This is a genomic window from Chromobacterium indicum, from assembly GCF_039708975.1.
In the GTDB taxonomy this organism is placed as follows: Bacteria; Pseudomonadota; Gammaproteobacteria; order Burkholderiales; family Chromobacteriaceae; genus Chromobacterium; species Chromobacterium piscinae.
In genome coordinates this window covers 1-57,671 of the sequence record NZ_JAYFSJ010000018.1, presented here as the reverse complement: position 1 = coordinate 57,671, position 57,671 = coordinate 1, and the positions used below count along the sequence as shown (strand labels likewise).

At 63.7% G+C, this 57,671-nt stretch carries 43 protein-coding genes; 14 read left to right on the top strand and 29 right to left on the bottom strand.

Annotated features, from left to right (window positions below; all coding sequences use genetic code 11):
* Window positions 1-19: 19 nt before the first annotated feature.
* From VA599_RS20645 to VA599_RS20610, 8 genes are all read right to left on the bottom strand, one after another.
* Complete coding sequence (locus tag VA599_RS20645) at window positions 20-661, bottom strand: TetR/AcrR family transcriptional regulator (protein WP_046157005.1); 642 nt, start codon at window positions 659-661, stop codon at window positions 20-22.
* Between the two features lie 197 nt (window positions 662-858).
* Window positions 859-2,043: an O-succinylhomoserine sulfhydrylase gene (locus tag VA599_RS20640; protein WP_031295961.1), complete on the bottom strand. Its 1,185-nt coding sequence runs from the start codon at window positions 2,041-2,043 to the stop codon at window positions 859-861.
* A gap of 121 nt (window positions 2,044-2,164) precedes the next feature.
* Window positions 2,165-2,608, bottom strand: coding sequence for a MarR family transcriptional regulator (locus VA599_RS20635; protein WP_021476033.1), 444 nt, complete (start codon window positions 2,606-2,608; stop codon window positions 2,165-2,167).
* 75 nt (window positions 2,609-2,683) lie between these two features.
* Entirely contained in the window at window positions 2,684-3,067 is a 384-nt protein-coding gene (locus VA599_RS20630; RefSeq protein WP_346790384.1) for a DUF488 domain-containing protein, read from the bottom strand.
* Window positions 3,068-3,233: 166 nt separating this feature from the next.
* Window positions 3,234-4,367, bottom strand: coding sequence for an L-threonine dehydrogenase (gene yiaY / locus VA599_RS20625; RefSeq protein ID WP_021476031.1), 1,134 nt, complete (start codon window positions 4,365-4,367; stop codon window positions 3,234-3,236).
* A gap of 113 nt (window positions 4,368-4,480) precedes the next feature.
* Window positions 4,481-5,182, bottom strand: coding sequence for a MarC family protein (locus VA599_RS20620; RefSeq protein WP_021476030.1), 702 nt, complete (start codon window positions 5,180-5,182; stop codon window positions 4,481-4,483).
* Window positions 5,183-5,286: 104 nt separating this feature from the next.
* Complete coding sequence (locus VA599_RS20615; protein ID WP_115617214.1) at window positions 5,287-6,813, bottom strand: amino acid permease; 1,527 nt, start codon at window positions 6,811-6,813, stop codon at window positions 5,287-5,289.
* A gap of 248 nt (window positions 6,814-7,061) precedes the next feature.
* The gene (locus VA599_RS20610; protein ID WP_346790383.1) at window positions 7,062-8,921 is read right to left on the bottom strand and encodes a potassium transporter Kup; all 1,860 of its coding nucleotides are present in this window, start codon (window positions 8,919-8,921) and stop codon (window positions 7,062-7,064) included.
* A gap of 472 nt (window positions 8,922-9,393) precedes the next feature.
* Here VA599_RS20610 and VA599_RS20605 point away from each other — a divergent pair, with 472 nt between their 5' ends.
* Genes VA599_RS20605 through VA599_RS20590 form a run of 4 tightly spaced genes read left to right on the top strand, consistent with a single transcriptional unit; the run spans window position 9,394 to window position 18,259 of the window.
* Window positions 9,394-10,644, top strand: a complete 1,251-nt coding sequence (locus VA599_RS20605; RefSeq protein ID WP_346790381.1) for an MdtA/MuxA family multidrug efflux RND transporter periplasmic adaptor subunit — start codon at window positions 9,394-9,396, stop codon at window positions 10,642-10,644.
* 15 nt (window positions 10,645-10,659) lie between these two features.
* Window positions 10,660-13,761 (top strand): MdtB/MuxB family multidrug efflux RND transporter permease subunit, encoded by a 3,102-nt coding sequence (locus VA599_RS20600; RefSeq protein WP_346790380.1) that lies wholly within the window; start codon window positions 10,660-10,662, stop codon window positions 13,759-13,761.
* Entirely contained in the window at window positions 13,758-16,862 is a 3,105-nt protein-coding gene (locus VA599_RS20595) for a multidrug efflux RND transporter permease subunit (RefSeq protein ID WP_346790379.1), read from the top strand. The genes VA599_RS20600 and VA599_RS20595 overlap by 4 nt, the downstream gene beginning before the upstream one ends.
* A 5-nt stretch (window positions 16,863-16,867) precedes the next feature.
* A complete protein-coding gene (locus VA599_RS20590; RefSeq protein WP_021476023.1) occupies window positions 16,868-18,259 on the top strand; it encodes an efflux transporter outer membrane subunit in 1,392 nt (463 codons plus the stop codon).
* 60 nt (window positions 18,260-18,319) lie between these two features.
* Here the strand turns inward: VA599_RS20590 and VA599_RS20585 are convergent, their stop codons facing one another.
* Window positions 18,320-19,333, bottom strand: a complete 1,014-nt coding sequence (locus VA599_RS20585) for a glycosyl hydrolase family 18 protein (RefSeq protein WP_346790378.1) — start codon at window positions 19,331-19,333, stop codon at window positions 18,320-18,322.
* A gap of 522 nt (window positions 19,334-19,855) precedes the next feature.
* Here VA599_RS20585 and VA599_RS20580 point away from each other — a divergent pair.
* On the top strand, window positions 19,856-20,272 hold the full coding sequence (locus tag VA599_RS20580; RefSeq protein WP_346790376.1) for a hypothetical protein: 417 nt from the start codon (window positions 19,856-19,858) through the stop codon (window positions 20,270-20,272).
* A gap of 42 nt (window positions 20,273-20,314) precedes the next feature.
* Here VA599_RS20580 and VA599_RS20575 read toward each other — a convergent pair whose 3' ends face one another.
* Window positions 20,315-21,019: a glutathione S-transferase N-terminal domain-containing protein gene (locus VA599_RS20575; RefSeq protein ID WP_346790374.1), complete on the bottom strand. Its 705-nt coding sequence runs from the start codon at window positions 21,017-21,019 to the stop codon at window positions 20,315-20,317.
* A 127-nt stretch (window positions 21,020-21,146) separates the two neighbouring features.
* On the opposite strand from VA599_RS20575, the gene VA599_RS20570 reads away from it, so the two are divergent.
* Both VA599_RS20570 and kdsA read left to right on the top strand, forming a co-directional pair.
* Complete coding sequence (locus tag VA599_RS20570) at window positions 21,147-21,497, top strand: hypothetical protein (protein ID WP_346790372.1); 351 nt, start codon at window positions 21,147-21,149, stop codon at window positions 21,495-21,497.
* A gap of 99 nt (window positions 21,498-21,596) precedes the next feature.
* Window positions 21,597-22,445 carry a 3-deoxy-8-phosphooctulonate synthase gene (gene kdsA / locus VA599_RS20565; RefSeq protein WP_429838929.1) on the top strand — a complete coding sequence of 283 codons (849 nt, stop codon included), beginning with the start codon at window positions 21,597-21,599 and terminating at the stop codon, window positions 22,443-22,445.
* A gap of 48 nt (window positions 22,446-22,493) precedes the next feature.
* Here the strand turns inward: kdsA and VA599_RS20560 are convergent, their stop codons facing one another.
* Both VA599_RS20560 and VA599_RS20555 read right to left on the bottom strand, forming a co-directional pair.
* A complete protein-coding gene (locus VA599_RS20560) occupies window positions 22,494-24,788 on the bottom strand; it encodes a heavy metal translocating P-type ATPase (RefSeq protein WP_346790371.1) in 2,295 nt (764 codons plus the stop codon).
* 209 nt (window positions 24,789-24,997) lie between these two features.
* Window positions 24,998-25,768, bottom strand: a complete 771-nt coding sequence (locus tag VA599_RS20555) for a class I SAM-dependent methyltransferase (RefSeq protein WP_346790370.1) — start codon at window positions 25,766-25,768, stop codon at window positions 24,998-25,000.
* A 213-nt stretch (window positions 25,769-25,981) separates the two neighbouring features.
* On the opposite strand from VA599_RS20555, the gene VA599_RS20550 reads away from it, so the two are divergent.
* Entirely contained in the window at window positions 25,982-26,329 is a 348-nt protein-coding gene (locus VA599_RS20550) for a hypothetical protein (protein WP_021476015.1), read from the top strand.
* Between the two features lie 43 nt (window positions 26,330-26,372).
* Here the strand turns inward: VA599_RS20550 and VA599_RS20545 are convergent, their stop codons facing one another.
* The 4 genes from VA599_RS20545 to VA599_RS20530 all read right to left on the bottom strand — a co-directional run bounded on the left by VA599_RS20545 (window position 26,373) and on the right by VA599_RS20530 (window position 29,357).
* Window positions 26,373-26,996, bottom strand: a complete 624-nt coding sequence (locus VA599_RS20545) for a 3'-5' exonuclease (RefSeq protein WP_346790368.1) — start codon at window positions 26,994-26,996, stop codon at window positions 26,373-26,375.
* Window positions 26,993-27,196, bottom strand: coding sequence for a hypothetical protein (locus tag VA599_RS20540; protein WP_021476013.1), 204 nt, complete (start codon window positions 27,194-27,196; stop codon window positions 26,993-26,995). Before VA599_RS20540 ends, VA599_RS20545 begins: the two co-directional genes overlap by 4 nt.
* A 74-nt stretch (window positions 27,197-27,270) precedes the next feature.
* Entirely contained in the window at window positions 27,271-27,678 is a 408-nt protein-coding gene (gene arfB / locus VA599_RS20535) for an alternative ribosome rescue aminoacyl-tRNA hydrolase ArfB (RefSeq protein WP_021476012.1), read from the bottom strand.
* A 149-nt stretch (window positions 27,679-27,827) separates the two neighbouring features.
* A complete protein-coding gene (locus tag VA599_RS20530) occupies window positions 27,828-29,357 on the bottom strand; it encodes a thioredoxin family protein (protein ID WP_346790364.1) in 1,530 nt (509 codons plus the stop codon).
* 159 nt (window positions 29,358-29,516) lie between these two features.
* Here VA599_RS20530 and VA599_RS20525 point away from each other — a divergent pair, with 159 nt between their 5' ends.
* Window positions 29,517-30,419, top strand: coding sequence for a helix-turn-helix domain-containing protein (locus VA599_RS20525; protein WP_346790362.1), 903 nt, complete (start codon window positions 29,517-29,519; stop codon window positions 30,417-30,419).
* 43 nt (window positions 30,420-30,462) lie between these two features.
* Complete coding sequence (locus VA599_RS20520; RefSeq protein ID WP_346790361.1) at window positions 30,463-30,978, top strand: NuoB/complex I 20 kDa subunit family protein; 516 nt, start codon at window positions 30,463-30,465, stop codon at window positions 30,976-30,978.
* 1 nt (window position 30,979) lies between these two features.
* Here VA599_RS20520 and VA599_RS20515 read toward each other — a convergent pair whose 3' ends face one another.
* A complete protein-coding gene (locus tag VA599_RS20515) occupies window positions 30,980-31,396 on the bottom strand; it encodes an OsmC family protein (RefSeq protein WP_346790359.1) in 417 nt (138 codons plus the stop codon).
* 115 nt (window positions 31,397-31,511) lie between these two features.
* Here VA599_RS20515 and tsaD point away from each other — a divergent pair, with 115 nt between their 5' ends.
* From tsaD to VA599_RS20500, 3 genes are all read left to right on the top strand, one after another.
* Complete coding sequence (gene tsaD, locus VA599_RS20510; RefSeq protein WP_346790357.1) at window positions 31,512-32,537, top strand: tRNA (adenosine(37)-N6)-threonylcarbamoyltransferase complex transferase subunit TsaD; 1,026 nt, start codon at window positions 31,512-31,514, stop codon at window positions 32,535-32,537.
* A 117-nt stretch (window positions 32,538-32,654) separates the two neighbouring features.
* Window positions 32,655-34,559, top strand: a complete 1,905-nt coding sequence (locus VA599_RS20505; RefSeq protein ID WP_021476006.1) for an ATP-binding cassette domain-containing protein — start codon at window positions 32,655-32,657, stop codon at window positions 34,557-34,559.
* Window positions 34,560-34,664: 105 nt separating this feature from the next.
* Entirely contained in the window at window positions 34,665-35,372 is a 708-nt protein-coding gene (locus VA599_RS20500; protein ID WP_158677667.1) for a substrate-binding periplasmic protein, read from the top strand.
* A gap of 45 nt (window positions 35,373-35,417) precedes the next feature.
* On the opposite strand, the gene accD is transcribed toward VA599_RS20500, so the two are convergent.
* The 9 genes from accD to asd form a co-directional block, all read right to left on the bottom strand.
* The gene (accD, locus tag VA599_RS20495; protein ID WP_021476004.1) at window positions 35,418-36,287 is read right to left on the bottom strand and encodes an acetyl-CoA carboxylase, carboxyltransferase subunit beta; all 870 of its coding nucleotides are present in this window, start codon (window positions 36,285-36,287) and stop codon (window positions 35,418-35,420) included.
* Between the two features lie 75 nt (window positions 36,288-36,362).
* Window positions 36,363-37,151 (bottom strand): tryptophan synthase subunit alpha, encoded by a 789-nt coding sequence (gene trpA, locus VA599_RS20490; RefSeq protein ID WP_021476003.1) that lies wholly within the window; start codon window positions 37,149-37,151, stop codon window positions 36,363-36,365.
* 11 nt (window positions 37,152-37,162) lie between these two features.
* A complete protein-coding gene (gene trpB, locus VA599_RS20485; protein WP_021476002.1) occupies window positions 37,163-38,365 on the bottom strand; it encodes a tryptophan synthase subunit beta in 1,203 nt (400 codons plus the stop codon).
* The gene (locus VA599_RS20480; RefSeq protein WP_346790416.1) at window positions 38,352-38,975 is read right to left on the bottom strand and encodes a phosphoribosylanthranilate isomerase; all 624 of its coding nucleotides are present in this window, start codon (window positions 38,973-38,975) and stop codon (window positions 38,352-38,354) included. Before VA599_RS20480 ends, trpB begins: the two co-directional genes overlap by 14 nt.
* Before the next feature lie 31 nt (window positions 38,976-39,006).
* Window positions 39,007-39,795: a tRNA pseudouridine(38-40) synthase TruA gene (gene truA, locus VA599_RS20475; protein WP_021476000.1), complete on the bottom strand. Its 789-nt coding sequence runs from the start codon at window positions 39,793-39,795 to the stop codon at window positions 39,007-39,009.
* Between the two features lie 170 nt (window positions 39,796-39,965).
* Entirely contained in the window at window positions 39,966-42,410 is a 2,445-nt protein-coding gene (locus VA599_RS20470) for a type IV pilus assembly protein FimV (RefSeq protein ID WP_346790353.1), read from the bottom strand.
* 509 nt (window positions 42,411-42,919) lie between these two features.
* Window positions 42,920-45,199, bottom strand: a complete 2,280-nt coding sequence (locus tag VA599_RS20465) for a motility hub landmark protein FimV (protein WP_346790351.1) — start codon at window positions 45,197-45,199, stop codon at window positions 42,920-42,922.
* Between the two features lie 148 nt (window positions 45,200-45,347).
* Window positions 45,348-46,358, bottom strand: coding sequence for an aspartate-semialdehyde dehydrogenase (locus VA599_RS20460; RefSeq protein WP_346790349.1), 1,011 nt, complete (start codon window positions 46,356-46,358; stop codon window positions 45,348-45,350).
* Window positions 46,359-46,487: 129 nt separating this feature from the next.
* Window positions 46,488-47,594: an aspartate-semialdehyde dehydrogenase gene (gene asd, locus VA599_RS20455; protein WP_346790347.1), complete on the bottom strand. Its 1,107-nt coding sequence runs from the start codon at window positions 47,592-47,594 to the stop codon at window positions 46,488-46,490.
* Window positions 47,595-47,910: 316 nt separating this feature from the next.
* Here asd and VA599_RS20450 point away from each other — a divergent pair, with 316 nt between their 5' ends.
* Entirely contained in the window at window positions 47,911-48,924 is a 1,014-nt protein-coding gene (locus tag VA599_RS20450; protein WP_346790345.1) for a questin oxidase family protein, read from the top strand.
* Window positions 48,925-49,188: 264 nt separating this feature from the next.
* On the opposite strand, the gene VA599_RS20445 is transcribed toward VA599_RS20450, so the two are convergent.
* The 3 genes from VA599_RS20445 to VA599_RS20435 form a co-directional block, all read right to left on the bottom strand.
* Window positions 49,189-49,413, bottom strand: a complete 225-nt coding sequence (locus VA599_RS20445) for a DUF3955 domain-containing protein (RefSeq protein WP_346790344.1) — start codon at window positions 49,411-49,413, stop codon at window positions 49,189-49,191.
* Window positions 49,414-49,732: 319 nt separating this feature from the next.
* Window positions 49,733-50,170 carry a hypothetical protein gene (locus VA599_RS20440; RefSeq protein ID WP_346790342.1) on the bottom strand — a complete coding sequence of 146 codons (438 nt, stop codon included), beginning with the start codon at window positions 50,168-50,170 and terminating at the stop codon, window positions 49,733-49,735.
* On the bottom strand, window positions 50,167-57,600 hold the full coding sequence (locus VA599_RS20435; RefSeq protein WP_346790340.1) for a LysM peptidoglycan-binding domain-containing protein: 7,434 nt from the start codon (window positions 57,598-57,600) through the stop codon (window positions 50,167-50,169). Before VA599_RS20435 ends, VA599_RS20440 begins: the two co-directional genes overlap by 4 nt.
* Between the last annotated feature and the right edge of the window lie 71 nt (window positions 57,601-57,671).

Below are 57,671 nucleotides of genomic sequence, written 5' to 3'. Positions count from 1 at the left end.
ATGGACTGGCGATGCGGAATCAGCCTTCGATGGGCGCGACCAGACCGGCAATCACAAAAGGCACCAGGTATTTGACGATCATGTCCGGATCCCGGGCGGTAACGATCTGGCTGCGCGTGAAGATTTTCAGCACATCGTTGCCGGCGAAGGCGTTGAACATGACGCTGAAGGCGAGGTGCATCCGCCAGGCGAGCTGCTCCGGCTCCAGGTGCGGCAGCGCCCGTTGGAAGGCGCTGGTATAGCGTTGCACGAACACGCTGTACTGCTGCGAGATGGTCTCGCGCAGCAGGCGGTGGTTCTCCACCAGGGTCCGCGACAGCAAGCGCACGAACATGGCGCCGCCGCGCGACGGATCCTTGGACAGGGCCAGACAGGGCCGTATGAAAGACAGCACCAGCTGCTCCAGCGGCAAGTCTCCTTCCCGCGCCTCCAGCGTATCCAGTTCCGCCAGGCAGCCTTCCAGCAAGGGCGCCAGCCTGCGCAGAAACACGGATTCGAACAACGCATCCTTGGAGCCGAAGTGATAATTCACCGCGGCCAGATTCACCTCGGCCTGCTGGGTGATCATTCGCAGAGAAGTCGCCTCGAAGCCGTGCTCCACGAACAGACGTTCCGCGACGTCCAGGATGCGGGTTGCGGTATCGGGACGGTTGCCCTCCATGATCTCCAGAGCCTTTATTGTGTTTTGTGATTTGGTCTTGCTCATCTCAGCTTTCGAACAAGCGTTTCAAACTTACGTTTTAACTTGATCGATGTCAAGGCATGTCCCGCCAGCCTCGCCACCCATCCCCCTGGGCAAACAGAAAACGGCAGTCTAATTTTAGACTGCCGTTTGAATGAAACACGCGTTAAAAGCGCTTAGTCAAGGCCTCGCAACAGATCTTGTTGAAGGTCCCGCACATTTTCCAGGCCGACGCTGACGCGCAACAGCCCTTCGACGATGCCGGCGCGCTCCCGCGCCTCCGGCGTCACGCGGGCGTGCGTGGTGCTGGAGGGGTGGGTGATGGTGGTTTTCACATCGCCCAGATTGGCGGTGCGGGAAATCACCTGAACGCCGTCCACCACCCGCCACGCGGCTTCTCTGCCGCCCTTGACCACGAAAGACACCACCGCGCCGCCGCTCTTCTGCTGGCGCAGCGCGAGCTCATGCTGCGGATGGCTCTCCAGGCCCGGATAATAGACGCGCTCCACATTGGGCTGAGCTTCCAGCCAACGCGCCAGCTCCAGCGCGTTGGCGCTGTGCTTCTCCATCCGCAGGTGCAGCGTCTCCATGCCGGACAACAGCGTCCAGGCATTGAACGGCGCCAGCGACGGGCCCGCCGCGCGCACGTGCAGATAGATCTGCTCGATCAGCTTGTCGCTGCCCACCACCGCGCCGCCCATCACCCGGCCATGGCCGTCCAGGAACTTGGTGGCCGAGTGCATGACCAGATCGGCGCCCAGTTTCAGCGGCTGTTGCAGCGCCGGGGAACAGAAACTGTTGTCCACCACCAACAGCGCGCCGTGCGCGTGAGCGATATCGGCGATGGCAGCGATGTCGGCCACCTCGGTCAAGGGATTGGACGGCGTTTCCAGGAACAGCAGCTTGGTATTGGGCTGCAGCGCCTCGCGCCAAAGCGACAGATCGCGCGCGTCGACGAAGGTGGTCGCCACGCCGAACTTGGACAGCTGATTGGCGAACAGATTGGTGGTGGAGCCGAACAGGCTTTGCGACGACACGATGTGGTCGCCGGCCTGCAGCAAAGTCATCATGATGGCCTGGATCGCCGCCATGCCGGTGGCGGTGGCGATGGCGCGCTCCCCCTCTTCCATTTCCGCCAGCCGCTGCTGGAACGCCGCCACGGTGGGATTGGTGAACCGGGTGTAGGTGTAGCCGTCGATCTCGCCGAGGAACATCGCGGCGGCCTGGGCGGCGGAATCGTAAGTGAAGCTGGAAGTGAGGTACAAGCCCTGGCTATGCTCGTTGAACTGGCTGATCTCCCGGCCCGCGCGGATGGCCAGGGTTTCGGGATGCAGCGGAAGTTGCGGCGCGTCGGATGCCATGATGATTCTCTCTTTCTTTTTTGCCCGCCCGTCGGCGGACCGCATCCCGACATCTTGCCTGAAAACGGCGAGTTTACTAAATGCCATCAAGCCATATGCAACACGGCTCCGCGCTATTTGCCTAGCCAAGTTCCTCAGGCAGTTGCAGTTGGCGCTTGGTCTGCAGCAACAAGTCCAGCGACAGGTAGCCGCCATCCTCCTGCAAGGCGATCAATTCGTCCCGGTGCGCGCCGGCCAGTCTGGCCACCAGCTCTTCGCCCTTGGGCTGCAGGTGCACCTCCACGCAGCGCCTGTCCTCGCGCCCAGGCTGGCGCCGCACCAGCTGCTGCCCCTCGCAGCGGCTGACCAGCCCCACCACGCTGTGATGATGGGACTGCAGCCGCTCCGCCAGCTCAGCCACCGTGGCCCAGCTGCGGCCCGGGTAGCCCTTCAATTGCAGCAGCAGCAGATACTGCAGCGGCGTGATGCCGCTATCCTGGGCCAGATCCTCGCTGAACCGCAGAAAACGGCGCAGCCGATAACGGAAATCCGCCAGACGTTCGAAATCTTCCTTGCTCAAGCTCATGCCATCGCTTCAATGACAGTGGATCATGCGCGGCAGTCTAACGCATCGCCGGCCCGCCGCCGATGGCAATCCTGCTCACGCTTCCGCCTTTTCAGCCTGCCGCTCGCGGTAGCGCTGCTGCAAAAAGGCTTTCAGCGCCATCACCGGGCTATGCTCGTCCGGCTCGCCGCTATGCAGCAACGCCAGCTCGCCCTGCTCCATCGCTTTCAACAAGGGCAGCCAGCGCGCGGGATTATTGCCCATGTCGGCCCAGTAGATATCGCAGAAGGTCGTCCAACGCAGCGGCTGCAAACGCATCCAGGCCACCAATTCATCGGTCGGCATCACTCTGGGCAGCCAGTGCCCGGCCGCCAGCGCGGAACGCGGCAGCCCTCGCGGCCACTTGCTGTCCACCAGAAACGCGCCAGCCGGCGGATTCCGACAGCCCTCCACTCTTTCCAAACGTATTTCGATTCCCATGATCGTTACCTCCTGTCTTGCTTTCGCATGCGCAAACCAGCTCCTCCGGCCCCAGCCGCCTACTTTAGCTTTTAATTAAACTATCGCAATGCGATATATATTGGCAAAAAATTTTGCTCTGCGGAGCGGCCGATTTCACGCATCGGCCGCTCCGCCCCGTCATCGGCTACATCGCCGCGCGGAAAATCGAGCAGACATCCTGATGGCTGCCCTTGCGCGGATTGGTCAACCCGCAAGCATCCTTCAGCGCATTGTCCGCCAGCGTCGGGATATCCGCCTCCTTCACGCCCAGCGCGGCCAAACCCGCCGGAATGCCGACATCGGCGGCCAAGCGCTTGATCGCAGCGATGGCGGCCTCGGCACTGCGCGCTTTCTCGCCCAGCGCGATGGCCACATCGCCCAGCCGCTCGCCGGCGGCGGCAGCGTTGAAAACCTGGACATGCGGCAGCAGCACCGCATTGCACACGCCGTGCGGCAGATCGTAGAAGCCGCCCAGCTGATGCGCCATCGCGTGCACATATCCCAAGGAAGCGTTATTGAAAGCCATGCCGGCCAGGAATTGCGCGTAAGCCATCTGCTCGCGCGCTTCCATGTCTTGTCCGTCCTTCACCGCGCGGCGCAGAAAGCCGGCGATCAGCTCCACCGCCTTCAAGGCGCAAGCGTCGGTGATGGGAGTGGCGATGGTGGACACATAGGCCTCCACCGCATGAGTCAGCGCGTCCATGCCGGTGGCCGCCGTCAGCGCGGCTGGCATGCCGGCCATGGTTTCCGGATCATTGACCGACAGAATGGGGGTGGTGTGCTTGTCGACGATGGCCATTTTGATGTGGCGCGACTCATCGGTGATGATGCAGAAGCGGGTCATTTCGGAGGCCGTGCCGGCGGTGGTGTTGATCGCCACCAGCGGCAGCTGCGGCTTGGCCGATTTGTCCACGCCCTCGTAATCCTGGATCTTGCCGCCGTTCACCGCCACCAGCGCGATGCCCTTGGCGCAATCATGCGGCGAGCCGCCGCCCAGCGACACCACCACGTCGCACTGTTTTTCCCGCAGCAACGCGAGGCCGGCGTTGACGTTGGCGCAACTGGGATTGGGATGGACGCCGTCGAAGATCACCGGCTCGATATCGACCGCGCCCAGCATTTCGGCGACCTTACCCGCCAAGCCTGCCTTGACCAGGCCCTGGTCGGTGACGATCAGCGCGCGGCGGAAGCCGTGGCCGCGCATGGCGTCGACGGCCTGTTGCAGACAGCCCGCGCCCATCAGGTTCAGCGAGGGGATGAAGAAAGCGCTTGTGCTCATGTCCGTCTCCAGTCAGTGGATTGCCATTGAACACAGTCTGCCGCCTTCTCCCTCCGCCAACTTTGCCTCAAGTCAATAAATGCCGGCCCAGCGGCACGCAGATGGAATGCCGATCAATGCAGCATCGCGGCGTTGTCTCGCAGCCACTGGCTGGCCAGCTCGCCGAAGCCGTCCCACATGATCTGCACGCCCAGGCACAGCAGGATGAATGCGGACAGCCGCAGGAACACCACCGAGCCGGTCTGGCCCAGGTAGCGCAACAGCTTGTCGGCATTGGCGTAGCACAGGTAAACCAGCGTGCTGCACACCAGCACCGCCGTGAGCCCCGCCACCGGGCTGATCACGAAGCGCACCAGCCCCTTGCCGCTGCCGGTCAGCGTGGCGCCGATGGTGATGGCCACCGACACCGAGCCCGGCCCCACGGTCAGCGGGAAGGTCAGCGGATAGAAGGCGCGTTGCTTGAGCTCGGCCTGGCTGTCCACTCTGGCCTGCTCGGTGGACGGCTGGCTGGACTCGGCCGGCGTGTCATTCAGCATACGCCAGGCGGCGAAGGTGATCAACAGGCCGCCGGACATCTGCACCACCGGCAGCGACACGCCGAAGAAGGACAGCACGTAGCCGCCGACGAACATGCTGCCGATCAACAACAGCGCGCAATAGACGGCGATTCGCCGCGCCAGATAGCGCCGCTGCTGCGGCGTGTTGCGCGCCGTCATCGAGATGAAGATGGGCACCAGGCCGGGCGGGTTCATGATGGGCAGCAGCGCCGCCATCACGAACAGAAACTTGGTAATGAAGGTGGACAGCAACTGCATACGGCACCCCGCCTGGAAGGTTTAAAATGTTGTCAGGATAGCGGATGAAACCATAAAAAAAGCCCGCTTGCCAGCGGGCTTTTCCAAGCATTTTTCCAGAGCGATCACGCCTGGGCGGAAACCGGTTTGCCGCCGCGGGTTTCTTCCCGCAGCATCAAGGCGTTGCGATGCGCCTCAGCCAGCTCCACCTTGTCCAGCGGCACCATCCGGGTGTTGTGCTTGACGCGGTATCCCCACCACAGCGCCACAAACAGCGGGATGCCCAGATAGGTGGCGATGACGCCGTTCCAGTCCACCTTGGCCGCGGTGAAGGCGGTGTAGTTCTGGCCCAGCATGATCAGCAGGCACAAGACGAAGGCGAACACCGGGCCCAGCGGGAACCACTTGGCCTTGTACGGCAGATCATCCAGGCTGTAGCCCTGCTTCACATAGGCGCGGCGGAAGCGGTAGTGGCTGATGGCCACCCCCAGCCAGGCGATGAAGCCAGTCATGCCGGACGAATTGAGCAGCCACATATAGACCGCGTTGCTCTGGAACAGCGAGGTCAGGAAGCACAGGCAGGCCACCAGCGTGGTGGCGTACAGCGCGTTGCGCGGCACGCCGTTGTCGGTCAGCTTGCCGAAAACCTTGGGCGCCATGCCGTTTTTGGCCATCGCGTACAGCATGCGGGTGGACGCGTACATGCCGGAATTGCCGGCGGACAGGATGGCGGACAAGATCACCGCGTTCATCAGGCTGGCGGCGAAGGCCAGGCCGGCGCGGTTGAACACCAGCGTGAACGGGCTGGCGCCGACGTCCTTCATGTCGTTCTTCAGCAGCGACGGATCGTTGTGCGGCAGGATCAGGCCGATGATCAGGATGGACAGCATGTAGAACATCAGGATGCGCCAGAAAATCTGGCGCACGGCGCGCGGAATGGTGCGGCCAGGATTGGCCGACTCGCCGGCGGCGACGCCGATCAGCTCGGTGCCCTGGAAGGAGAAGCCGACCACCATGGCGACGCCGACGAAGGCTGCCAGGCCGCCGACGAAGGCGCCGTCGCCCTGCATCATCACATTCAAGCCCGGCGCGATGCGGTTCGGGTTCGGCTCGGTCATGATGCCCAGAATCATCAGGAAGCCGATGACGATGAAGGCGATGATGGTGGCCACTTTCAGCATCGAGCACCAGAACTCGGCCTCGCCGAAGCCTTTCACCGAGAAGTAGTTGAGCGCGAAGATGATGGCCAGGAAGCCGCCGCTCCACACCACGCCCGGTATGCCCGGGTACCAGTAATTCATGATGATGGCGGCCGCGGCCAGCTCCACCGCGACGGTGATCGCCCAGTTGTACCAGTAGTTCCAGCCCTGAGCGAAGCCGAAGGCAGGATCGACGAAGCGCGAGCCGTAAGCCTGGAAGGAGCCGGACACCGGCATGAAGGCGGCCATTTCACCCAGGCTGGTCATCAGGAAGTACACCATCAGGCCCACCAGCGCGTAAGCCAGCAACGCGCCGCCGGCGCCTGCGCTCGAGATGGTGGCGCCGGACGCCAGGAACAGGCCGGTGCCGATGGAGCCGCCGATGGCGATCATCGACAGGTGGCGCGCCTGCAGCGTGCGCCGCAGCTCGGGCGCGTCTTGTTTCTTGCTCATATCCAACTCACTCTGTTGTTCTGCCGCGCGGACCGGAACCGGCGTCGCCCAGGCTCTGCGCCGGGCGGGTGACAATCAAAGCGGCAAAGAATGACATCGATCGCCGGCATTGCCTAGCCCGGATTAGGCGAATTACGCAAAAAACGAAGATGTCATGTTCGGAAATGAACGCAGAACCCAGAGCTGGCAAGGCGAAGCCGGCATCGCTGCGCGCCCTGCCGGATCGGAAATCTCATGAGGCCGACACGCTACAATTCGATGCGCGCGCCCAGCTCCACCACCCGGTTGGGCGGCAGGCCGAAATACAGCGTGGCGCTGCGTTCGTTCTGCCTGAGGAAGGCGAAGACGCCGACCAGCCAGCGCTTGAAGCCGCCGCTGCCCGGCGCGGCCACCAGCGTCTGCCTGCCCAGATAGTAGCTGGTGCTCAACGGCTCCAGCGGCGGCAGGCGCAGCAGCGCCGCCGCGCGCGCCATCGCCGCCGGCACGTCCGGCTCCTCCATATAGCCGTAGCTCGCCGCCACCCTGGCCACCCCCTGCCCCAGCCACTGCGCCGACACGCGCTCGCCGGCGGCCCGCGGCACGTCCAGCATCTGCAAAGTCAACAGGACCGCGGTTTCGTGCAGCGCCTGGTTGTGTTTCAGATGGTGCAGCAGCACCGACGGCGTGCCGTCCGCGCTTTCGGACAGGAATACCCCGACGCCCGGAATCCGCATCAACGGATTCGTCTCCAGGCTGGAGAGCAAAGCCTCCACCGGCAACTGGCGGCCGCGGCTTTCATGCCGCTGCAGCCTTCGGCCGCCGAACCAGCACCCCATCATCGCGAACATCGCCAGACCCAGCAGCAGCGGCAGCCAGCCGCCATCCAGAAACTTGAGCACATTGGCCAGCCAGAAAGCCAGGTCGATGGCGAACAATCCCCCCGCCACCAGCGCCACCGCCCACCACGGCCAATGCCAGCGGCGGCGCGCCAGCACCGCGAACAGCACGGTGGTGATGGCCATGGTGGTAGAGACTGCCAGGCCGAAGGCCGCGGCCAGCTTGCCCGACTCGCGGAAGCCCAGCACCACCGCGATCGTGGCCAGCATCAAGATCCAGTTCAGCAAGGGCAGGTAGATCTGGCCCTTTTGGCTGCCCGAGGTATGCAGCACCTTCACTCTGGGGAAGAAGCCCAGCTGCACCGACTGGTGGGTCAGCGAAAACACCGCGGTGATCAGGGCCTGCGAGGCGACGATGGTGGCCAGGGTGGACAGCGCCACCATCGGGTACAGCCCCCACTCAGGCACCATGGAATAGAAAGGCCTGCCGGACAGCTGCGGGTGCGCGAGCAGCAGCGCGCCCTGCCCCAGATAGCTCAGCATCAGCGACGGCAGCGCCAGACCATACCAGGCCAGCCGTATCGGCCGCACGCCGAAATGGCCCATGTCGGCGTACAACGCTTCAGCGCCGGTCAGGCACAGCACCACCGCGCCCAGCGAAACGAAACCGGCGAAGCCGTTGCGCTGAAAATAAGCGATGCCGTGCCAAGGATTAGCCGCCTGCAGAATGGCTGGGCTCTGCCACAGCTGGGCCAGGCCCAGCGCGGCGATCGCCACGAACCACGCCGCCAGTACCGGACCGAAGGCCACGCCCACCCGGCCGGAGCCGAAGGGCTGAACCATGAACAACAAGGCCAGGATGGCGACGGTGGCGGGCACCACATAGGCGGCCAGGGCCGGCGTCGCCACCTGCAGCCCTTCCATCGCGCTCAACACCGACACCGCCGGCGTGATCACCCCGTCGCCGTACAGCATCGCCGCGCCGGCCAGGCCCAACAACACCCAGCCCGAAGCAGCGGGGCCCCGGCCATCCGCCCGCCCGCCGGTGATCTGGGCCAGCAGCGCCAGAATGCCGCCCTCTCCCCGGTTGTCGGCCCGCATCAGCACCAGCACGTATTTGATGCTGACCATCAGGATCAGCGACCACAAAAACAGCGACACCACCCCTATCACATTGTCGGGCGTCGGCCGCACGCCGTGGTCGCCGTTGAACGCCTCCTGCAAAGCGTACAGCGGGCTGGTGCCCAAGTCGCCGAACACCACGCCCAGCGCCGCCAATGCCAGCATGGCCATGGGCGGGCTCCGGCGTTTTCGGTCGGAGGCTGAAATGGCCATGCTTCTGAATGCAGCCAACATGTTTGCTCCTTGCAACGCTATCGTCCAGATAATTGACGCTTCATTCAGCATGCTAGGGCCGCGAAAATAAAAGCCGGGTAGAGATTCCACCCGGCGCATGTAAACAAATGGTAAAAACACCGCCCTCGCCATTCCATGGGCGGCAACTTCAGAATGTCATAGCAGCCAAAGCCTTAGCCTATCGAGCTTTTACCCTAACCTCATATTAAAAAGAGGACGCTCGTTTTCCATTAACAATTCACAACACAAAGCCATTTCCCACTCAAACCAGGCTAATACAATGCGCTCACTCTTATACATGTGTATTCAGCACTAAATCGCTGTTTTCACGCGTAAGCGCAGCACAAAGCATGTAAAAATGTCATGCTTTGCCTACAACAACACTCAACGTCCGCCCGGAGCTTTCCGCATGTCCACCGCCGCGCCAGCCCAATCCAAACGCCTGCCCCTGATACTCATCCTGCTCGCCGCGCTGGGCGGCGGCTGGTGGTGGCACCAGCACAATCAAAGCGCCAAGGAAGCCGCCGCTCGCAACAAGGGCGCCGCGCCGATGGCGGTGGGCGTGGCCGACGTGCGGACCATGGACGCCCCCTTGCAACTGAACGCGCTGGGCACCGTCACTTCCACCTATACCGTGACCGTGCGCAGCCGCGTCGATGGCCAGCTGGACAAAATCCACTTCACCGAAGGCCAGCAGGTCAAACAGGGCCAGCTGCTGGCCGAGCTGGACGCCCGCCCCTACCAGGCGGCGCTGACCCAGGCCGAAGGCCAGCTCTTACGCGACCAGGCGCTGCTGGAGAACGCCAGACTCGACCTGGCGCGCTACAAGCAGTTGGCCAGCCAGAACTCCATCGCCAAGCAGCAGGTGGACACCCAGCAGGCGCTGGTCCACCAATACGAGGGCACGGTCAAGGTCGACCAGGGCGCCGTCGCTGCCGCCCGCGTCAATGTCGAATACACCCGCGTCTCCGCGTCGGTCAGCGGACGCGTCGGCTTGCGCCAGGTGGACCCGGGCAATATCGTCCACGCCAGCGACGCCAATGGCTTGGTCACCATCACCCAGACTCAACCGATCAACGCGGTGTTCGCCGTTCCCGAAACCAGCCTGGCTTCGGTGCTGCAGGCCGCCCGCGCCGACAAGGCGCTGAAGGTCGAAGCCTGGGACCGAGACAACCGCCACAAGCTGGCCGACGGCAAACTGCTGGCGCTGGACAATCAGCTGAACACCAGCACCGGCACCATCAACATCAAGGCCACTTTCGCCAACGACCAGCAGCAGCTGTTCCCCAACCAGTTCGTCAACGTCAACCTGCAGCTGGGCGTGCGCAAGGACGCGGTAGTGGTGCCCACCGTAGCGGTGCAGCTGGGCAAGGTGGGCAGCTACGTCTACACCGTGGGCGGCGACTCCACCGTCAGCATCGCCAAAGTCAAGACCGGTCCGGTGTCCGGCAGCGACACCATCATCGAGGACGGCCTGAAACCCGGCCAGCGCGTGGTGATAGACGGCGTGGACAAGCTGCGCAACGGCGCCCAAGTCAAGGTGATAGACCGCGCAGCACAGGCGCGCGAAGCCGCCTCGGCCGCCGCCGGCGAGGCCAAGGGACAGAAAAAGCACGCCGCCGGCGCCTGGGGCAAGAAACACGCCTCGGCGGCCAACTAAACGGGAGCTCTGCGCATGAACCCCTCCCGTCCGTTCATTACGCGGCCGGTGGCCACCACTCTGATGATGGTGGCCATCCTGCTGACCGGCCTGGTCGCCTGGAGAATGTTGCCGGTATCGGCGCTGCCGGAAGTCGACTATCCGACCATCCAGGTGGTGACGCTCTACCCCGGGGCCAGCCCCGACGTGATGACCTCGTCGGTCACCGCGCCGCTGGAACGCCAGTTTGGCCAGATGCCGGGCCTGTCGCAGATGTCCTCGTCCAGCTCCGGCGGCGCCTCGGTGATCACGCTGCAATTCAGCCTAGACCTGACGCTGGACGTGGCCGAGCAGGAAGTCCAGGCGGCGATCAACGCCGCCGGCAACCTGCTGCCGTCCGACCTGCCCAGCCCGCCGGTCTACAACAAGGTCAACCCGGCCGACACGCCCATCCTCACCGTCGCCATCAGCTCGCCTACCCTGGAGCTGACCAAGCTGGAGGACATGGTCGACACCCGTCTGGCCCAGAAGCTGTCGCAAGTGCCCGGCGTGGGTCTGGTCAGCATCAGCGGCGGCCAGCGGCCGGCCGTGCGCATCCAGAGCAACCCCAAGGCGCTGGCCTCGCGCGGCTTGACGCTGGAAGACATCCGCACCGCCGTCGCCGCCGCCAACGTCAACCAGGCCAAGGGCAGCTTCGACGGCCCGAACCAGGCCTCCACCGTGGATGGCAACGACCAGTTGCAGTCGGCCGAGGAGTACCGCAACGTCATCGTCGCCTATCAGAACGGCGCGCCGGTCTACGTCAGGGACGTGGCCAAGGTGGTGGAGTCGGCTGAAAACACCCGGCTGGCCGCCTGGTCCGGAGCCACGCCGGCCATCATCCTCAATGTGCAGCGCCAGCCGGGCGCCAACGTGATCCAGGTGACCGACCGCATCAAGTCGCTGCTGCCGCAATTGCAGGGCACCCTGCCCGGCTCGGTGGACGTGCACGTGCTGAGCGACCGCACCGTGACCATCCGCGCCTCGGTGGAGGACGTGGAGTTCGAGCTGATGCTGGCCATCGCGCTGGTGGTGATGGTGATCTTCGTCTTCCTGCGCAACGTGCCGGCCACCATCATTCCGGCGGTGGCGGTGCCGCTGTCGCTGGTGGGCACCTTCGGCGTAATGTACCTGACCGGCTTCTCCATCAACAATCTGACGCTGATGGCGCTGACCATCGCCACCGGCTTCGTCGTCGACGACGCCATCGTGATGATCGAAAACATCGCCCGCTACATCGAAGAGGGCGAGAAGCCGATGGAAGCGGCGCTGAAGGGCTCCAAACAGATCGGCTTCACCATCATCTCGCTGACCATCTCGCTGATCGCGGTGCTGATCCCGCTGCTGTTCATGGGCGACGTGGTGGGCCGGCTGTTCCGCGAATTCGCCGTCACGCTAGCGGTGTCCATCCTGATCTCCGCCTTCATCTCGCTGACGCTGACGCCGATGATGTGCGCGCGGCTGCTCAAGCACGTGCCGGAGGAAAAGCAGGGCCGCTTCTACCACGCCAGCGGCAAGTTCTTCGACGGCGTCATCGCCCGCTACGGCAAGATGCTGACCTGGGTGCTGGACCGCCAGAAAACCACGCTGCTGGTTGCCGTCGGCACCGTGGCGCTGACCGCGGCGCTGTATGTCTGGGTGCCGAAGGGCTTCTTCCCGCTGCAGGACACCGGCGCCATCCAGGGCATCAGCGAGGCTTCGCAGTCCATTTCCTTCACCGCGATGGCCGACCGCCAGGAAAAACTGGCCGAGCAACTGCTGAAAGATCCGGCGGTGGACAGCCTGTCATCCTTCATCGGCGTGGACGGCACCAACGCCACGCTGAACAGCGGCCGCCTGCTGATCAATCTGAAGCCCAAGGGCGAGCGCGACGACATCCGCACCGTGCTCGCGCGGCTGCAGCAGCGCGCCGACGAAGTGCCGGGCATGTCGCTGTACCTGCAGGCGGTGCAGGATCTGACCATCGATGCCCGCGTCAGCCGCACCCAGTACCAGTTCACCTTGCAGGCCACCAGCCAGGACGATCTGTCCACCTGGGTGCCCAAGCTGGTGCACCGGCTGCAGCAGGAGCCGGCGCTGGCCGATGTCGCCAGCGACCTGCAGGACAAGGGCCTGCAAGCCTACGTCAACATCAACCGCGACGTCGCCTCGCGCCTGGGCGTCACCACCGCGGCCATCGACAACGCCTTGTACGACGCCTTCGGCCAACGGCTGATCTCCACCATCTTCACCCAGACCAACCAGTACCGCGTGGTGCTGGAGGTGGACAAGGACCACCAGCGCGATCCGCTGTCGCTGAAGGGCATCTACGTGCCCACCCCCAGCGGCGGGCCGGTGCCGCTGGACGCGGTGGCCACCATAGAGGAGCGTCCGGCCTCGCTGGCCATCAACCATCTGGGCCAGTTCCCCACCGCCACCATCTCCTTCAACCTGAAGCAGGGCGCGTCGCTGGGCGAGGCGGTGGACGCCATCCGCCAGGCCGAGTCCGAACTGGGCCTGCCCGCCAGCATGGACACCAAGTTCCAGGGCGCGGCCATGGCCTTCCAGGCATCGCTGTCCAATACCCTGTGGCTGATCCTGGCCGCCATCGTCACCATGTACATCGTGCTGGGCGTGCTGTACGAGAGCTATATCCATCCGATCACGATTCTCTCCACCCTGCCCTCGGCCGGCATCGGCGCGCTGCTGGCGCTGATGGTGTCAGGCACCGACCTGTCGGTGATCGCCATCATCGGCATCATCCTGTTGATCGGCATCGTGAAGAAGAACGCGATCATGATGATCGACTTCGCTCTGGAGGCCGAGCGCGAACAGGGCATGAGCCCGCGCGAAGCGATCTACCAGGCCTGCCTGCTGCGCTTCCGTCCCATCCTGATGACCACGATGGCGGCGCTGCTGGGCGCGCTGCCGCTGATGATGGGCGGCGGCATGGGCTCCGAGCTGCGCCAGCCGCTGGGCATCACCATGGTGGGAGGCCTGATGGTCAGCCAGGTGCTGACCCTGTTCACCACCCCGGTGATCTACCTGGCCTTCGACCGGCTGGCGCGGCGCTTCGGCCGCAAGGACAAGCCTGAGCTGGCGGAAGAGGTGGACGCATGATTCCGTCCGCCCCCTTCATCCGCCGGCCGGTGGCCACCACGCTGTTGACGCTGGCCATCCTGCTGGCCGGCGCCATCGCCTTCAAGCTGCTGCCGGTGTCGCCGCTGCCGCAGGTGGACTTCCCCACCATTTCGGTATCGGCCAAACTGCCCGGCGCCAGCCCGGAGACGATGGCCGCCACCGTGGCCACGCCGCTGGAGCGCGCGCTGGGCCGGATCGCCGGCATCACCGAGATGACCTCGACCAGCTCTCTGGGCTCCAGCAACATCACGCTGCAGTTCGACCTGGACCGCGACATCAACGGCGCCGCGCGGGACGTGCAGGCGGCCATCAACGCCGCCCGCTCGCTACTGCCCACCGGCATGCCGTCCAACCCGACCTACCGCAAGGTGAACCCGGCCGACGCGCCCATCATGATCATGGCGCTGACCTCGGACAGCCTGACCCGCGGCCAGATGTACGACGCGGCGGACTCCATCCTGGGCCAGAAGCTGTCGCAGGTGGACGGCATCGGCAACGTGATCATCGGCGGCGGCGCCCAGCCGGCGGTGCGGGTGGAAATGAACCCGATGCAGCTGAACCACTACGGCATCGGCATGGAGACGGTGCGTTCCGCCATCACCAGCACCAACGCCAACCGGCCCAAGGGCTTTCTCGAGAACGAGGACAAGCACTGGCAGGTTCAGGCCAACGACCAGGCCGGCAAGGCCAGCGACTACCTGCCATTGATCGTCAGCTACAAGAACGGCAGCGCGGTGCGCATCTCCGACGTGGCCGAGGTCAAGGATTCGGTGGTGGACCTGCGCAACGCCGGCATGCTCGGCAAACAGCCGGCGGTGATGCTGATCCTGTTCCGCCAGCCGGGCGCCAACATCATCGAGACGGTGGACCGGGTCAAGGCGATGCTGCCGCAGTTGCAGGCCTCGATTCCGTCGGCGATCAAGATCAACCAGGTGATGGACCGCACGCCCACCATCCGCGCCTCGCTGTCCGAAGTGGAGCGTTCGCTGGCGATCTCCATCGCGCTGGTGATCCTGGTGGTGTTCATGTTCCTGCGCAACGGCCGCGCCACAGCGATTCCAGCCATCACCGTGCCGGTGTCGCTGGTGGGCACTTTCGCCGTGATGTATATGGCCGGCTTCTCGCTGAACAACCTCAGTCTGATGGCGCTGACCATCGCCACCGGCTTCGTCGTCGACGACACCATCGTGGTGCTGGAGAACATCTCGCGCCACATCGAAGACGGCATGAAGCCGTTCCAGGCGGCGCTGCAAGGCGCGCGCGAGGTGGGTTTCACCGTACTGTCGATGAGCATTTCGCTGATCGCGGTGTTCATCCCCATTTTGCTGATGGGCGGCATCATCGGCCGCCTGTTCCGCGAGTTCGCGGTCACGCTGTCGGTGGCGATCATGGTGTCGCTGGTGGTGTCGCTGACCACCACGCCCATGCTGTGCGCGCGCTGGCTGAAGGCGCATGACGCGCACAAGGAACCGGGCAACTTGTTCCGCTGGAGCGAGCGCGTGTTCGACGCCATGCTGGACGGCTACCGCCGCTCGCTGTCCTGGGCGCTGCGCCACAGCCGGCTGATGATGGCGATCCTAGGCGCCACCATCGCGCTCAACGTGTTCCTGTACGTGGTGATCGCCAAGGGCTTCTTCCCGCAGCAGGACACCGGCCGCCTGACCGGCATGATACGCGCCGACCAGAGCATTTCCTTCCAGGCCATGCAGGTCAAACTGCAACGTTTCATCAATGTGGTCGGCGCCGATCCGGCGGTGGACAAAGTGGTGGGCTTCACCGGCGGCGGCCAGCGCAACGGCGCCAATATGTTCGTCAGCCTGAAGCCGTTGTCCGAGCGCAAGGAAAACGCCGACCAGGTGATCGCCCGGCTGCGCAAGAAGCTGGCCGCGGAACCCGGCGCCCAGCTGTTCCTGCAGTCGGTGCAGGACATCCGCATCGGCGGCCGCTCCAGCAACGCGCAATACCAGTACACGCTGCAGGGCGACGATCTGAACGAGCTTCGCGAGTGGACACCCAAGGTGCAGCAGGCGATGAGCAAGATCCCCTTCCTGGCCGACCTCAACAACGACCAGGAAGTGAAGGGGCTGCAAACCACGCTGAACTTCGACCGCGCGGCGATGGCGCGGCTGGGGCTGACCCAGGCGCAGGTGGACTCGGTGTTGAACGACGCCTTTGGCCAACGCCAGGTTTCCACCATCTACAACGCGCTCAACCAGTACCACGTGGTGCTGGAAGTGGCGCCGCAGTACTGGCAGAGCCCGGAGAGCCTGCGCGACATCTACCTGCAGACGCCGGGCGGCCAACCGACGCCGCTATCGGCCTTCGCCAGCTGGAAGCCGACCAACACCTCGCTGTCGGTCAACCACCAGAGCCAGTTCGCCGCTACCACCATCTCCTTCAACCTGCCGCCGGGCTACTCGCTGTCCGACGCCACCCTGGCCATAGATGCGGCCATCGCCGACATCGGCCTGCCCAGCAGCATCCACGCCAGCTTCCAGGGCACGGCCAAGTCGTTCCAGGCCTCGCTGGACAGCCAGCCTTATTTGATCCTGGCGGCGCTGGTGGCGGTCTACATCGTGCTGGGCATGCTGTACGAGAGCGTGGTGCATCCGATCACCATCATCTCCACCCTGCCCTCCGCCGGCGTCGGCGCGCTGCTGGCGCTGATGGCCACCGGCGGCGAGTTCAACATCATCTCGCTGATCGGCGTCCTGCTGCTGATAGGCATCGTCAAGAAGAACGCGATCATGATGATAGACTTCGCGCTCACCGCCGAGCGCGAACAGAACCTGCCGCCGCAGGAGGCCATCCTGCAGGCCTGCCTGCTGCGTTTCCGCCCCATCATGATGACCACGATGGCGGCGCTGTTCGGCGCGCTGCCGCTAGCGCTGGGCCATGGCGACGGCGCCGAGATGCGCACCCCGCTGGGCATCTCCATCGTCGGCGGCCTGCTGCTCAGCCAGTTGCTGACGCTGTACACCACCCCCATCGTCTACCTGTATCTGGACCGCTTCCGCCTGTGGTGCCTGAAATGGCGCGGCAGCCGCGGCCACGCGCTGGCCGGCGGCAAAGAGGAATGATTGCCATGAATAGAACAACAACACCGCTGAAACACGGCCTGAGCGCCATCTTCATCGCCGCCGCGCTGGCCGGCTGCGCCGTCGGCCCCGACTACGTCAAACCCAAGCTGGACATTCCGGCCAGCTTCAAGGAAGACGGCCGCTGGAAAACCGCCGAACCGCAGGACGCGATGCCCCGCGGCGATTGGTGGACGACATTCCAGGACCCGACGTTGAACGGCCTGATGGACACGCTGAACAAACAAAGCCCCACCATCGCCCAGGCCGAGGCGCAGTACCGCGAGGCCCAGGCTCAGCTGCGCCAGGCCCAGGCCGGGCTGTTCCCGTCGCTGTCGGCCAACGCTTCCCAGAACCGCGGCGTCTCCTCCCCGGGCGCCGGCGCATCCACCAGTTACAACCTGGGCTTGTCCGCCAGCTGGGAAGTGGACCTGTGGGGCGGCGTGCGGCGCGAGGTGGAGGCCGGCAAGGCCAAACAGCAGGCATCGGAAGCCCAATTGGCCGCCATCCGCCTGAGCAGCCAGGCGCAGCTGGCCACCGCCTACCTGCAGCTGGTGGTGGCCGACCGGCAACTGGCCAATCTGCGCGACAGCGAGAAGGCGCTGGGCGAAGCGCTGAAGCTGACGCGCAACCAGTTCGCCGCCGGCATCGTCGGCGACGACGCCGTGGCCTCGGCCGAAAGCCAATGGCACACCGCGCAAGCCGCGGTGGTGGACAAGCGGCTGACCCGCGCCCAGCTGGAGCACGCGATCGCCGCCCAACTAGGCCAGGCGCCGGCCAGCTTTGGGCTGCCCCCGGCCACGGAAACGCCCCACCTGCCGCAGATTCCGGCCGGCCTGCCGTCGGCGCTGCTGGAGCGCCGGCCCGACGTGGCCGCGGCCGAGCGCAATATGGCCGCCGCCAACGCCCAGATCGGCATCGCCAAGGCCGCCTTCTTCCCAACGCTGACACTGGGCGCCAGCGGCGGCTACCGCGGCTCCAGCTTCGCCGACTGGGTGACGCTGCCCAACCGCATCTGGTCCATCGGGCCCTCGCTGGCGCTGACGCTGTTCGACGCCGGCTTGCGCAGCGCGCAGACCGACCAGGCGATCGCCAGCTACGACGCCAGCGTGGCCAGCTACCGCCAGACCGTGCTCGCCGCGCTGCAAGGCGTGGAGGACAATCTGTCGGCGCAGAGCCTGCTGAAGGAGGAGTCCGGCATGCAGACCGCGTCGCTGGCCGCGGCCAAGCGGGCGGAGACCATCGCGATGAACCAGTACCAGGCCGGCACCGTCGCCTACCTGAACGTGCTGTCGGCGCAAAACGCCCGCATCGCGGCGGAGAACAACCTCTGGACCGTGGTCAACCGCCAGTACACCGGCAGCGTGGCGCTGATCGCCGCGCTGGGCGGCCGCTGGTAATCCCACCGCCCCAAACAGAAAACCGGGCCCTGGCCCGGTTTTTTCATTACCGACAATCGGCTACTGCTGCGACAAGCCCTGCTTCAACGCGGCCCAGAAAGCGGCATCCTCCATCCCCAGCGCGTAAGCCGAGGTGCCGCCCAGGCCGTAGGCGTTCACCAGGCTGGCCTTCAGCGCCACGCTGCGGGCGTTTTCCGTCCAGACAGTATGCATGCCGCTACCGTCCTTCGCCGCATAGGTGAAATTGACGGAGTGAGTGCCGGCATCGTAGCGCGGCTTGACGCCATACTGGCTGATCAAGGCCTGTGTCTTGCTCCAGAACAGTTGCTTGCCGCTATTGTCGGACTTCCAGTCATAGCCATAGGCTGGAATGCCGTTCAATATCTTGCTCGCCGGCACCAGCGATACCGCGTAATCCAGATCGTTCTCCATCCAGTCCGACCCCGCCACCGGGCCTGGGCCCCAGGTGGGGATCGTTTCGTCATAGGTCATGATCTGCAGATAATCGGCCGCCGCGCCGAGCGCGCGCAGATCGTAGCCATAATTGGCCTCGTGGTTCTCATCCTTGGTGGAGAAAGCCGGCACGCTGACGATCAGCTTCAGCCCCTTGGCGTGCAATGCCCGGCCTAAAACCTGAATGAAGTTACTGAAATTGTTGCGGTCGCCCTGCGCCACCGCCTCGAAATCGATGTTGATGCCGGCAAAGCCATTGGCCTGGGCGAACTTCACCAGATTGGCCACAGACTGATTCAACGCGGTGGTCGACACCGCATGGGCGATATCCGCGCTCCAATCGCTGTCGACATTGGAAATGCAGCCATAGGCGGCGATTTTTCTGTCTCGCAAGAATGACAGCGCATTAGTCGGCGTGGCCGCCCCATTTCCGGTGATCGCGCCTTCCTTGGTGATGTTGTAGAAGTCGACGGAAACCGCGTTGAAGTTTGAGTAGTACTTGGTCAGCGCTGCATAATTACCCTGATAATCCGAGTAATAAGTCAGCACCATCGGAGCCGCCGAAGCCGCGGCGGAAGAAAAAGCCAGGCCGGCCAGCAAGACAGCAATCATTTTTTTCATGCATTCCCCTTGAAGAGTTTCGCCTGCGGCATGCACAACCTGTGCAGCGATCGGCTGATTCAATACACCCACCCATATCCTAGCGCTGTGATTTTAAATTTTCGCCAAGATCCAGTCATTAAGCTAAGTACTTATTAATTTGAACAATACCTCGTTTTCGTTCCAGGCGCAAATCATTTGCCCCGGGGCGACTTCTCGCAAACACACTTATTCTGGCGACTAGGCGCCCATTAGACGAAGACTGAGCTCAATCGCGAAAATCAGGGACACGGCGCAGATGGTCCGGCCGAATAGCGTCGATTGGGCCGGAAAATGGCATTTGCGGGGTGCCGCTCACCGATGGCGAACAGTATCCGGATATCGCGCCCTCCTAGCCAAAAGGCCCGCATCCAGACGAAAATGCACAATGACTGCCAGCTGATGCTCGATCGTTTCGGCCGAGCTCGGTCATATATGTGGACCGCCGCGATGCCGGCATGCCGACAATCGCCTGCACCTTCGCCCCATAACAACAAGGAAAACATGATGAACAAAAACATGGCCCTGATCTGCCTGGCGCTGGCCGCGCCCCTCGCCTCGGCGGCCGGTTCGCCGCAGACCATGCTGGAAGGCTATCTGGCCAAAGACGCCGCCGGCATGCGGCTGAAGGAATACCCGGGCGCTCGCTACTTCGCCAACTACCAGGACGAACCGGGCTGGGACATGGTGACGCTGATCACCGGCTATGGCATGCAGCCGCAGCAATGCGGCCCGCGCCGCTGCGAATTCGTGGTCCGCTACCAGCTGGATCCGACCCGTCCATCCGACGAGCAAGCCAAGCCCCACCCCAAGGGCGGCGAGGAGAAGGCCCGCTACGTGGTGGTCAAACAGGGCGGTGGCTGGAAGATCGACAGCGGCAGCATGCGCGAGCCGCACGTGAAGCGCGGCGCGCTGCGCTGAATCCGCAGGAAACGGGGGCTTGCCCCCCGTTTCGGCAAAATCTCAATCCCGCGCCGGGATAGCCAGGCCGCGCGCCACAGCCGGCCGCTCAGCGAAGGTCTGCGCCGCGCGCTGGACGTTGGGGAAGTCGTCGAAGCCCACCAGCTCGCCTGCGCCGTAAAAACCCACCAGATTGCGCACCCACGGCCAGATGGCGATGTCGGCGATGGTGTAATCGTCGCCCATGATCCAGGCTCGGCCGTCCATCCTGCCCTCCAGCACCTGCAACAGGCGGCGGGACTCGGCGACGTAGCGGTCGCGCGGGCGCTTGTCCTCGTAATCCTTGCCGGCGAACTTGTGGAAGAAGCCGAGCTGGCCGAACATCGGCCCGACGCCGCCCATCTGGAACATCAGCCACTGGATGGCCTCGTAGCGCGCGGCGGGATGCTTGGGCAGCAGCTGGCCGGTCTTATCGGCGAGATAGATCAAAATGGCGCCGGATTCAAACAAGGCCAGCGGCTCGCCCCCCGGGCCATCCGGGTCCAGGATCGCCGGGATTTTGTTGTTCGGGTTCAGCGACAGGAATTCCGGCGACAACTGCTCGTTGCGCTCGAAGCTGACCAGGTGCGCCTCGTACGGCAGGCCGGTTTCCTCCAGCATGATGGAAACCTTGACGCCGTTGGGCGTGGGCAGCGAATACAGCTGCAGGCGGTCGGGATGCTTGGCCGGCCATTTGCCGGCGATCGGGAAGGCGGACAGGTCTGCCATGGCGTTATCCTTGGTAAAACGGCGAAGCGCCCACTATACCCGCCCGGCATTGCGCCGTCTCTCGCAGTGACAACCGGCCCATGCTACGATCCCGCCTCGATAATCCGCCCCCGCCGGGAACCACGCCATGCGCAGCCTCCTCGCCACCCTCGTCCTGGCATCGGCCAGCCTGCCAGCCCTCGCCGCCTGCCCCGCCAACGCGCCGGGCGAGCCGCTGCACTGGGCCATCGCCATCTGCCAGCAGCGCTACGAAACGGACGAGATCGAAAGCCCCAAGATGCAGTCCTGCATCTTCTCGACGGCGAAAACATACAAGATCGACCCAGCCAAGCCCGCCGCCAATGCTTGCGCGATCAACCTGCAGCTGAAAAAGAAATGGTGCGCGGAGTTGAAAAAGAACGGCGCGGCCGACTCTGCGGACGCCTGCGTCCGCTCCAGCGACGCGGTCCCCGACGCGGTGGCGCAAGGCGGCGCCTGAGCGCCAGGATGGCCCGCGCCGCGCCGCGGGTATATCATGTCGCTTTGCCCAATCGGCCGCCGCTTGCCTGCGGCCGCGCACGAACACAGGAAGAATCCCTTGATCAACGTCACCCTTTCCCCATCCGTCACCGTAGGCAACGAAACGCCGTTCACGCTGTTCGGCGGCGTCAATGTGCTGGAATCCCGCGACCTGGCGCTGCGCGCCGCCGAGGAATACGTCCGCGTCACCCAGAAGCTGGGCATTCCCTACGTGTTCAAGGGCAGCTTCGACAAGGCCAACCGCTCGTCCATCCACTCCTACCGCGGCCCGGGCCTGGAAGAAGGCATGAAGATCCTCCAGGCGGTGAAAGACACTTTCGGCGTGCCGGTGATCACCGACGTGCATGAGCCGTGGCAGGCCGCCCCGGTGGCCGAAGTAGCCGATGTAGTGCAGTTGCCGGCCTTCCTCGCCCGCCAGACCGATCTGGTGGAAGCGCTGGCCAAGACCGGCCGCGCCGTCAACATCAAGAAGCCGCAGTTCATGAGCCCGGCGCAGATCCAGAACGTGGTGGAGAAGTTCGTCGAAGCCGGCAACGAGCAACTGATCCTGTGCGACCGCGGCACCTGCCTCGGCTACGACAACCTGGTGGTGGACATGCTGGGCTTCGGCGTGATGAAGAAAGTCAGCGGCAACCGCCCGGTGATCTTCGACGTCACCCACTCGCTGCAGCAGCGCGAGTCCGGCGCCGCCGCGTCCGGCGGCCGCCGCGCCCAGGTGGCGGAGCTGGCACGCGCCGGCATGGCTGTCGGCATTGCAGGCCTGTTCCTGGAGGCCCACCCGAACCCGGCCGAAGCCAAGTGCGACGGCCCCAGCGCGCTGCCGCTGGCGCAACTGGAGCCCTTCCTGGCCCAGCTCAAGGCCATCGACGACCTAGTCAAGTCCTTCGCGCCTCTGCAGATCGACTAAGCCCGGCCGCCGCCGCGCGCCTCGCTGCGGCGGACCTGGCCGTCCTACTCAAGCGCTCAGGCTGTTGAACAGCTCGTCTTCCTGGGCGAAATGTAGCCTGAGCACCGCTTCCAGGCCGTAAAGCGCCTGCTGGATGTCCTGGATCCCCAGCTCCGACGGCGAGTCCCTATGCTGAGCGAACAAGCGCGCCAGCCTGTGAATGCCGCGGAAGATTTCCTGGTGGCTGCGGCTCAGCGCCGCTAAGGGATCGTCGCCGCCCAATAGCGGTGAGACTTCGGGGTACAACGCGCGCTCATCGGCCTGCTCATGCGGCAATAGCTCAAGCTGCAGCCAGGCGTCTAGCTCATCCATCGCGACGCATCTTGACTCGGCTGCCATCGATGGCAGCGATCTGGCCAAGTCCGACAGCTTGGCCAGCAAGGGTTGGAGCAGCCTGTGCTCCGCGCGCAAGGCGCTCAGCTTCGCCTCCGGCAAAGTCTTGCCCTGCCCCCGCAAAGGGCGGACGCCTAGCGCGCGCAAGGCGTTGGCGATGGCCGCAACATCGATTAGCTCCTGCAACAAGGCCCCCTCCAGCGGCGGCAGATAGCCGGCCGCCGCCAACAGCATAGCCAGCAGCGACAGGCCCATGCCTAAAGCCGCGCTTTGCGCGGCCAACCGCAGCGTGGCAGCCGCCACCATTTTGGCCTCGGCCAATTTATCCAGCCGGTCGGCCAGCAGCACGATGTCGGCGCTTTCCGCCGCTGCGGCCGAGCCGCGCGCCCCCATCGCCACGCCGACCCCGGCAGCCGCCAAGGCCGGCGCATCGTTGACGCCATCCCCCACCATCACGCTACGCTGCCGCTCGCGGGACGCCTGGACGACTCGCTCCAACTTGTCCGCCGGCGACAACTCAGCATGCACTTCATCCACGCCTATGCCGCCGCCTATGGACTCAGCCACCTCGCGCCGGTCTCCTGTCAGCATGACCATGCGACGCACGCCGGCTCGGCGCAGCAGCCTCAAGGCGCGCGGCGTTTCCAGCCGCAGCTGGTCGGATAGCTCCAGCACGCCCTCCAGCCGTCCATCCACGGCGACGAAGACCGCGGAAGCGCCCTCCGTGGCCATCCGTTTCTCCTCCTCGAGCAGCCACGGCTCCGCCGCCGCGTGGAGCAAGACATATTGCGCGGTGCCAATCGCCACGCGCCGCCCCTCCACCACGCCGCAGATGCCGGCGCCTGGTTTTTCCTCAACCTGTTCCGGCAAAGGCAGCGGGCCGCTGCCACGCTCATGCGCCGCGCTCAAGATGGCTGTGGCCAACACATGGCAGGACATCTGATCCAGCGCGGCGGCTAGGCGCAGCAAGGCTCCCGCTTCGAGCGCGCCATAGACGCGAATGTCGGACAACACCGCCTGGCCGCCAGTCAAGGTGCCGGTCTTGTCGAAAAACAGCACATCGGCCGCAGCCAGCGCTTCCAGCGCATGGCCTCCCTTGACCAGCACGCCGCGCCCGGCGCAATTGGAAATGCCAGACATCAAGGCGACTGGCACCGCCAGCAACAATGGACAGGGCGTGGCCACCACCAGAACCGCCAAGGCTCGGGCCGGATCGCCGCTCGCCCACCAGGCCAACGCCGCGAGCGCCAAGGCTACGGGAATGAATCCCAAAGCGTAACGGTCGGCCAGCCGCGATGCCGGAGCCTTGCTGGAAGCAGCCTGCCCCACCAGCTTGACGATGCCGTTAAAAGTGCTGTCCTCGGCTCGGCGGGCCGCGATCATGCGCAGGCTGTCGCCGGCATTGATGGCGCCGCTGCGCAACCACCCGCCAGCCTGCAACCGGACCGGCAAGGACTCGCCAGTCAGCGGCGATTCATCCAGCGCCGCCTCCTCGCCTACCAGCGGGCCGTCGACCGGCACCATCTCCCCTTGCATGACCAGCAGCACGTCCCCAGAACAAATTTCCTCTATCGCGACCGTGCTCAGCGCCTCGCCGTCCAAGCGGTGGGCCAGGCGCGGCGCGCGCTGCAGCAAGGCCGCCATTTCACGCGCGGCCTTGCCGGCGGCGAAAGTGTCCAGCAGACGCCCGGTCGCGGCCATCGCCGCGACGACGGCCGCTGTCGCTTGCTCGTGCAGCGCAATGGCGACCGCGATAGAGAGCACGGCCAACACATCCACTCCGATCTGCCGCCGTTTCAAGGCCCCCGTGGCGTCAAACAACAGCACGCCCAGCATGGGCAGCGCGGACGACAGCAACAGCGGAGATACATCTCCCCCGCCGCCCCATGCCTGGCGAATCAGCGCAAGCAGCAAAGCCACGGCGGGCATGGCCAACAAAGCCACATTCCACGGCAGATTCCGACTAGACATCGCAACGCCCTCATGCCAGACCGGCCCCTGTTCGGAATGTACACCACGGCGACTGCTCGCGAGCGTTCCGCAATCAGCGCGGCGCGCAAAGCCGGCATCTGCGCACGCGCCTCGGCCTCTCTTCCCGGCCGCGCGAACAAGCCCCAGACTCCTCAGCCGGCCCTACCCCGGCACAAGCATTACCAGCCCAGAGCCGGGGTGGCCGAAGATTAGCGCCTAAGGCAGCGGTATGCTTCCGTCCGATAGGGAAAGGCGACCTCGTCCCGGCCGCGCAGATCAGGATGCGTGGAGATCAAACGGCGCAGCGCTTCGGCGAAGCGCCGTTTTTCATCGTCCGGCAGCGCCGCGATGAAGCTGACCGACAGGAAGCGATCGACGATCACCCGCTCCGGCGGGCCAACATGGCTGTGCGGCAGCATGGTCAAGGCCGGCGCGGCGAAATAGCCGGTTGTTTCAAACGGCAGGCGCCACGCGCCGGAGTGGAAGCGCGGCGTGTCGCCCTCGTACGGCGCCAGCAGCTCGCTGATTCGCGCCACCCAATCGCAGGACTCGTCGCGCACATTCCATATCAGCCCCAGGCTGCCGCCGGGCTTCAGCACCCGGTGGATTTCCCGCAGCGCCTCTTCATTGGCGAACCAATGGAACGCCTGCGCGCACGCCACAACGTCCATCGACGCGTCAGGCAGCGGAATCTCCTCCGCACTGCCCTTCAACGCCCGCAGCCCCGGCAAGCGCGCTTGCAACTGCGCCCGCATCTCATCCACCGGCTCCACCGCCGCCGCCTCGCCGGCCACCGTCGCCAGCAGGTGGGTGAACTTGCCGGTGCCCGCGCCTAGGTCCAGCGCGGCCGAATCCGGCCTCAAACCCAATTCGCGCCGCAGCCAGTCGCCCAGCTCCGGCGCGTATTCGGGCCGGCCTCGCTCGTAGGCCTGCGCCTCCCGGGCGAATCCCGTCTTGGCCTGTCCATGCAATGTATCCATATTCCTCCGCCGCCTTACAGCGCTCCGCGAAATTATTTCAACAAGAACAGTATTGATACGTATTTTTAAGCCGGCCCTCACTACCTAATATGGACCAGGGCGGCCCCATACCCTGCCGACGACACTCGCCTGGCTCGTCCCCACATCGTCCATCCGGCGATCCGAAGATTCATCCCGGCCGCCCATCATCTTCCCAAAACTCCTGGAGGGCATATGACCACTGCCACCGAAACCCAGGCCGCCATCGCGGAAGCGACAGCAACCAAAAGCTACGCCTGGACGCTGACCGCGTTCCAACAACACGGCAACCTCTGGCTCAGATGGAGCAGCACCGCGCCGTTCCGCGCCCAGCAAGGCCAGATCCACGTTTACGAGGGAACCAGTTTCCCGTCCAACCCGCAGGACAAGACCAAGAAATGGACTTGGGACGACGCCCCGAACACGCCATGGGACACCGGCCTGCCCTGGGGCTCCAACTGGTATTGCGCCTACATCGCGGAACGCCCGCCCAACGGCCCTTACGCCTATGTGGTGCAGGTCATCACGCCGCAGGAAAAGTAAGCCGGCCACAAACGACAAGCGGAAGCCCTGGGCTTCCGCTTTTTCACGCCGTCATCGCGGCCTGCAACTCTCTCAGATAGGGTTTGACCTTGGCGGCCGTCACTTTCTGCAGCTTGCACAGCAAGGCGTGGTCGATATCCGGCAGGTGAAATTCCTGCCGCAGCGTGTCGCTCAGCAGCGCCATCAAGTGGGCCGCCATTTCGGCGTCAGCCATCGCGCGGTGGGCGCGGCCGGTGTCCGGCAGGCTGGCCCAGCGCGCCAGCGTGCCCAGCTTGTGGTCCGGTGCCTGCGGCAGCAGGCGGCGCGACAGCATCAAGGTGCAGGCGAAGTCCTGGCGGCGTACCAGACCCAGCAAACCCAGCTCGTAGTCCCAGAACTTGCGGTCGAAACTGGCGTTGTGCGCGGCCAGCGGCGCATCGCCGACAAAACGGGCCGCGTCGAGCATCACCTGATCCGCCGGCGGCGCGCTTTTCAGCATCGCGTTGCTGATGCCGGTCAGCCGCTCTATCATCGGCGGCACCCAGACACCCGCGTTCATCAGGCTCTGGAAACGGTCCACCACGCGGCCGTCTTCCACCATCGCCACGCCGATCTCGGTGGCGCGGCAGTCGCCGCCCGGCGACGCGCCGTTGGTTTCGAAGTCGATGACGGCGACGCGCTGCCTCATGCCAGAGCGGCCTTTGCCGCCTCTTCCGGCGTCAGACCGTCGAAGAACTGGTCGGTATACCATTCGGCCTGCTCTTCGATGTGTTCCTGAGCCTCGGCCTCAGTCGCGCCTGCGGCGACCAGATGGGTTTCCACTTCAGCGCACCAGGCCAGCAGCGCCAGCGTTTCCTCGTCCAGTTTTTCCTGCGGCTTCTTCGACATCGGGATTTCCTTGCGATTCAATACATTATCGAGCCGGGCATTGTACCCGGCTTTGGCCTGCGCGCAAGCGCGGTTTAGTCATCCACCCGGCCACGCAAGGACTTGATCGCCGCCCGCTGCGACTTGCCGGCCAGCCTGCGCTGCTTCGAGCCATAAGTCGGCTTGGTGGCGCGGCGCGATTTCGGCGTATGCCCGGCGGCATCGATCAGCGCCTGGAGCCGCTCGATCGCATCGGCGCGGTTTTGCTCCTGGGTGCGGTATTGCTGCGCCTTGATCACCAACACCCCATCCTTGCTGAGGCGTTGATCGTTCAAGCCCAACAGCCTTTCACGCAGCCATTCTGGCAACGACGAGGCGGCGATGTCGAAACGCAGGTGGACGGCGGACGAGACCTTGTTGACGTTCTGGCCGCCGGCGCCTTGGGCGCGCATCGCGGTGAACGTCACCTCGTCCTCTTTGACCAGATACAGGGATGGCGGCATGGCGGAAACAATCATTGCTAAACACGCATTATAAACCGCGCGGCCCCGATGGCTCGCGCGGTTATCGCTCAACCCTCCGCCTACCGGCAAAAGACAAAACCCGCCGCGCCGGGCAGGGCGGCGGGCGGGTCTCGACCAAGCCTAACCTGTCATGACTTCAGATTTTTCACCAGCCCGTCGCATACCGGCTTCTGCGCGTCGTCGGCCGGCAGTTTCCCACACACACCGTCCAGCTGGCCCGCCAGACGGCCGACAGCCTCCGCGTGCTTGCCATCCTGATTCCAGGCTTTGAGCTTCCCGGCCACCTTCTCCAGCGAGCGGCGGCTGCGTTCATAGAAAGCGCTGCCCGATTTGCCGGCATCGGCGAACACTTCGCTGGCGGCGGTTTCGATCCGGCCCGCGTCCTGCGGCTCCAGCTCCACCGCGTTGCTGACATAGCTGGCGCCCCATTGCAGCCGGGTGGCCTGCCCTTCCGACGCCTGATAGGCCTTCTGGTACCAATCCAGCGCCGCCGCCTTGTCGCCGCGCTCCTTGGCGTTGGAAGCCAGAATCAGCATGTGGTAGTACGGCGCATGCGAGGTTTTCAGCTCGCCCTTCAGCAGCTTGTCCGACTCATCCAACAGGCCGGCGTCCGCCAGCAACTCGCCGGCGGCGGTGATCACTGCCTGGCGCTGATAAGGGTTAGGACTGGCTTTGTCCGCTTCCGCCGCCCTGGCCTTCACGTCGGCCACCCGCTCGGCCGGCAGCGGCTGCTTGGGATGTTGCTGCTTGTACAAGGCCAGCAAGGTCGATGCCGCGCCCAGACGATCGCCCCAGTACAGCGTGTCGTCCGCTTCCAGCTTTTTCAACTGCGCGTCGAAGGCCTCGCGCAGCGTCGCGTCGTCGCCCAGCAGCTTCAGCGCGTCGCCGGCGGAATAGATGACGATGTCGGCGTTGGCTCGGCTCAGCCTGGCGTCGCCCAGAACCTTCAGCAGGCGGCCGCGCGCCAGGTTTCGGTCGAAGGCCGGAGGCTCTTTTTCTCCGGCCAACGCTGCCAATGCCTTCAACTGCAGCCGGGTCGCGACCGCGGCTGGTTCGGCCGGCACCCGCTCAGCCAGCTTCTCCAGCGTGGCGGGAACGTCTTTCTCCGGCAGCAACTGGCCGCGGTCCACATCCCAGGCGTAATCGGCCAGCAGCTGCCAGTCGGCCGCCGCCAGCTTGTTGCCGGCCAAAGCGTCGGACAGCAGCGTCTTCACCGGTTTCACCGTTGTCAGGCCCAGTTGCAGCGTGCGCAGGTAGCGCTCCGGATCCACCTCGCCCGGCAGACGGGTGATCTCCGCGCCGTCCGGGCGGAACAGGATCATGGTCGGGTAGCCGCGCACCTTGAATTTCTCGCCCAGCTGCTGCGCGTTCTCGCTGTCGCCGTCCAGGTACACCGGCACGAACTGGCGGGTGGCGGCGATGAAGTCCGGGCGGTTGAAGATGGTGGACTTCACCTGGTTGCACGGCGGGCACCACACCGCGCCCCAATACAAGAACACCGGCTTGTTCTCCGCCTGCGCGCGCGCGAACGCCGCCGGCACGTCGCCCTGCTGCCAGCTGATGCCAGGCGGCAAGGCATGGCCGTCGCTGACATCGGCATGCGCGATCGGCATCAAACCGGCCAGCGCCAGCGCCATCACCAACAAGGTTCGCTTCATGTCTCTGCCTCTTTCTGTCTTTGTATGCGTGGCACCATGCTACACCCAATATTCACAAAGCATAAAGACGGACTGGCGATTTGCTTAGCAGCGGCGCGGCAAAAGACCCCGCGCGATACCAATGGCATTGCCGACCTTACTCGCCTATCATCGATGCCCATGAGCCGCCTGATCCTGCCGCCGCCGCCATCGCTGAGCGGCATCGTCCGCTACTTCCACATCGAGCATGCCGACGGCGGCGTGCTCCGGATGCCCGCCATGCCCTTTCCCTACCTCGGCGTTTTGCTGAGCGGCGACAGCTGCGCGGAGCGCGGCGGCGAACGCATGGCGTCCCCGCGCAGCTTCGCCGTCGGCGCGCTGTCGCGCCCGGTCAGCCTGCGCATTTCCGCCGGAGCCGTTTTCGCCAGCGCGCCGCTGCGGCTCGGCCAGCTGCAAACGCTGTTCGGCATTGCCAGCCATGAATTGACCGACCAGATCTGGCCGCTGGACGCGCTCATCGGCCGCGCGGAGGAAGAGGCGCTGTTCGATAGCCTGCGTCCCGGTGACGGGGCCGGGCAATGGGTGGAGGCGCTGTCCGCCTGGATCACGCGCAGGCTGGCGCGACGGGAGGCGCCGGGAGGATTCGACCACTGGCGGCTGCCCGCCGCCTCCTTGTTTCTCGACTCTCGGACGCTGGCGGAGCAATCCAGCCTGAGCACGCGCCAATTCGAGCGCCGCTTCCTCGCCCGCTACGGCCAGCCATTGCGCGACATGCGCCGCATGGCGCGCTTCATGCGGGCGATGGGCGGGATGATCCTGGGCCAGGCCGGCTCTCTGGCCGATCTGGCGCTGGAATGCGGCTACTTCGACCAGGCCCATTTGAGCCGCGACTTCAAACTGCTGTCAGGCTTCTCCCCGCGCGAATTCGCGCAGGGCCTCCATGGCCCAAGCAACCGGGAACTGGACCTGCTGCGCTACGACGCGCGCGAAAAACGGCTGGTGATGGACAGCGTGGACGCCGATCTGCGGGAAATGCGGGCCGACGAAGCGGCGGATGTCGCCTCGGTACAAGACGCCTGCTGAGGGAGAGGCGCAGCATGGGGGCCTTGCGTAACGGAGACCCCGGATGGACCATCCCTCGCTGGAAAAAGACGGTTTTCTGCTCACCACCCTGGACGGCCTCTTCGGCCGCGCCCAAAGCGGCAGCCTGTGGTATCTGTCGTTTGGCCTGGCCTGCTGCGCGGTGGAGATGATGCACGCGGCGGCGGCGCGGTACGACATGGACCGCTTCGGCTGGATACCGCGCGCCACGCCGCGCCAGGCCGACCTGATGATCGTGGCCGGCACGCTGACCAACAAGATGGCGCCGGCGATGCGCAAGGTCTACGACCAGATGTCGGAGCCGCGCTACGTGCTGTCGATGGGCTCCTGCGCCAACGGCGGCGGCTACTACCATTACAGCTACGCGGTGGTGCGCGGCTGCGACCGCATCGTGCCGGTGGACGTCTACGTGCCCGGCTGCCCGCCCACCGCCGAGGCGCTGCTGTACGGCCTGATGCAGCTGCAGGCCAAGATACGCCGCGACGACACCGCCAGCCGGCGCGAGCTGCTGGACCGCTCGCCAAACCGGCAGCCTAACTGAATCAGTCTTCGCGCAGCTCGAAATCGTGGGTGATGTCGGCGGTCTTGGCCAGCATGATGGACGCGGAGCAATATTTTTCCGCCGACAGCTTGATCGCCCGCTCCACCGCGTCCGGCTTCAAGTCGCGCCCAAGCACAACGAAGTGGAAATGAATGCGTGTGAACACCTTGGGATCGACGTCGGCGCGGTCGGCCTGGATTTCCACCCAACAGTCGCTCACGTCCTGGCGGGATTTTTTCAGAATGGTGATCACGTCGTAGCTGGTGCAGCCGGCGGTGCCCAGCAGCACCAGCTCCATCGGCCGCGGTCCCAGGTTGCGGCCGCCGCCCTCCGGCGCGCCGTCCATCACCACCGCGTGGCCGCTGCCGGTCTCGCCAATGAAACACACGCCGTCAACCCATTTCAGTCTCGCCTGCATCGTTCCGCCCCTCTTTTTGATCGAAAATGATCATCAGACTAACATTGTCGATTGGGCCGACAAAGATTCACCGGTAGAATAGAAAGATTGTCCCGTTATATTCCGAGCTGCACCCATGCTGGTACTTGGCATTGAATCCTCCTGCGACGAAACCGGCGTCGCATTGTACGACACCGAACACGGCCTGCTGGCCCATCAGCTGCACACTCAAATGGCGATGCACGCCGAGTACGGCGGCGTGGTGCCCGAGCTGGCCAGCCGCGACCACATCCGCCGCGCCATCCCGCTGACCGAAGCCTGCCTGGCCGAGGCCGGCAAGACGCTGGCCGATCTGGACGCCGTCGCCTACACCCAAGGCCCCGGCCTGGGCGGCGCGCTGATGGTGGGCGCCAGCATGGCCAACGCGCTGGCCTTCGGCCTGAACATCCCGGTGATCCCGGTACACCACCTAGAAGGGCATCTGCTGTCGCCTCTGCTGGCCGACCCCAAGCCAGAGTTTCCTTTCCTGGCGCTGCTGGTTTCCGGTGGCCACACCCAGCTGATGGCGGTGCGCGGCGTAGGCAACTATGAAATCCTCGGCGAAACAGTAGACGACGCCGCCGGCGAGGCCTTCGACAAGACCGCCAAGCTGCTGGGCCTGCCCTATCCCGGCGGTCCGCTGCTGTCCAAGCTCGCGGAATCCGGCAGTCCGGACCGCTTCACGCTGCCGCGACCCATGCTGCACTCCGGCAACCTGGACATGAGCTTCTCCGGCCTGAAGACCGCGGTGCTGACCCTGGTGCGCCAGCAGGAATCCGAACAGGGCGAGCTGGACGAGCGGACGCGGATGGACATCTGCCGCGCTTTCCAGGAAGCCATCGTCGAAGTGTTGGTGAGAAAGTCGCTCGCCGCGATGAAACAGGCCGGCATGAAGCGGCTGGTGGTGGCTGGCGGCGTCGGCGCCAACAAGCAGCTGCGCGCCGCGCTGGACGAGGCCGCCGCCCGCAAGCGTTTCGAGGTGTTCTACCCGCCTTTGGCGCTGTGCACCGACAACGGCGCGATGATCGCCTTCGCCGGCGCGATGCGCGTCAAATTCGCCGAGCCGGCAGGCGGCTTCACCATCAAGCCGCGCTGGGACTTGTCCAGCCTGCCGGCGGTATAACCTTTTATTAGCCACGAAAACTACGAAAAAACACGAACAGACTCCTAAAGCCGCGCGCCTCCCCGCGCTTAAACAGTTTTCGCGTCTTTTCGTGGTTTTCGTGGCTCGAATGCCATCATGATCCAACTGAAAAATCTGAGCCTGCGCCGCGGCCTGAAAGAGCTGCTGATCGGCGCCAATCTGACGTTGAACCCCGGCTACAAGGCCGGCCTGACCGGCGCCAACGGCGTGGGCAAGTCCAGCCTGTTCGCGATGCTGCTGGGCGAATTGCACGCCGACGGCGGCGACATGCTGCTGCCGCCCAACTGGACCGTCGCCCACGTGGCTCAGGAAACGCCGGCGCTGGAGCGCAGCGCGCTCGACTACGTGCTGGACGGCGACAAGGAGCTGCGCGCGCTGGAGGCGCAACTAGCCGTCGCGGAGAACAAGCACGACGGCAACGCCATCGGCCATCTGCACGGCGAGCTGGCCCATATCGACGCCTACTCCGCCCCGTCCCGCGCCGGCAAACTGTTGACCGGCCTGGGCTTCGACGAAGCCGGCCAGCAGCGCCCGGTGGCCAGCTTCTCCGGCGGCTGGCGCATGCGCCTCAACCTGGCCCAGGCGCTGATGTGCCGCTCAGACCTGCTGCTGCTGGACGAACCGACCAACCACCTGGACCTGGAAACGGTGCTGTGGCTGGAAGACTGGCTGAAGGCCTACCCGGGCACGCTGCTGGTGATCTCGCACGACCGCGATTTCCTGGACGCCATCTGCAGCCACACGGTGGAAGTGGCCAACCAGGCGCTGACGCTGTACACCGGCAACTACAGCCAGTTCGAAGTGATGCGCGCCGAGAAATTGGCGCGCCAGCAGGGCGAGTACGAAAAGCAGCAGCGCCAGATCGCCCACCTGGAATCGTTCATCACCCGCTTCAAGGCCAAGGCCAGCAAGGCGCGCCAGGCGCAAAGCCGGGTCAAGGCGCTGGAAAAACTGGAGCGCATCGCGCCGGCCCACTCCGCCTCGCCGTTCGATTTCCATTTCGACAGCCCCGAGCATCTGCCCAACCCGCTCTTGAAGCTGGACAAGGCCAGCGCCGGCTACGGCGACAAGACCATCCTGTCCGGCATCAGCCTGTCGGTGGAGGCCGGCGCGCGCATCGGCCTGCTGGGCGTCAACGGCGCCGGCAAGTCGACGCTGGTCAAGCTGCTGTCCAGCGACCTGGCGCCGCAAACCGGCGAGCGCGTCAACGCGCAGATGCTGAAGATAGGCTACTTCGCCCAGCACACGCTGGAAACGCTGCGGCCGGACGAGTCGCCGCTGCAGCACATGCAGCGCCTGGCCCCAACCACGCGCGAGCTGGAGCTGCGCAGCTTCCTCGGCGGCTTCAACTTCCGCGGCGACGCTGCCACCGACCCCGTCGGCCCAATGTCCGGCGGCGAAAAAGCGCGCTTGGCGCTGGCGATGATAGTCTGGCAAAAGCCCAACCTGCTGCTGCTGGACGAACCGACCAACCACTTGGATCTGGAGATGCGCCACGCGCTGACGCTGGCGCTGCAGGATTTCACCGGCGCGCTGATCGTGGTATCCCATGACCGCAGCCTGCTGGAGTCCACCACCGACGTGTTCTGGCTGGTGAGCGGCGGCAAGGTGCAGCCGTTCGACGGCGACCTGGAAGACTACCGCCAGTGGCGCCTCGCCCAGCTGGCGGAAAACGGCAAGCCGTCCGACGGCGATGCGCAAACAGTCAACCGCAAGGAGCAGAAACGGCAAGAGGCCGAGGCGCGCCAACAACTGGCCAAACAGCGCAAACCGTTGCAGAGCCGCCTATCCAAGCTGGAGCAGGAGATGGACAAGCTGTCGCAGGAAAAAAGCCAGCTGGAAACTTTCCTGTCGTCCAGTGACGCCTATGACGACGCCAACAAGCAGAAACTGGCCGACAGCGTGCGGCGCCAGGGCGAAGTGGCCGCCCGGCTGGAAGTCGTCGAAGAAGAATGGATGGAAGTGCAGGAACAACTGGAAGCGCTGGCCCAGGCCGACTAGCGCCGCTTGCTGCGGATCATGGCGGCGAGAGAAATTACTTGCAATCTCCGCCGCCGTCTTCTTACGCTAAGAAGAAGCGGGGCCTCCCGCGAACCGGAACGCGCCATGCCGCATGCGCTCACGCACAAGCTTCTGCTGGCCAGCCTGCTGCTGGCCGCGCCCCGCGTTTTTCCGGCAGAACCCATCCGCCTAGCCACCCATCTGCAGCCTCCCCTCTCTTTCACTCGCGACAACGGCCAGGCGGACGGCCTGGCGGTGCAGGTCGTCGATTGCGCGCTGAAAAAGATGCAGCGCCCCTACACCCTGGACTTCCTGCCCTGGCCCCGCGCGCAATGGCAGGTCCAGCATCTGCAATCCGACGGTTTCTTCGCCGCCACGCAATCCGAAGAGCGGGACCGTTACGCGACGCTCTCAGGCCCCCTGATACCCTATGAGCGGCGATGGTATCTGCTGAAAGCCAACCCGCTGTCGCCTTCCAGCCCCGAATTCAAACGCCAGGCGCGCATCGCCGCCTTCAGCGGCTCCAATATGGATATCTGGCTGCGCGATCACGGCTATCGCCTGAGCGCCACCCCGGGCAATAGCGAGCAGCTGCTGCGCATGCTGCAATCCCGCAGGGTGGACGCCGTGCTGGGCAACGGCTACGCGGTGGACGCGCTGATCGCCCGCCTGGGACTGCAGGCAGAGCTGCGCAGCGAGTTGGCCGAAGCGCTGCCGATGGGCCTCTACTTCGGCAAAGCCTTCCTCGACCGCGAAGGCCCGCAATTCCTGCCCAAGTTCAACAACGCGCTGCAAGGCTGCCGTCCCAAATGAAAATGCCGCCCGAAGGCGGCATTGGATAGACTAGGCGCGAGCCGCTCAAACAGCGGCTGGCTCCTTCATCAGCAGCGTGATCATCCCGGCGATCTTGCGCTTCAGCTCGCGCCGGTCCACCACCATGTCCACCGCGCCCTTGTCCAGCAGGAATTCGGCGCGCTGGAAGCCTTCCGGCAGCGTTTCGCGCACGGTCTGCTCGATCACTCGGGCGCCGGCGAAACCGATGCGGGCCTTGGGTTCGGCCATCACCACATCCCCCAGGAAGGCGAAGGATGCGGACACGCCGCCCATGGTCGGATCGGTCAGCACCGAAATGAAGGGCAGCTTGTGCTCGGTCAGCAGTTGCAGCGCGGCGCTGGTCTTGGCCATCTGCATCAGCGAATTCAGGCCCTCCTGCATCCGCGCGCCGCCGGAGGCCGACACGCAGATGAACGGTGCCTTGGCCTCCACCGCGGCCTGCACGCCGCGCACGAAGCGTTCGCCTACCACCGAGCCCATCGAGCCGCCGATGAACTTGAATTCGAACGCGGCCACGACCGCCGGCAGCGAATGGATGCTGCCCTGCATCACCACCAGCGCGTCATCCTCGCCGGTGTCGCTCTTGGCGGCGGTGAGGCGATCCGGGTACTTCTTGCTGTCCTTGAACTTCAGGATGTCCACCGGCCGCACTTCTTCGCCGATTTCGCGCCGTCCCTCTTCGTCCAACAGCAAGTTCAGGCGCTGACGCGCCGACAACGGGTGGTGGTGGCTGCACTTCGGGCAGACCTGGAGGTTGTTTTCCAGATCGGTGTAATACAGTACCGCTTCACATTCCGGGCATTTGCTCCAAAGCCCCTCCGGTACCGCCGAAGGCTTGTCTGCGCGGTTTTCGCGCTTGATCTTCGGCGGGAGGAGCTTGTTCAACCAGCTCATGCTGACTCCTTGAATCTGGGTGTCCGGATATCTCCGGCCACATTGCGACGGGGGCGATGCGCCCCCGTCTGTGTTCTAGCGGATGGCAGCCTTTAATTCGGCTACCAGACGAGTTAGCTGCTCTCTGGCAGTTTCGGGTGTCGCCGCCTCAATTTCCTGTACCAGCCTGCTGCCCACCACCACCGCGTCGGCGGCGGCCGCGATGGCCTTGGCAGTCGCGGCGTCGCGAATCCCGAAGCCCACGCCTATCGGCAGCGGCAATTGTTGTCTGAGGGCAGCAATTTTACGCGCTACATCCTCAATGTCCAGATGTCCGGCGCCGGTCACGCCTTTCAGCGACACATAATAGACGTATCCGCGGGCCAGTTTGGCGATTTCCGCCACCCGCGACGGCGGCGTGGTCGGCGCCACCAGGAACACCGTGTCCAGGCCCTGGGCATCCAGCGCGGATTGAAGCTCGGCGGCCTCTTCCGGCGGACAGTCCACCGTCAGCGCGCCATCCACGCCGGCCGCTTTGGCCCGGGCGGCAAATTCGGTATAGCCCATCGCGCACAGCGGATTCAGGTAGCCCATCAGCACTACCGGCGTCGTTGCGTTGTCGCGACGGAATTCGGCCACCATCTCCAGCACATGGCGTAAACCCACCTTGTGCTTGAGCGCGCGCTCGGACGCGCGCTGGATCACCGGGCCGTCGGCCATCGGATCGGAAAACGGCACGCCCAGCTCGATGATGTCGGCGCCGCCTTCCACCAGTCCGTGCATCAGCGACACGGTCAGGCCGGGATGCGGATCGCCCGCGGTGATGAACGGGATCAGGGCTTTCTTGCCCGCGAGCTCTGCAAAACAGTTGGCAATGCGTGACATTCTCGCCCCCTTCACAGCGTGATGCCGGCCAGGCCGGCAACGGTATTGATGTCCTTGTCGCCGCGGCCGGACAGATTGACCAGAATCACCTGGTCCTTGCCCATGGTCGGCGCGACTTTGGCGGCCCAGGCCAGCGCGTGGCTGGATTCCAGCGCCGGAATGATGCCTTCCAGATGACAGCAGTCGTGGAAGGCGCGCAGCGCTTCGTCGTCGTCGATCGACACGTATTCGGCGCGGCCGATGTCTTTCAGGTGGCAATGCTCCGGCCCAACGCCAGGGTAGTCCAGCCCGGCCGATACCGAATGGGTCTCGATGATCTGACCGTCCGCGTCCTGCATCAGATAGCTCTTGGAGCCGTGCAGCACGCCCACCGGCGCGCCGGAGGAGATCGGCGCCGCGTGCTTGCCGCTGGAAACGCCGTGGCCGCCCGCCTCTACGCCCACCATGCGCACGCCCGGCACGTCGATATAGGGATGGAACATGCCGATCGCGTTGGAGCCGCCGCCCACGCAGGCCACCACCACGTCGGGCTGGCGGCCTATCACTTCCGGCATCTGGATCTTGGATTCCGCGCCGATCACCGACACGAAATCGCGGACCAGCATAGGATACGGGTGAGGACCGGCTGCTGTCCCGAGAATGTAGAAGGTGGAATCGACATTCGTCACCCAATCCCGCATCGCTTCGTTCAGCGCATCCTTCAGCGTCTTGGAGCCGGACTCCACCGGCACCACGGTGGCGCCCAGCAGCTTCATCCGAAACACATTGGGCGACTGGCGCTTGACGTCTTCCGCGCCCATGTACACCACGCACTCCATGCCGTAGCGGGCGGCGACGGTGGCGGTGGCCACGCCGTGCTGGCCGGCGCCGGTTTCGGCGATCACGCGCTTCTTGCCCATGCGGCGGGCCAGCAGCGCCTGGCCGATGGCGTTGTTGATCTTGTGGGCGCCGGTGTGGTTCAGGTCTTCGCGCTTGAACCAGATCTGCGCGCCGCCCAGTTGCTCGGACCAGCGCTTGGCGTGGTAGACCGGGCTGGGGCGGCCGACATAATGCTTGAGCTCATGATGGAACTCCTGCCAGAACGTCGGATCGGCCTTCACGCGGGCGTATTCTTCTTTCAGCTGATCCAGCGCCACCATCAAGGTTTCGGCGACGTAGACGCCGCCGTAAGGGCCGAAATGGCCCTGCGCATCCGGAAAATCATACCGATCCATGTCTTGCTCCTGATATGAAGGCCGCCATTCTGGCGGCGGATTTGATTCCCTTGGACGCCTCCACTCCGCTGGAGACGTCCACCGCGGCTGGCTTCACCCGGCGCACGGCTTCGATAATGTTCTGTTCGTCCAGTCCCCCGGACAGGATCAGCGGCAATGGCAGATCGTCCGGCAGCAGGGTCCAGTCGAAAGTGGCGCCGGTGCCGCCGTGCGCGCCCTCGACGAAAGCGTCGGTCAGCAGGCCGCGCGCGTCGGGATAACGGCCCGCCCATTCCAGCAGGTCCACGCCCGGCTTCACCCTCACCGCCTTCAGGTAGGGCCGATGGAAAGCGCGGCAGAACTCAGCGCTCTCCTCGCCGTGGAACTGCAGCACGTCGATCGCGCAGCCGGCCAGCACCCGCTCCACCCACTTGCGTTCGGGATTGACGAACAAGCCCACCACGCTGACGAAGGGCGGCAGCGCGGCGATCACCGCGCGCGCCTGCTCAATCGACACATTGCGCGGACTCTTGTCGTAAAACACCAGTCCGACGGCGTCCGCCCCCAGGCGGGCCGCCTCGGCGCCGTCCTCCGGCCGGGTGATGCCGCAAATCTTGATTCTGACCACGATGTCCTGTGCCCCGCTCGATAAGGGTTGTACTTCAGCGCAGCCTGAGCCGCGCCGCCTCGCAGCGGGATGGCAGCGCGAACGCGTCCGGATAACCCACGCCGGTCAGATACAAGCCGTCCGGCATGAAGGTTGGCGGCGCGCTGGTGCGGTCGCGCGCCGCCAGCAAAGCCCGCATGTCGTCAGGGCTCAACGCCCCTTTGCCTACGTACAGCAGCGCGCCGACGATGTTGCGAACCATGTGGTGCAGGAAGGCGTCGGCGTTCAAATCGAAGCGCAGCAGGCCGTCGGATTCGACGATATCCAACTGCTGCAGATCCTTGACCGGCGATTTCGCCTGGCACTCCGACGCGCGGAAACTGGAAAAATCATGCCGCCCCAGCAGCCGGGCCGCCGCCTCGCGCATCGCCGCCACATCCAGCGCCTGGTGATACCAGCCCACCTTGCCCGCCAGCAGGCAGGAACGGACCGGATGGGTCAGCAGGAAATAGCTGTAGCTGCGGGAAAACGCGGAGAAGCGGGCATGGAATTCGTCGCCGACTTCGCGCGCCCACACCACTGCCACCTCGGGCGGCAGCAGCGCGTTGACGCCTCTTACCCAGGCATTGAGCGGACGCGTCGCATCGGTATCGAAATGAACCACCTGCATCGCGGCATGCACGCCGGCATCGGTGCGGCCGGCGGCGTGGGTGGTCACTTCTCGGTTGCCGGCGATCTGCCCCAATGCCTGATTCAGCCTATCCTGTACCGTGTTGCCGTGCGGCTGGGTCTGCCAGCCGGCGAACGCCCGACCGTCATACTCTATGCCGAGCGCGATTCTCATACCCACTCATCCATTCATTGCCACGCCCCGGGCCGGACAAAGCCTCGCCCAGAGCGATAAAGCACCCACTTTATCCTATCCGACCCGGTTTGCGCCACACGCGTCGCCTCAATACAAAAACAAATGGCACCGGCCGAAACCGGTGCCATCGGCCGCTCCCGCCCACGCGCTTAGCGGCCGTGCTGGGCCTCGCGCATCAACAGCTCGGCGGTTTCCTTGTCGCCCATTTCCATATAGAGCTTGGCCAACTCCATTTTCTCGACATCCTCGGTTCCCTCGATCGGCGCCTCCATTGCCGGCGGCGGAGCGGGAGGCGCTTTCGCGGCGACAGGCGCGGCCGCCGGAGCCTCGGGAGGAGGAACCGCTATCGCGGGGCGCGGCTCGGGTGCCGCGGCCTTCGGCGCGGCGATTTGCGGCTCCGCGCCGGCCGCCCTGGCGAACAAGGGATGATCGGGCAATTGGGCGCGGCCCAGTTCGCTGACCCGCTGCCACAGGGTGCTGTCCTGGCTGAACATGCCCTGGGTGGCGACAGCCTCCTCGATGAACGCCTCCTTGTCAGGCTGGGCCGCCAGCACTTCCAGCAATTTGTAGCGCAGATCCTGCCTCAAGGGCTCTTTCGCCAGGCCCTCCCGCAAAATCAACAAAGCCTGGTCGTCCCGCCCATAAGCCAGATAGACTTCAGCCTCGGCCATCACGTCGACGGAGCCCAGGTCTATGCCCTCATCGCTCTTCAACGAACTCATCAGCGAGGTCAGCGGCTTCAACTGCATCTTGGCGGATTCGGCGTCATTACCTGCGTCGCCGCCAGCGTCCTGGCCAGCGGCGGCGGCGCGGCGGCGGCGGATCAGCAGCAGCGCCACCAGTCCCAGCGCGGCGGCCGCGCCGCCCAGCTTGATTTGCACATCCCGGTCGTTCAACGCCGACATCGCGCCTGCCGCCGCGCCGCGCGCCGGCGGAGACTGAGGAACGGCCTCCCGCCGGATAACCGGTTCGGGCCTGCTCTCGGGAGACTGAAGCAGTTCCGGCGGCCCATGCAAGGCCGGAACCTCCGGCTTGACTGCCGGCGACTCCGGCGGCTCTTCCTTCCTCGCCGCCTGCGCCTCAGGCTTGTTGGCGGGTGGTTTGGGCTCGGCAGGCGTGGGTTTGGCGGACACGCCCTCCTCCTGCTTGCTGGCCGCCACAACGCCCGCGGATGGCGCGGATGCGGCAGAGGGCTTGCTCTTGGCTTGCTGAAGCGAACGAATCTTGTCTTCCAGCGCCTTGGCTCTTTGCTCGGTCTGTTTCAGCGCCTGCTCCTGCTTCATCAGCATGTCGCGCATGCGGCGCTCGGCCGCCAGCGCCTGCGGCGATGATGCCGTCTGAGCGGCAGGCTTCGACTCCGGAACGGGCTTCGCCGCCGGCTTGGTTTCCGGCTGGGCTGCCTTAGCCGGGCGGGACTTCGCCAGATCGGCCTGATGCCCTTCCGCCAGCAGTTTGGCCATGCTGCCCGACTTGGCGGCATCCTTCGCCTCCTCCTGCTTGCCCGCGCCCTTCGCCGCCTCCGGCATCGTCCAGCCGCTCGGATAATGCAGCTCCGCGCCGGCCAGCAGGCGATTGGCGTCGCCGTCGACGAAAGCCTCGGGGTTGTCCCGCAACAACCGCCCGGCCACATCCTCGCCGCGCGCCTGGCCGCTCATCTTCATGGCGATTCCCGACAGGGTATCGCCTCTTTTCACCTGGTAGGTCTTGCCGCTAGACGCCGCCTCAGAGCCGGCAGGCCTCGCCACCGGCTTGGCGACGGATCTGGCCGCATCCGCGCCGCTCTTGGCCGCGGCGCCATCCAGCGTCAGGCTATAAGTCTTTTGCGCCCTGACATTCCCGGCGACCACTTCGACCCGGAACGACAACCTCGGCTGGGTGATCGGCATTGACGACGACAGCCGCAACACGCGGTGCCCGCTGGCCGAACGATCCAGTTGATGCGAAATGGACGCTACTTGCGACAGCTGCTCCTTCATCGCCACGCCTTGCGCGACATCCGGCAGAATCGCCACCCGCAGCTGCTCCGACTTGTCGAAAGCGCCGCCCAGCAAAGGCAGCTCGGCGATCAGCGGCTCCCCCAGACGGGAGCTGACGCGAATATCGCCCAAACCCGCGCCGTCCAGCCTGGACCCCTGGTCCGGCGTCGCGGCATGGCGCTTGTCGTCGTCCCCGTCGGCGGGAGCCGGCGCCTTGCGCCTCGGCCCATCGCGCTTGTAATCCACTTCGAACTCGCGAACCAAGCTGCCCGCAGGCCAGCGCACCTCCACCGCGAAGCGCAGCAAGCGTTCGCCGAAGCTCGCCGGGCCTTTGACCTGCACCTTGCTGATGCGGCCATCGCTGCTACGCACCAGATTGAAATGCAAAACCGGCGCGGAACCGCTGTAAGGGGAAAGCAGCGGATAATTGTTGCGATCAGCCAGATTCACCTGGGCAAGGTCTTCGATGTCCTCGTTGACGACCGGTATTTCAGCGGCGAACGATTCTCCATCCGCCGAAAGCACGCGTATCGGCCCCAATCCCGCATGCGCCGCGTAAATGCTTCCCATGCCCGCCAGCAGCAGCGCCAAGCCTGTCTTGCGAAAATTTGCAGCCATCGTTGATGTTCCCAATCTTCTTGCATGCATGATACAACCCGGCCCGACGGAAAAATACCCACCTTTTGCCCCGAAGGCCCTTATCCATCAAGGCGGCCGGCGTTTTGCAAAAACGCATAATTAAACCTTATAGCACTTTCGCCTGACAATCCCATGCGAAACGCAATATCCGACTCCAGGCATTCCAAACGCCCGCCTCAGCGCCGCGACAAACCATCCCGCCAACGCATCCGCTCGCCGCGCATGCAAATCGCCCGGCATCCAAAAAACAGATTTTTCCTTCCCATCTTCTTGCGCTGTTGCCTAGGCGCGGCTGGCCCATTCGACGCTTTCACGGCCAGCAAACGCGTGGCATTTTCCAATTCAGCCAAAATGGAAAACCAATTGCCCGCGTCATGAAACCAGGCTCCCGCTCTCGCGATTCGCTATCCGCTGCGTAAAAATCCGAACATGAAAAAACCGCCTGAGCGCATGGCTGCAGACGGTTTTTGCCTCGCGGCGGCAATTCCTCAAGCGCTGATCTTATCGAGCAAGGCCTGGGCCTCCTCCTTGAGCTGCCCCTGCGCCTCGCCCAGCAAGTCCTGCAAAACCTCGCGCGCGCCCTCGCGATCGCCCATGTCCAGGTAAACCTTGGCCAGATCCAGCTTGGTGGCCAAGGGGTCGTCCATCACCGACACGCCTTCCGCTTTCGCTTCGTTCGGGGCGGAGTCGGCAGGCTGAGCACCCCCTGCCGCCGAAGGCTCTTCCGCCAGCATGTCCTCGTACAAGGACTCCAGCCCGGTTGCGCCGGGAGCCTCCGCCGGTTTGGCCTCCGCCGCCGGCGCGGCGTCCAGGTTGAAATCGAAGTCCAGCATATTGGCCTCCGGCTCCGGCGCCTTGGCCTCGCCCGCCTCGGGCTCCGCCGCCAGCATGGCGTCCAGATCGAAATCCAGCGCATTGGCTTCCGGCTCCGGAGGCGCTTCGCCGCCAGGCGGCGCATCGAACAACGCCGCCAGCGGATCCGCCTCCTCCGCGACCGGCGATGCCGGCTCAGCCGGCGCCGGCGCGGCCTCGATGGCCGCGGGCGCTTCGTCGCCGAACAGCTCCTGGTCCAGATCTATCACCTCGCCGCCCGCTGCCGCAGGCGCGGGTTCCGGCTCGCCGGCATCCGCCTGATACAGGGCATTGCCCGGGTCGATGGCTCGGCCCAAGGCCGCCGCCTTGGCCCACAACGCGCCCTTGCCGTCGAAGGCGGCATGCATTTCCTTGGCCAGCCGTTCGAAGCCGGCGACATCCGGCCTCGCCGCATACACCTCCATCAGCTTCATCCTGACCTCATGGCGCGACGGATCCTTCTGCAGCGCATCCTTGAGGATTTCCTCGGCCTGTTGATCGCGGCCGTAAGCGATGTACACCTCGGCCTCCGCCACGGGATCGACCTCCGCCGCGTCGATGGCGCCGGCAGCCTGGGTGAAGTTGCTCATGAAGGAATTGCTGCCGCCTGCGGCATTGGCGTCATGCCCGGCTACCGTGCTGCGGCCCAGCGCGGCGCTGCCGGCATTCTCGTCAGCCCCCTTGCGCCGCCTGGCGATCATGACGCCAAGCAACCCAAGCAAGCCTACGCCGGCGACGCCGCCTCCGATCAGCGGCAGATACCCTAGCACCCTGCTCATCAGCGATGGCGCAGGCGGCGGCGCGGGGTGCGCGGCCGCAGGCTTGGGATGGGGCTTCTCCACCGGTTTGGGCTCCGGCTTGGGCGCGCTGGCAGCGACGGCCTCATGCGGAACGCTTGCGGCCATCGGCGCGCTGGACGGCGCCGGCGCGGCGGCTGGCGCGACGGGCTCCAGCTTGGCTCCCGGCGCCTGCAGGCTGCTCTGCAACGCTTTCAACTGCTGCTCCAGCGCCGCGATGCGGGTGGTGGCGTCCTGCAGCGCTTTTTCCCGGGCTGAGATTTGCTGCTGCAGGTCGTTGAGCTTGGCGTTGTCCGAACCGTCTCCCGGCGCCAGCTTTAGCACATCGCCGCCCTTGCCCGCCGGCGCGCCAGCCTGGCCGCCCGCAGACGAAGCCTGCGCCGCCGGAGCGGGTTCGCCCAGAATGCCGGCCACCTGGCTGGCCGACAGCGCGCGCATCTTGCGCGCAGATGGCACTTGCAGCGTCGAGCCTGGCTTGGGATGGCTGACGTCGCCATCGGCGAAAGCATCCGGATTGGCCTGAACCAAGGCGGCCATGGTTTGCCGCAACGACGCGCCCTTGGGCTTGACCTTGGCCGCCAGCGAACGCAGCGTGGCGCCCTGGCGCACCGTCAGCTCGCGCGGCGCGGCGGGAGCAAGCTTCGCCGGCGCAGCCTGGCGATAACGGCTTGCCTGGTCGTCGTCGGCATAGCTGGGCACGTCCTGGACAATGTTTTGCGCTGTATAATTGGCGGGATCGAGCAACACTGTATATTCGCGGACCGAACGGCCGGATGGCGCCTTGGCCTCGACCACGAAGCGCAGGTAGGGATCGTTGATGGGCTGGGTGGAACTGACGCGTATCATCGCGCCGCGCGTATTGGGACTCAGCGCGAAGCGCAGGGAGGACAAGGAGCTGGCGTAATCGACATTCAAGGCCTGGAAGGTTTCGATGCCCGCCAGCCCCACCCTGACGGCGTCAAGCTCCGTCGGCTGCACGCCGGTCATCTCGATGTCGGCCTTCAATAGTTCGCCCAGATTGGAGCGAACATGTATCTTCCCCAAACCGGCCCAGGCGCACGCGGAGTACGCCAAGCCGATCAATAGCACGCCAAGCTTGAGTTTTCCCTGATTTCTCACTGTCTACCTTCCGGCACTGTCGCATTATCAGATGTTATCGGCGCCCATCCCTTTGGGATGAGTGTGCAACTGTTGCAATCTTAGGCCTTTGCACGTCGTTTAGCCAGATTTCACAGCCGATGCCGGCTTGGCATGCCGTGCGCGTCGATTACATCAAAGCGCTTTGCCCAGCCAGGATTTCAGCGATGCGCACGCAATGCAGCGCCGCGCCGGCCTTGACGTTGTCGGCCGACACCCACAGGCTCAGCGTCTTGCCGTGCTTGCGCAGGCGGCTGACCCACACCATCTCGTTGCCGGTGGCCTCCATCGGCGTCACGTAGCCGCCATGCTGCTCGCTGCCCACCACCTGCAATCCTGCCGCCTTGAGGCGTTTGCGCGCTTGTTCGAGGTCAAACTCTTCATGCAATTCGACTTGAATCGCCCAGGAGTGGCCAAAGAACACCGGCACGCGCGCGCAGGTGACTTCCAGCTGCTCGGGCTTCAGCTTCAGCAGGCGCGCGGTCTCGTCGCGCACCGAGCGCTCTTCTTCCGAATCGCCGTTCTCGTCCACATCGCCGATCTGCGGCAATACATTGAAGGCGATGCGCTTGGCGTAAACGCTGACTTCCGCGTCGCGGTGCGAGAACAACGCGGTGGTCTGCTCCGCCATCTCTTCCATCGCTTTCTGGCCGCTGCCGGATACCGCCTGGTAGGTAGCCACGGTCACGCGGGCGATGCCCAGCGGCGCGAGCGGCGCCAGCGCCAGCGCCAGCGGCGTCACCGTGCAATTGGGCACGGCCACCAGCGGCGCGCGGCCCAGCTCTTCCAGTTCGGCGGCGTTGATGGCCGGCGCCACCAGCGGCACGCCGGCGTCGCCGCGGAACGCGGAGCTGAAATCCACCACCGCCGCGCCGGCGTCGCGCGCTTGCGGGACATACTGGCGCGAGATGTCGCCGCCGGCGGCGAAAATGGCCAGGCCGACGTTCTCGAAGTTGAACTCGTCCACCATGTGCACGTCCAGCTCCAGATTGCCCAGCGACACGGTGCTGCCGTCCTGCTCGGCGCTGTCCACGGCGAACACGCGCGCGGCCGGGAAGCTGCGCTCGGCCAGGAGTTCCAGCACGGCTTGACCCACCAGGCTGGTGGCGCCCACTACGGCGATCTGCAGAGAAGTCGACATATTTTGTTCCTATTGTTACCGCCGACGGCGTCTTCCCCGCCGGCATTGCAATGCGAAAAGGGCACCGAAGTGCCCTTGAATTCTGTAAAGGCCGGCAAAGCCGGCCCAGGCTCGCGCCTATTCTACCCGTCAGCGCTCGATCAGGATACGCAGCATGCGGCGCAGCGGCTCGGCCGCGCCCCACAGCAGCTGGTCGCCGATCACGAAGGCAGACAGGTACTCGCCGCCCATATTCATCTTGCGCACGCGGCCGACACCCACTTCCAGGCCGCCGGTGATCGCAGCCGGCGTCAGCTCCTTGACCGAAATCTCGCGGTCGTTCGGCACCCACTTCACCCAGTCGTTGCCTGACTTGATGATGGATTCGATCTCGGACAGCGGCAGATCCTTCTTCAGCTTCACGGTCAGCGCCAGGCTGTGGCAGCGCATCGCGCCGATGCGCACGCACAGGCCGTCCACCGGCACCACGCTGGAGGTGCCGAGAATCTTGTTGACCTCGGCCTGGCCCTTCCACTCTTCCTTGGACTGGCCGTTATCCAGCTGCTTGTCGATCCACGGAATCAGGCCGCCGGCCAGCGGCGCGCCGAAGTATTCGGTCGGCACATCCTCGCTGATGGCCTTGGCCACCTTGCGGTCGATCTCCAGAATGGCGGACGACGGCGTGGCCAGCTCATCGGCCACGGTGGAGTGGATCGCGCCCATGCCCTTCAGCAATTCGCGCATATGGTTGGCGCCGCCGCCGGAAGCCGCCTGGTAGGTCATGGAGGACACCCAGTCGACCAGGCCTTCGCGGAACAGGCCGTTCATGCCCATCAGCATGATGGAGTTGGTGCAGTTGCCGCCGATGTAATCCTTGACGCCGTTGGCCACGCCCTTGTCGATCAGCTCGCGGTTGACCGGGTCCAGCACGATGATGGAGTCTTCCTGCATACGCAGCGTGGAGGCCGCGTCGATCCAGTAGCCCTTCCAGCCGGCGGCGCGCAGCTTGCCGTACACCTCGGTGGTGTAATCGCCGCCCTGGCAGGTGACGATCACGTCCATCGCCTTCAGCTCATCGATGTCGCCGGCGTCTTTCAGCGGCGGCACGTCGCGGCCGATGTCCGGCGCCTTGCCGCCGACGTTGGAGGTGGTGAAGAACACTGGTTCCGCGATCACCGCGAAATCGTTTTCCTCGCGCATGCGCTGCATCAGCACGGAACCGACCATGCCGCGCCAGCCTACAAAGCCTACTCTCACTGGAAATCTCCCGAGTCTGTCCTAAGTCCGAATCGTGACCGCCGCGCGGCTGACGCCTGCGCGGCGGTTAAATTTTTGTTACCCCATTGTGCAGCGCGCCACGATGGCAGGCAATGGGGTAAATAGTTTTTATTGTGAAGTTCCGCAGAACAAATGATTAAGCCGCGATGAACACGCATTCTCGGTTCAATGGCAGGCACGATGCGCCTCCAGAAAACAAGCAATCTCCTCCTTGAGTTGAAGTTAGCTTCAACTCCTATGATCCAGCGCGTCACATCACAAAACATGACGCCGCTCGCCCAAGGAGAAACTCATCATGAAAACAGCCATCCCCGCACATGCCCGCCGAGACACGCTACATCACTGCCTGCGCCAAGCCACCGCTTGGAATCCGACATACAAAGAGGGCTTGGCCAATCATCTGCCCATGGTATTGCATGCCGCATGGGAGTTGGGGGCGGATAGCGACCGTTTGCAAGCGCAAGTGGATCGCGATAGCGCCATGCTTGAACCGACTTCCCCATCCCGCAATCCGCTTGCGGATTGGCGCTTGGGCTTAGGAAGAAGAGAGGCCTATCCGGATTTGCGCATTCATTTCGAACAAAAGCTTGTCCTTCATGGCACGGAAACCACGCTCAGCGACACGCTGCCAATACTGGCTCCAGGCTTAACCGCTCATGCTTTTCATGGCCTCATTCGCTGCGCGCACGCCTATGAATCCGGCTGCCTTGAGGAAATCGCCGCGTCGCTGGCGGCATGGAGCAGCGGATGGCATTCGCCATCCATGCCTCGGCCAGCGGACAAAAGACTGCCCTGGGACGATTGGCTACATGAAATCCAGCCGCAGCTAGAGACGTTCCGCAGCGACCTCCGGCTGATCCAGGCCAGGATGGCTGCCGCTGAAAAATCGCCGCTTTACCAGCAGAGGGGCGCCGCGTTGGCGTTTGCGCCTAACTTGCCCGCGCGCCGAGAACAGTTTCTGGATCTGGCGCTCAACCTTTATTTGCGCACACGCAATTTCACCGTATTGCATATGATCACTGCGCTCAGAGCGCTGCGCATTCTCAGCCCTTTCCTGCCGGACAACGAGACGATGCAAGACATCGTGACACGTAGCGCGCTGCTGGCGATGATCTCGGATGACCCCAAACCTCACGGCTTGCTCCAAACGGATTCACCACCCCACTGGGACGAATTGAAACGCCATGCCTGCGCGCAACAGAACGACCATGTAATCAAGCTTGTACACGCCTGCTGGCAAGAAGATGGCTTACGCGCCGATCCGCGCTGGCGCAAGACTGCCGCGCTGGCGCTGCATGGCCGTGGATAGGAGAGGCAGGGCGGACATGTCCGCGCCCGCCCCTCCCGCTTCTTACATCGCCGCCACCACCGCGTCGCCCATGCCGGAACAACTGACTTTTTCGCAGCCGGCTTTGTAGATGTCGCCGGGGCGGCGGGACCGTAGATTGGTCTTTCACGTCAGGTGGCTCCGGCGTAGTCGGCCTGGTAAGGTTGCGTGTTTCAGCACGCTAAAACACAGATAGACCAGTTTGCGCATAGCCGCTTGAAGTGAAAGGCGGTATCTACGGCCCTATTAGCGGTAAAACCTGCGCTTGCGGGCAAAGCAGGCCGCCAACCCTTGCCACATCAAATAGGTGGCAGCGACAACGGCACTGGCGACGATCAGAAAGCTGCCGCCGGCGATCAGCGCAAAGGGCTCGCGCAGCACGCCGTTCGCGTCGACATGGAAACCGATCAAGCCGGCCGCGCCCAGGCAGGCCAAACCGACGGCCGCCATCAGCGCGACGATGATCAGCAAGAGCTTCAAGGAGCGGGACATAGTTCCAGACCTAGGTTGCGGATAAGTCTTCAGTCCAGGTTTTCCGCTCCGAGTTCCATGTTTGGGGCCATGCCAGGCCCACAATGAACCTTCACGATCCAACTTAGCGTGGCAGAGAGGGCCGTTTCTTGAGCTTTGCCCGCGCGGCCAGAACCATAGCTTGGGGAGAATGAACTGAAGCCCAACGTTCACCGAGAAAATGCACGACCCCATAAATGTTGATCGCCATATATCGCGGCAAGCGTTGGGCTTCGCAAGCTCAGCTCAATCTACGGCCCTTGAAATTACACCCGCATATTCAATTTGACTTATCCCAGCTATTAATTAATACCAACTGCAAGTCTTCATCGCATGCTAGATGAGCAACATATCCTAAAAAATCTTCATCTTCATCACGCTCAGGCACATTAGGATCAAAATCAATATCTCCAACCCACCAAGCAGGGTACTCGATCACCGCATCACCAATGGAGAACCGAGTCACTCCCCTTTGCAGATCATGCTGATACTTAACCATCAAGCCAATATCTTGAAAATTCCAACACTTGTCATTCCATTGAAAGTAGAGATTCTTTCCTGTGGCAAATACACCAAACTCATCACCACATACAACCGCGTAATTTCCTTGCACAATAGAATCTACAGCAGGCTGCATAGAAAACCTCCCGCTCTCAGCATCAAGAATCACAATCTCATGCGGATAAGTTGCCTTCTTAAGTACTATATTTTTTTTCACGGATTAACCCTTGCAATTCCAGTTAGTATATCCATTGATGGATTACTTCTAGTCCCTGCTGAAATCACACCTTGCGGGCTACCATACTTTGCAAGGAGTGACTCATAAGTTGGCCCATATTGACTGCCATATTTCATCATATTTCTCTCATACAGTATGGGAAGTTGTTCAGCTGAATATTTCGACATACGAGTTTGATTACGCATATCTACAATTCCCCTAGCGATACTCTCCTCAGCCACGCCCTCCGTGCGCATTTTAGATACCAAAGCAGCCTCATCAGCTAGTCCTTGATGATATTCCAAACGTACACTTCGAGCAGCAGCAACCTGTTCTGGACTAGTCCAATCAACAGGCCACTTCGGTGGTGCAAATTGAGATCCATTCACTGGGACATAGCCATACACGCCTTGGTAATCCTCAACAAGATCCGCAGGAAGATTTTTAACTGTGTAATTAAAGCTATCAGTTGAACCTGCCAAACCACCGTACTTAATTGAGATCCCTTGACCTCTAGATAGCTCTGGAATAAATGGACTCAACGTAACATCCGGAGCCATTGCATCCAGCCTACTCAATGCACCAGCATACCGCTGCTTCAACACACCAAGCCCAGCCCCCCCAGCATAGCTCATTGCCATACCAGATGTCGTGCCAACCAACCTTTGGCCTGCCAAATAATAGTTCTCATCAGCCATAGCCCCGAGCATGCCGACTAGGCTATTTTGATACATGCTGGTCAAAAGACCATCAAATGTCACACGCCCATTCATTAAATCAGACACGGAGTTTAAAACATTCCCGGGCAGACTCTCAACGCCATCACGAACTCCAGACCCTAATGCATCAGCCTCTAAAGAGGCAAGTGATGGCCGCGCATAAGGCGCTGGAATCGACATAACCGCATCATTACTTCTCCAAAATGGCTTTCCACTACTATCAAATACATAAGTAATGATTCCATCTTTAGGGCTTGCCCATTCCGGCACACCAGGCACGACATAAGGAGTTTCTCGCGACAAGCCATTAAATATATCTCCGCCGCGGCCTGCATAGACTGGCAAGCCATCCTTATTACGGTACAAAACTTGCCCATTCGACTCTATCGCCAGATCAGTAAGATCCTCCACTGAAGGACGAACGATATGTCCATTCGGCAGCTTAACACGCCCCCCCCCCAGATCGACGCTACGCCCACTATTGGCATTACCCAAATATTGTCCATCCTCTCCACCATCCGATTCTACTTTCTCGCCGTAGCTACTCTCTCGATAGATAGCTGTTCCACTCGCCCCCTCCCCTCCATCGACAACTGATGCCATGCGAGCGAACCCCTCTCGAATAAAGGGGTCATCTGTCAGTTGCAAACCATTAGACCTAATAGGAACCCGTACTATTTCATCACCTACAGCACTGCCAAACGAGTTGGCCGCCAGGTTACCCCAGTTCGGCTGGTGATCGTTGCCCAGCACCGACTGGATGGTGCCGCCAGCCATGCCGCGCAAGGTTCCATAACCGATATTGGCGAACGGATCGGTTTCAACATTCGGCTTTATGCCGCTCGTCGCCCATGTCGCCACACCCGATGCCGCCACCGAAGTCCAGCTGAACGACTTTTGCATGCCGGTCGCCATCGCCACACCTTGGGTCGCGGCATTCACGACCATCGTCCGCGCTACAGTCTGCTGCATGCCGGCACCAGAAAGCGCTCCGCTGCCACTTGCCAAACCTACCGTGGCTGCAGTAGAAAATGCAGACAAGCCCACTTGGCTCCAAGAGAACTTATTCTGCATCCCCATCCCCATTGCCACGCCTTGACTGACAATGGAGCCAACAGCACCAGCGGCAGCAGCCACTCCAATTAAGCCGGCGGTACTGAGACCTACAGTTACCCCCATTGCGGTACCGCCAGCAAGAACAGCCGCTCCTGCCGACGCAATTTCTCCAAGCGTAGCAGCACCCAGCGTAAGAGCTCCTCCAGCAGAAGATGCAACAGCCCCCATCGCTACCGCCGCCGCGCCAGCAGTCATCACCACCGCCACCACAGCCACGATGGCAACCAGAATCATCCCAAAGCCGCCACAACCACCGCCACCTCCCGGCGGCGGCGGCGGCGGCGGCGGTTCCGGCAGTGTCGGCGTCACATCGCCTATCGCCTCGCCCGGGTTGTAGACGCGGTAGGTGCCGCTGTTGTTGTGGAGGTTGGTGACCTTGTTCGGCACCCGCAGCACTTGGCCGGCCTTCAGCGTTTCCGTGCCGGTCAGGCCGTTAGCGTCAGCCAGCAAATACCACAGCGATTTGTCGCCCCACAGATTGGCGGCGATCACTTGCAGCGTGTCGCCATCCCGCGCCGTCACCGTGCCAGGCGCTTGCGCCGGGTAATTGGCGCCGATTGGTTCATAATTTTGGTCGAAGTCGGCGCTGCTCACCGGCGCGCCATTGCGGTAGCTGTCCTTGCGATTGCCCAGATCGCCCCGCGCCAGCGACTTGGCGTAGTCCACCCGGCTGGGGCCGTCGTTGCCCACCGCGCCCACCTGTTTGCCGTCCAGATAGTAGTAGTCCTGTTTCTTGTAAGTGCTGCCGTGGTCTACCTCTTCCCGCTTCAGCACCAGGCCCTGGGCGTTGTTGACGTAGCGCAAGCTGCGTTGGCCTTGCTCGTCGATCGCTTCTTTCAGGTGGCCGTTGAGGTCGTAAGTGAGATGGGAGTAACCCTGCTTCCAACCTGGCGCGTTGGGATTGTATGGCTGAGCGGTAATGGTGGATTGCTTGGCCTCGTCCCACCACTCATAGCCGTAGTAGGTCGTGGTGGTGGTGTCGCCGCTGCGCTGCGCCGTGTTGTCCAGCGTGCCATCGGCCATCAGGTTGAAAGTGGTGGTACTGCCGTCCGCCTGTTGGCTGGTGAGCTTGCTGTCGGCGTCGTAAACCGAGCTGACGCTGCTCTTCTGCCCGCCATCGCCATCCCATCGGTACGTTGCATAGCCGATGGCCCGTCCCTGCAGGTCGTTGCTGCGCCGGGTGGCCAGCTTGCCGTTGATCGTGGTGTCGGTGAGGAAGCCGCCATCGGTGTACTGATACTGCTCCACAGTGCCGTCTTTGGCATTGGTGACCTGTTTGCGCTGGCCGGCCTGGTCGTACAACACCTCCACGCCATCGCCGCCAGCCGGCCCGCGGGTGATCTTGCCGTTGTCCAGCTTGCCCATGCTGACGGTGAAGCGATTCATCGCGTCATAGGCATACCAGTTGTCCTGCGTCTGCGCGCTGCCATCCACGCCGTCGCGATATTCGGCGTAGACGCGGCGGCGGTTGCCCACCGCGTCGTACTCGTAACGGGTGAGGAACTTGGGATCGTGGATTTGGGTGACCCGGCCCAAAGCGTCGTACTGGATGTCGGCGTACTGATAAACCTGCTGGCTTTGCTGGCTCAGCGTGGTGTAGCCCTCGAAGGTCTTACGGCCATCCTTATCGTACTCGTACAGCGTGTAGCTGTTGGTGGCGCTGTCCTCCAGGCTCTTCTGATAGCCGTTGCCGTAATAGCTGTAGTGGATGTTCTGCCCAATGCTGCCGGTTTGCAGGTACAGCTGCCCGGCATTGCTGTAAGCATAGGTGAAGGTGTGGTTGCCCAGATCGACATGGCGCAGCTTGAGGCCGAACAGGCTCGTGTCGTCCACCATGGTCCGGCCGTTGGCATCGGTGGTGCTGACGCGCCACCCCCCCACCACCGTGCCGCCGGCGCCTTTGAACGTGGCGTCCCACTGGTAGCTGTAGTTGACGGCGCGCTGCGCCGCGCTGACGGTGGCAAGCACCCGGCCCAGGCTGTCGTAGCGGGTCGTATCGGCCAACACCGTCTTGCCGTCGGCGGTGGTGCGATGGGCAACGCGCTGGCCGGCGCTGTCGTAGTCGTACTCGTCATAGCCGCTGCCCGCGCGGTCTATCCGCTTGAGCTGCCCCAGCTTGTCGTAACTGTACATGGTGGAGCGGTTAAGCTCATCGATGCTGGATCGCAGATTGCCCTGCGCGTCATAGCGCATGGATTTGGCGCCGCCGTCGGCGTGCCACTCGTTCAACACCTTGCCCTGGCCGTCCTGGCTGCCCGCCAACCAGCTTTGCCGGTTGACGCGGCCATTGGCGTCGATGGTGGCCACCACATTGCCCATCGCGTCATAGCGGTACTGGGTCAGCGGAGTGATGTCCGCCGCCTTGCCGTCTTCGCCGGTCGCGCTAACTTTTGGATCTTGCTTGGCCAGCAGCTTGCCGGTAGTGCTGTAGCGGTACTGGGTGACATCGCCCATGCCGTCGGTTTCACTGTCCACTTCGCCAAAGGCGTTGTAATGCTGCCCGCGGGTGACGGTAGCGTCATGATTGGACACCCCCAGCAGCACCCAGTTGAGCACGCCTGCGGTTGTAGGGTCATTCGGCCCGCCGCGGTGCAAATAACCAGCCACGTCGACCGCGCTGCCATCGGCATTGTTCAGCAGCCCGCCGCCGGCATCCCGCAGCTGGTAGCGGTATTCGTAGTCGCCGGCGGCCAGGTTGTCGACATTGAACTGGAAACCGCCCTGCGGATTGCGGCTCAAGGCCGCGCTCTGCCAAGCGCCGTTGCTGCCCTTGACCCGATACGACAGGTTCAGGGTGGCGGCATTAGCCTGCGGCGGCGTAAAGGTCACCGACAACGGCAAGGCCAAGCCCTGCAGATCGCCCGGATTCAAGGTGGCACCGCCGCCGCCCAGCGTGATCTTGCCGGCGGCGCGGTTCAGCATCAGGCCATTATTGTCGAAAACCTGATATTCGAATTCATAGGCTGTGGGGCCTGCCAGGCTGTTGGCCAGATCCTCGCAATGCCAGTCGAACGCGCCATCCGGATTGCGCGCCAGCGCCATCTCGCTGTACGCGCCATTGCTGCCGGCCACCCGATAACGCACCTTGCCGCTGACGGCCGCCAGGTTCTGGTTGCGGATGTGGACGACTTGCGGCTGATCCTGCCACGGCACCGGCTGGGCCAGAGAGTTCGGCTCGCCTGGACGGAAGCTACCGATGACTTTCTTGACCTGCTGGTTGTTGCCGTCAAAGCTGGTCAAATCGTATTCGTAAGTCGTGCCCGGCTTCAGGCCAAAGTTGGCGGGATCGAACTGAAACCAGCCGTTGAGCGGACCATTGGATGTGGCGGGATTCAAGTTGGACAGCGGGCTCCACGCGCCGCCCGGCATGCTGCGGAAGCGGATGGCTGCGTGGGTGGCGGTTTCGCCCTGACCGGTGACATTGATCCAGCCATTGCCCCAGCCGCCGTTGTCGGTGTACATGAAAGCCTGATCCGCTGCCGACTGTTGATTGAAGCTAATGCCAGTACCATCGCGATGAGCATAGCCCTGCCGGGTTCCGATCAATTTACCAGAAGCGCCAAACAGTAAATAGCAATACTGTGTGTCGCCCAAACTCTGGAACGCATCACTGGTGAACCACCCCGCCATTGATTGACCATTAATAGTCATCAGCGGCATGCTGGACACCCTCCAACCATTCACCCCCGCCACTCTAGTCAACAGCAGGACACGATTCACATTGGCATCTGGTGTTTGAAAAGATGTTACCCCCCCACCATAGTTCCCATAAAAACCACTAGCTATATGATTACGTAAAGCCGCGCCGCCAAAAGAGCTAGTTTGTCCGAATAATAAAAGGTCAGTTTTAACACCAGATGCCGGTGCAGAAACCGTTTTATATACCGAAATCGTAAAACTTAACCCTGCAGCATCCCCCCAATCTGGAGATGAGCTATTAGAGCCAAACTGTGCAGTCAGACCCACCGGCTGATTAAACACACCACTGGACGGCACATATACAATTTGATTCCGGGTAGGAAGGCCTTTACCGTTAAAAAAATTGACGACCACCTTGTATCCCTCGCCACCATATTCTGACAGCGGGGGCAGATTCACATTGACATTTACAGATGTCAAAAACAAATCATAAGCCCTGCGGCTGGAATACTCTCGATCCCGGACATCCACTTCTAACGGGGTCAGCACCACCGACCCACTCCGCTGTAGCCCTCCAATCAATAAACCTTGGCTCGCCAGCGGATTGCTTTCCAGCGGCCCCTTCGTCGCAATCGCCCCCACCGTCACCACATCCCCCGCGCCGGTCTGCAGCCTGGCGCTGATCCACGGCTCCACTTGCACTTGCGACGCCTGCCGCGCGTTTACCATCGTCGGTTGATAAGTAGCAATATGTTGATTGCGCGCATCGTAGTCGCTCACCGTCAAGCGCAAGTTATCCATCGGCGCTTTCGGATCGGCCCGCTTGGCCACCAGCGCCATCGCCTGATCCAGGCTCATGCCGCGCAGCTCGTCGCCGCTTTCGCCTCCAGATTCGATCGTCAAGGTTGCATTGCCGTTGGCGTCGTAGCCGTACAGCTTGGTCACGCCGCCGGCGTTGCCGCGGGTCAGCCGGCCGGCGCCGTCATACTCGCTGAACTCCTGCCAATCGCCCTGGCGGTTGAGGCTGGTACGCTTGCCGCTGATCTGGCCCCAGGCGTTGTAGCGGGTTTCTGACCAGATGCCGGTACTGGCATCCAGCTTGGCGATCTGTTGCTTGGCCGCGTTGTACTGGTAGGACACTAGGTCCTGCAGCAGCGGCTGGCCCGCCGCCTGCTGTCGCGGATGCTGCGTGCGCGTGACATTGCCGGCCGCGTCGTACTCGTAGTAGGTGATGTTCTGCTCAGCATCCACCTGGCTGAGCAAACGGCCACCCACGCCATAAGTCATCTTGCTGAAGTCCCCCGCCACCCCAGCCTTGACGCTGCGTACAAGTTGACCCAAGCCGTTGTAATAGCTGTCGGTGGTCGGCCTCACGCTCTGGCCGGTCTGGTCGACGAAAGCGGCTTCTTCACGATGAGTCTCGCGGCCCAGCTTGTCGTAGCCGATGTCGGTGACGCCATTCTTGGCGTCGGTCTTGCGGTCCACCAGGCCCAGCGCGTTGTAGTGGTACTGGGTGCGCACCATGCCGCGGGCATCGCTGACGCCATCGTCGGCGGAGATTTGCACGTTCAACCGGCGCTCTTCCGCCACCCTCCCCATTCGGTCGTAGTCGAACTCGCTTACGCGGTCATCGCCAGCATTCGGCTTCAGCTTGGCTCTGGCCATGTCCAGCGTGTCGCTGTCAGCCGGCACGCCGATAGCGACGGCGTAGCGGGTTTCGCGCACCGGTTTGCCGGCGCTATTGTAGTCCCATGCCACCGCGTAGCCGGCGGCATCCACTTCCAATACCTTGCGCCCCGCGCGGTCAAACCAGCGATACGCGCTGTTGCCGAGGGCGTCGGTCTCCTTCGCTACATTGCCGTTGGCGTCGTAGCTGCGGCTGATGACCAAGTCTCTCAGCCGGATGTCGTAGTTGCCGGTATCGGCATTGCGCAATCCAACCGTCTGATCAGGCACGATGGTGCGCTTGAGCCGGTTGTTGTTGTCGTACTCGAACCGGGTGACGCGGCAGTTGCCGTCCGCCGGCT

What these genes read in the sequence shown, in the direction of transcription:
- VA599_RS20645 (WP_046157005.1), bottom strand. Translation starts at nt 661, where the DNA reads ATGGAGGGCAACCGTCCCGATACCGCAACCCGCATCCTGGACGTCGCG.
- VA599_RS20640 (WP_031295961.1), bottom strand. Translation starts at nt 2,043, where the DNA reads ATGGCATCCGACGCGCCGCAACTTCCGCTGCATCCCGAAACCCTGGCC.
- VA599_RS20635 (WP_021476033.1), bottom strand. Translation starts at nt 2,608, where the DNA reads ATGAGCTTGAGCAAGGAAGATTTCGAACGTCTGGCGGATTTCCGTTAT.
- VA599_RS20630 (WP_346790384.1), bottom strand. Translation starts at nt 3,067, where the DNA reads ATGGGAATCGAAATACGTTTGGAAAGAGTGGAGGGCTGTCGGAATCCG.
- yiaY (WP_021476031.1), bottom strand. Translation starts at nt 4,367, where the DNA reads ATGAGCACAAGCGCTTTCTTCATCCCCTCGCTGAACCTGATGGGCGCG.
- VA599_RS20620 (WP_021476030.1), bottom strand. Translation starts at nt 5,182, where the DNA reads ATGCAGTTGCTGTCCACCTTCATTACCAAGTTTCTGTTCGTGATGGCG.
- VA599_RS20615 (WP_115617214.1), bottom strand. Translation starts at nt 6,813, where the DNA reads ATGAGCAAGAAACAAGACGCGCCCGAGCTGCGGCGCACGCTGCAGGCG.
- VA599_RS20610 (WP_346790383.1), bottom strand. Translation starts at nt 8,921, where the DNA reads ATGGCCATGCTGGCATTGGCGGCGCTGGGCGTGGTGTTCGGCGACTTG.
- VA599_RS20605 (WP_346790381.1), top strand. Translation starts at nt 9,394, where the DNA reads ATGTCCACCGCCGCGCCAGCCCAATCCAAACGCCTGCCCCTGATACTC.
- VA599_RS20600 (WP_346790380.1), top strand. Translation starts at nt 10,660, where the DNA reads ATGAACCCCTCCCGTCCGTTCATTACGCGGCCGGTGGCCACCACTCTG.
- VA599_RS20595 (WP_346790379.1), top strand. Translation starts at nt 13,758, where the DNA reads ATGATTCCGTCCGCCCCCTTCATCCGCCGGCCGGTGGCCACCACGCTG.
- VA599_RS20590 (WP_021476023.1), top strand. Translation starts at nt 16,868, where the DNA reads ATGAATAGAACAACAACACCGCTGAAACACGGCCTGAGCGCCATCTTC.
- VA599_RS20585 (WP_346790378.1), bottom strand. Translation starts at nt 19,333, where the DNA reads ATGAAAAAAATGATTGCTGTCTTGCTGGCCGGCCTGGCTTTTTCTTCC.
- VA599_RS20580 (WP_346790376.1), top strand. Translation starts at nt 19,856, where the DNA reads ATGATGAACAAAAACATGGCCCTGATCTGCCTGGCGCTGGCCGCGCCC.
- VA599_RS20575 (WP_346790374.1), bottom strand. Translation starts at nt 21,019, where the DNA reads ATGGCAGACCTGTCCGCCTTCCCGATCGCCGGCAAATGGCCGGCCAAG.
- VA599_RS20570 (WP_346790372.1), top strand. Translation starts at nt 21,147, where the DNA reads ATGCGCAGCCTCCTCGCCACCCTCGTCCTGGCATCGGCCAGCCTGCCA.
- VA599_RS20560 (WP_346790371.1), bottom strand. Translation starts at nt 24,788, where the DNA reads ATGTCTAGTCGGAATCTGCCGTGGAATGTGGCTTTGTTGGCCATGCCC.
- VA599_RS20555 (WP_346790370.1), bottom strand. Translation starts at nt 25,768, where the DNA reads ATGGATACATTGCATGGACAGGCCAAGACGGGATTCGCCCGGGAGGCG.
- VA599_RS20550 (WP_021476015.1), top strand. Translation starts at nt 25,982, where the DNA reads ATGACCACTGCCACCGAAACCCAGGCCGCCATCGCGGAAGCGACAGCA.
- VA599_RS20545 (WP_346790368.1), bottom strand. Translation starts at nt 26,996, where the DNA reads ATGAGGCAGCGCGTCGCCGTCATCGACTTCGAAACCAACGGCGCGTCG.
- VA599_RS20540 (WP_021476013.1), bottom strand. Translation starts at nt 27,196, where the DNA reads ATGTCGAAGAAGCCGCAGGAAAAACTGGACGAGGAAACGCTGGCGCTG.
- arfB (WP_021476012.1), bottom strand. Translation starts at nt 27,678, where the DNA reads ATGCCGCCATCCCTGTATCTGGTCAAAGAGGACGAGGTGACGTTCACC.
- VA599_RS20530 (WP_346790364.1), bottom strand. Translation starts at nt 29,357, where the DNA reads ATGAAGCGAACCTTGTTGGTGATGGCGCTGGCGCTGGCCGGTTTGATG.
- VA599_RS20525 (WP_346790362.1), top strand. Translation starts at nt 29,517, where the DNA reads ATGAGCCGCCTGATCCTGCCGCCGCCGCCATCGCTGAGCGGCATCGTC.
- VA599_RS20520 (WP_346790361.1), top strand. Translation starts at nt 30,463, where the DNA reads ATGGACCATCCCTCGCTGGAAAAAGACGGTTTTCTGCTCACCACCCTG.
- VA599_RS20515 (WP_346790359.1), bottom strand. Translation starts at nt 31,396, where the DNA reads ATGCAGGCGAGACTGAAATGGGTTGACGGCGTGTGTTTCATTGGCGAG.
- tsaD (WP_346790357.1), top strand. Translation starts at nt 31,512, where the DNA reads ATGCTGGTACTTGGCATTGAATCCTCCTGCGACGAAACCGGCGTCGCA.
- VA599_RS20505 (WP_021476006.1), top strand. Translation starts at nt 32,655, where the DNA reads ATGATCCAACTGAAAAATCTGAGCCTGCGCCGCGGCCTGAAAGAGCTG.
- VA599_RS20500 (WP_158677667.1), top strand. Translation starts at nt 34,665, where the DNA reads ATGCCGCATGCGCTCACGCACAAGCTTCTGCTGGCCAGCCTGCTGCTG.
- accD (WP_021476004.1), bottom strand. Translation starts at nt 36,287, where the DNA reads ATGAGCTGGTTGAACAAGCTCCTCCCGCCGAAGATCAAGCGCGAAAAC.
- trpA (WP_021476003.1), bottom strand. Translation starts at nt 37,151, where the DNA reads ATGTCACGCATTGCCAACTGTTTTGCAGAGCTCGCGGGCAAGAAAGCC.
- trpB (WP_021476002.1), bottom strand. Translation starts at nt 38,365, where the DNA reads ATGGATCGGTATGATTTTCCGGATGCGCAGGGCCATTTCGGCCCTTAC.
- truA (WP_021476000.1), bottom strand. Translation starts at nt 39,795, where the DNA reads ATGAGAATCGCGCTCGGCATAGAGTATGACGGTCGGGCGTTCGCCGGC.
- VA599_RS20470 (WP_346790353.1), bottom strand. Translation starts at nt 42,410, where the DNA reads ATGGCTGCAAATTTTCGCAAGACAGGCTTGGCGCTGCTGCTGGCGGGC.
- VA599_RS20460 (WP_346790349.1), bottom strand. Translation starts at nt 46,358, where the DNA reads ATGTCGACTTCTCTGCAGATCGCCGTAGTGGGCGCCACCAGCCTGGTG.
- VA599_RS20450 (WP_346790345.1), top strand. Translation starts at nt 47,911, where the DNA reads ATGAAAACAGCCATCCCCGCACATGCCCGCCGAGACACGCTACATCAC.